General features: G+C 39.6%; 47 protein-coding genes and 2 pseudogenes (1 of these 49 running past the window's edge). 16 read left to right on the forward strand and 33 right to left on the reverse strand.

Features of this window, described 5'->3' with window-relative positions; all coding sequences use genetic code 11:
• Positions 1-159: 159 nt before the first annotated feature.
• The 4 genes from apbC to C228_RS0110075 all read right to left on the reverse strand — a co-directional run bounded on the left by apbC (position 160) and on the right by C228_RS0110075 (position 5,471).
• Complete coding sequence (gene apbC / locus C228_RS0110060; protein ID WP_018652492.1) at positions 160-1,257, reverse strand: iron-sulfur cluster carrier protein ApbC; 1,098 nt, start codon at positions 1,255-1,257, stop codon at positions 160-162.
• A gap of 3 nt (positions 1,258-1,260) precedes the next feature.
• On the reverse strand, positions 1,261-2,808 hold the full coding sequence (locus C228_RS0110065) for a peptide ABC transporter substrate-binding protein (RefSeq protein ID WP_018652493.1): 1,548 nt from the start codon (positions 2,806-2,808) through the stop codon (positions 1,261-1,263).
• A gap of 13 nt (positions 2,809-2,821) precedes the next feature.
• Positions 2,822-3,475 (reverse strand): YchE family NAAT transporter, encoded by a 654-nt coding sequence (locus tag C228_RS0110070; RefSeq protein ID WP_018652494.1) that lies wholly within the window; start codon positions 3,473-3,475, stop codon positions 2,822-2,824.
• Between the two features lie 118 nt (positions 3,476-3,593).
• Positions 3,594-5,471, reverse strand: coding sequence for a SurA N-terminal domain-containing protein (locus C228_RS0110075; RefSeq protein WP_018652495.1), 1,878 nt, complete (start codon positions 5,469-5,471; stop codon positions 3,594-3,596).
• Positions 5,472-5,725: 254 nt separating this feature from the next.
• Between C228_RS0110075 and C228_RS0110080 the strand changes: the two genes are divergently transcribed.
• The 3 genes from C228_RS0110080 to C228_RS0110090 all read left to right on the forward strand — a co-directional run bounded on the left by C228_RS0110080 (position 5,726) and on the right by C228_RS0110090 (position 8,374).
• Positions 5,726-7,039, forward strand: coding sequence for a cation:proton antiporter (locus tag C228_RS0110080; RefSeq protein ID WP_018652496.1), 1,314 nt, complete (start codon positions 5,726-5,728; stop codon positions 7,037-7,039).
• 119 nt (positions 7,040-7,158) lie between these two features.
• On the forward strand, positions 7,159-7,428 hold the full coding sequence (gene rpsO / locus C228_RS0110085) for a 30S ribosomal protein S15 (protein ID WP_014991115.1): 270 nt from the start codon (positions 7,159-7,161) through the stop codon (positions 7,426-7,428).
• A 79-nt stretch (positions 7,429-7,507) separates the two neighbouring features.
• A complete protein-coding gene (locus C228_RS0110090) occupies positions 7,508-8,374 on the forward strand; it encodes a DUF808 domain-containing protein (RefSeq protein WP_018652497.1) in 867 nt (288 codons plus the stop codon).
• Positions 8,375-8,432: 58 nt separating this feature from the next.
• On the opposite strand, the gene C228_RS0110095 is transcribed toward C228_RS0110090, so the two are convergent.
• From C228_RS0110095 to hemC, 4 genes are read right to left on the reverse strand one after another with little or no spacing between them, the layout of a single operon-like run.
• Entirely contained in the window at positions 8,433-9,686 is a 1,254-nt protein-coding gene (locus tag C228_RS0110095; RefSeq protein WP_026313280.1) for a heme biosynthesis protein HemY, read from the reverse strand.
• Between the two features lie 12 nt (positions 9,687-9,698).
• The gene (locus tag C228_RS0110100; protein WP_018652499.1) at positions 9,699-11,075 is read right to left on the reverse strand and encodes a uroporphyrinogen-III C-methyltransferase; all 1,377 of its coding nucleotides are present in this window, start codon (positions 11,073-11,075) and stop codon (positions 9,699-9,701) included.
• Positions 11,076-11,084: 9 nt separating this feature from the next.
• Positions 11,085-11,849 carry a uroporphyrinogen-III synthase gene (locus C228_RS0110105; protein ID WP_018652500.1) on the reverse strand — a complete coding sequence of 255 codons (765 nt, stop codon included), beginning with the start codon at positions 11,847-11,849 and terminating at the stop codon, positions 11,085-11,087.
• A 1-nt stretch (position 11,850) separates the two neighbouring features.
• Positions 11,851-12,780: a hydroxymethylbilane synthase gene (gene hemC, locus C228_RS0110110; RefSeq protein ID WP_018652501.1), complete on the reverse strand. Its 930-nt coding sequence runs from the start codon at positions 12,778-12,780 to the stop codon at positions 11,851-11,853.
• Positions 12,781-13,047: 267 nt separating this feature from the next.
• Between hemC and adhE the strand changes: the two genes are divergently transcribed.
• Positions 13,048-15,663: a bifunctional acetaldehyde-CoA/alcohol dehydrogenase gene (gene adhE, locus C228_RS0110115; protein ID WP_018652502.1), complete on the forward strand. Its 2,616-nt coding sequence runs from the start codon at positions 13,048-13,050 to the stop codon at positions 15,661-15,663.
• A gap of 136 nt (positions 15,664-15,799) precedes the next feature.
• On the opposite strand, the gene tcdA is transcribed toward adhE, so the two are convergent.
• Positions 15,800-16,564: a tRNA cyclic N6-threonylcarbamoyladenosine(37) synthase TcdA gene (tcdA, locus tag C228_RS0110120; protein ID WP_018652503.1), complete on the reverse strand. Its 765-nt coding sequence runs from the start codon at positions 16,562-16,564 to the stop codon at positions 15,800-15,802.
• A 37-nt stretch (positions 16,565-16,601) separates the two neighbouring features.
• Between tcdA and C228_RS0110125 the strand changes: the two genes are divergently transcribed.
• Positions 16,602-17,450 (forward strand): hypothetical protein, encoded by an 849-nt coding sequence (locus tag C228_RS0110125; RefSeq protein ID WP_018652504.1) that lies wholly within the window; start codon positions 16,602-16,604, stop codon positions 17,448-17,450.
• Positions 17,451-17,493: 43 nt separating this feature from the next.
• On the opposite strand, the gene C228_RS0110130 is transcribed toward C228_RS0110125, so the two are convergent.
• The 8 genes and pseudogenes from C228_RS0110130 to gyrA all read right to left on the reverse strand — a co-directional run bounded on the left by C228_RS0110130 (position 17,494) and on the right by gyrA (position 30,878).
• Positions 17,494-19,437, reverse strand: a complete 1,944-nt coding sequence (locus tag C228_RS0110130; RefSeq protein WP_018652505.1) for an ABC transporter ATP-binding protein — start codon at positions 19,435-19,437, stop codon at positions 17,494-17,496.
• 18 nt (positions 19,438-19,455) lie between these two features.
• Positions 19,456-22,506 carry a type I restriction endonuclease subunit R gene (locus C228_RS0110135; RefSeq protein WP_018652506.1) on the reverse strand — a complete coding sequence of 1,017 codons (3,051 nt, stop codon included), beginning with the start codon at positions 22,504-22,506 and terminating at the stop codon, positions 19,456-19,458.
• 156 nt (positions 22,507-22,662) lie between these two features.
• Complete coding sequence (locus C228_RS15195; protein ID WP_018652507.1) at positions 22,663-23,595, reverse strand: ATP-binding protein; 933 nt, start codon at positions 23,593-23,595, stop codon at positions 22,663-22,665.
• A gap of 3 nt (positions 23,596-23,598) precedes the next feature.
• Positions 23,599-24,102 carry an AlbA family DNA-binding domain-containing protein gene (locus C228_RS15200; RefSeq protein WP_018652508.1) on the reverse strand — a complete coding sequence of 168 codons (504 nt, stop codon included), beginning with the start codon at positions 24,100-24,102 and terminating at the stop codon, positions 23,599-23,601.
• A 153-nt stretch (positions 24,103-24,255) separates the two neighbouring features.
• Positions 24,256-25,362, reverse strand: coding sequence for a restriction endonuclease subunit S (locus C228_RS0110145; RefSeq protein WP_018652509.1), 1,107 nt, complete (start codon positions 25,360-25,362; stop codon positions 24,256-24,258).
• 265 nt (positions 25,363-25,627) lie between these two features.
• Positions 25,628-26,629, reverse strand: a pseudogene (locus tag C228_RS13625) (virulence RhuM family protein).
• Positions 26,535-28,091, reverse strand: coding sequence for a type I restriction-modification system subunit M (locus C228_RS0110155; protein WP_018652512.1), 1,557 nt, complete (start codon positions 28,089-28,091; stop codon positions 26,535-26,537). The pseudogene C228_RS13625 and the gene C228_RS0110155 overlap by 95 nt, the downstream one beginning before the upstream one ends.
• A gap of 96 nt (positions 28,092-28,187) precedes the next feature.
• Positions 28,188-30,878: a DNA topoisomerase (ATP-hydrolyzing) subunit A gene (gyrA, locus tag C228_RS0110160; RefSeq protein WP_018652513.1), complete on the reverse strand. Its 2,691-nt coding sequence runs from the start codon at positions 30,876-30,878 to the stop codon at positions 28,188-28,190.
• A gap of 193 nt (positions 30,879-31,071) precedes the next feature.
• Here gyrA and ubiG point away from each other — a divergent pair, with 193 nt between their 5' ends.
• Positions 31,072-31,782, forward strand: coding sequence for a bifunctional 2-polyprenyl-6-hydroxyphenol methylase/3-demethylubiquinol 3-O-methyltransferase UbiG (ubiG, locus tag C228_RS0110165; RefSeq protein ID WP_018652514.1), 711 nt, complete (start codon positions 31,072-31,074; stop codon positions 31,780-31,782).
• Positions 31,783-31,844: 62 nt separating this feature from the next.
• On the opposite strand, the gene C228_RS0110170 is transcribed toward ubiG, so the two are convergent.
• A complete protein-coding gene (locus C228_RS0110170; RefSeq protein WP_018652515.1) occupies positions 31,845-32,405 on the reverse strand; it encodes a YtfJ family protein in 561 nt (186 codons plus the stop codon).
• Between the two features lie 191 nt (positions 32,406-32,596).
• Here C228_RS0110170 and yajC point away from each other — a divergent pair, with 191 nt between their 5' ends.
• The 6 genes from yajC (at position 32,597) to C228_RS0110200 (ending at position 38,457) form a co-directional block, all read left to right on the forward strand.
• Positions 32,597-32,893 (forward strand): preprotein translocase subunit YajC, encoded by a 297-nt coding sequence (gene yajC / locus C228_RS13630; protein WP_005597904.1) that lies wholly within the window; start codon positions 32,597-32,599, stop codon positions 32,891-32,893.
• 24 nt (positions 32,894-32,917) lie between these two features.
• Positions 32,918-34,765: a protein translocase subunit SecD gene (gene secD / locus C228_RS0110180; RefSeq protein WP_081618479.1), complete on the forward strand. Its 1,848-nt coding sequence runs from the start codon at positions 32,918-32,920 to the stop codon at positions 34,763-34,765.
• A gap of 10 nt (positions 34,766-34,775) precedes the next feature.
• Complete coding sequence (secF, locus tag C228_RS0110185) at positions 34,776-35,750, forward strand: protein translocase subunit SecF (protein ID WP_018652517.1); 975 nt, start codon at positions 34,776-34,778, stop codon at positions 35,748-35,750.
• Between the two features lie 154 nt (positions 35,751-35,904).
• A complete protein-coding gene (gene ftnA / locus C228_RS0110190) occupies positions 35,905-36,411 on the forward strand; it encodes a non-heme ferritin (protein WP_018652518.1) in 507 nt (168 codons plus the stop codon).
• Positions 36,411-36,908 (forward strand): non-heme ferritin, encoded by a 498-nt coding sequence (gene ftnA, locus C228_RS0110195; RefSeq protein WP_018652519.1) that lies wholly within the window; start codon positions 36,411-36,413, stop codon positions 36,906-36,908. Before ftnA (C228_RS0110190) ends, ftnA (C228_RS0110195) begins: the two co-directional genes overlap by 1 nt.
• Positions 36,909-37,155: 247 nt before the next feature.
• Positions 37,156-38,457 (forward strand): NCS2 family permease, encoded by a 1,302-nt coding sequence (locus tag C228_RS0110200; RefSeq protein ID WP_018652520.1) that lies wholly within the window; start codon positions 37,156-37,158, stop codon positions 38,455-38,457.
• Positions 38,458-38,513: 56 nt separating this feature from the next.
• On the opposite strand, the gene C228_RS0110205 is transcribed toward C228_RS0110200, so the two are convergent.
• Positions 38,514-39,104: a Maf family protein gene (locus C228_RS0110205; RefSeq protein WP_018652521.1), complete on the reverse strand. Its 591-nt coding sequence runs from the start codon at positions 39,102-39,104 to the stop codon at positions 38,514-38,516.
• Between the two features lie 151 nt (positions 39,105-39,255).
• Here C228_RS0110205 and C228_RS13635 point away from each other — a divergent pair.
• A pseudogene (locus C228_RS13635) lies at positions 39,256-39,800 on the forward strand (carboxymuconolactone decarboxylase family protein).
• A gap of 108 nt (positions 39,801-39,908) precedes the next feature.
• On the opposite strand, the gene C228_RS0110215 reads toward C228_RS13635, so the two are convergent.
• From C228_RS0110215 to C228_RS0110230, 4 genes are read right to left on the reverse strand one after another with little or no spacing between them, the layout of a single operon-like run.
• Positions 39,909-40,802: a LysR family transcriptional regulator gene (locus tag C228_RS0110215; protein ID WP_018652522.1), complete on the reverse strand. Its 894-nt coding sequence runs from the start codon at positions 40,800-40,802 to the stop codon at positions 39,909-39,911.
• Positions 40,803-40,857: 55 nt separating this feature from the next.
• On the reverse strand, positions 40,858-41,694 hold the full coding sequence (locus C228_RS14190; protein WP_018652523.1) for a DsbA family protein: 837 nt from the start codon (positions 41,692-41,694) through the stop codon (positions 40,858-40,860).
• A 6-nt stretch (positions 41,695-41,700) separates the two neighbouring features.
• A complete protein-coding gene (locus tag C228_RS0110225) occupies positions 41,701-42,045 on the reverse strand; it encodes a tautomerase family protein (RefSeq protein ID WP_018652524.1) in 345 nt (114 codons plus the stop codon).
• A complete protein-coding gene (locus C228_RS0110230) occupies positions 42,045-42,902 on the reverse strand; it encodes an alpha/beta fold hydrolase (RefSeq protein ID WP_018652525.1) in 858 nt (285 codons plus the stop codon). Before C228_RS0110230 ends, C228_RS0110225 begins: the two co-directional genes overlap by 1 nt.
• A 216-nt stretch (positions 42,903-43,118) precedes the next feature.
• Between C228_RS0110230 and C228_RS0110235 the strand changes: the two genes are divergently transcribed.
• The 3 genes from C228_RS0110235 to C228_RS13640 are packed head-to-tail and all read left to right on the forward strand — an operon-like array spanning position 43,119 to position 45,780.
• On the forward strand, positions 43,119-44,330 hold the full coding sequence (locus C228_RS0110235) for an ATP-binding protein (RefSeq protein ID WP_018652526.1): 1,212 nt from the start codon (positions 43,119-43,121) through the stop codon (positions 44,328-44,330).
• Positions 44,267-44,863, forward strand: coding sequence for a DUF7380 domain-containing protein (locus C228_RS14875; RefSeq protein WP_245552765.1), 597 nt, complete (start codon positions 44,267-44,269; stop codon positions 44,861-44,863). Before C228_RS0110235 ends, C228_RS14875 begins: the two co-directional genes overlap by 64 nt.
• The gene (locus C228_RS13640; protein ID WP_245552766.1) at positions 44,836-45,780 is read left to right on the forward strand and encodes a DUF4209 domain-containing protein; all 945 of its coding nucleotides are present in this window, start codon (positions 44,836-44,838) and stop codon (positions 45,778-45,780) included. Before C228_RS14875 ends, C228_RS13640 begins: the two co-directional genes overlap by 28 nt.
• Positions 45,781-46,019: 239 nt before the next feature.
• On the opposite strand, the gene C228_RS0110245 is transcribed toward C228_RS13640, so the two are convergent.
• The 10 genes from C228_RS0110245 to C228_RS14885 form a co-directional block, all read right to left on the reverse strand.
• Positions 46,020-47,162 (reverse strand): NADH-dependent flavin oxidoreductase, encoded by a 1,143-nt coding sequence (locus C228_RS0110245; RefSeq protein ID WP_018652527.1) that lies wholly within the window; start codon positions 47,160-47,162, stop codon positions 46,020-46,022.
• 174 nt (positions 47,163-47,336) lie between these two features.
• Positions 47,337-48,785 carry a tRNA uracil 4-sulfurtransferase ThiI gene (gene thiI, locus C228_RS0110250; protein ID WP_018652528.1) on the reverse strand — a complete coding sequence of 483 codons (1,449 nt, stop codon included), beginning with the start codon at positions 48,783-48,785 and terminating at the stop codon, positions 47,337-47,339.
• 188 nt (positions 48,786-48,973) lie between these two features.
• On the reverse strand, positions 48,974-50,272 hold the full coding sequence (purA, locus tag C228_RS0110255) for an adenylosuccinate synthase (protein WP_018652529.1): 1,299 nt from the start codon (positions 50,270-50,272) through the stop codon (positions 48,974-48,976).
• 190 nt (positions 50,273-50,462) lie between these two features.
• The gene (hflC, locus tag C228_RS0110260) at positions 50,463-51,350 is read right to left on the reverse strand and encodes a protease modulator HflC (RefSeq protein WP_018652530.1); all 888 of its coding nucleotides are present in this window, start codon (positions 51,348-51,350) and stop codon (positions 50,463-50,465) included.
• A 2-nt stretch (positions 51,351-51,352) separates the two neighbouring features.
• Positions 51,353-52,549 carry an FtsH protease activity modulator HflK gene (gene hflK / locus C228_RS0110265; RefSeq protein ID WP_018652531.1) on the reverse strand — a complete coding sequence of 399 codons (1,197 nt, stop codon included), beginning with the start codon at positions 52,547-52,549 and terminating at the stop codon, positions 51,353-51,355.
• A 189-nt stretch (positions 52,550-52,738) separates the two neighbouring features.
• Positions 52,739-53,056: a thioredoxin gene (trxA, locus tag C228_RS0110270; RefSeq protein ID WP_005597935.1), complete on the reverse strand. Its 318-nt coding sequence runs from the start codon at positions 53,054-53,056 to the stop codon at positions 52,739-52,741.
• Positions 53,057-53,179: 123 nt separating this feature from the next.
• Complete coding sequence (locus C228_RS0110275) at positions 53,180-54,472, reverse strand: nucleobase:cation symporter-2 family protein (protein ID WP_018652532.1); 1,293 nt, start codon at positions 54,470-54,472, stop codon at positions 53,180-53,182.
• 136 nt (positions 54,473-54,608) lie between these two features.
• Positions 54,609-56,441 carry an excinuclease ABC subunit UvrC gene (gene uvrC / locus C228_RS0110285; protein WP_026313282.1) on the reverse strand — a complete coding sequence of 611 codons (1,833 nt, stop codon included), beginning with the start codon at positions 56,439-56,441 and terminating at the stop codon, positions 54,609-54,611.
• Positions 56,442-56,600: 159 nt separating this feature from the next.
• Positions 56,601-57,488, reverse strand: a complete 888-nt coding sequence (locus C228_RS14880) for a TonB-dependent receptor domain-containing protein (protein WP_342662626.1) — start codon at positions 57,486-57,488, stop codon at positions 56,601-56,603.
• 100 nt (positions 57,489-57,588) lie between these two features.
• Positions 57,589-57,671, reverse strand: the 3' portion of a protein-coding gene (locus C228_RS14885) for a hypothetical protein (RefSeq protein ID WP_018652537.1). 277 nt of this gene lie beyond the right edge of the window; only the last 83 of its 360 coding nucleotides appear in the window; its start codon lies beyond the right edge, outside the window; it ends in the stop codon at positions 57,589-57,591.

A 57,671-nucleotide genomic window follows, 5' to 3' on the forward strand; every position in this document is an offset into this window, starting at 1 on the left:
GCTTCCAAGGTATAACGGTAATCGGATTGGGCTGACATAGGGAGTTCTATTTGAGTTTAGTTAAAATGATTTTATGCTGACTGGTATGATAAAACAAGCGGTAGAATTTGCAAATTTTTCTGCAAATTCTACCGCTTGTGTTCTCGTGGTTATTGAGTTTTATTTTACTTCACGAATCATAATTTCAGACGGGATAACTGAACCTTGCCAGTATAATTCCGAAGCGACTTTTGCCGCTAATTCGATATACGCTTGGCTGGTTTCGTGTTCCGGTGCCGCAACGACAGTCGGTGTACCGGCATCCAAATCTTGACGTAAGCGAATATGCAACGGCATTTGACCTAATACTTGCGTGCCGTATTTTTTCGCCACTTTATCCGCACCGCCGGTGCCAAAAATATCTTCGTGATGACCGCAATTTTGGCAGATATGTACGCTCATATTTTCAATGACACCTAATACTGGCACCGACACTTTTTGGAACATTGAAATGCCTTTAATTGCATCTAATAATGCAATATCTTGCGGAGTGGTTACCACCACCGCACCGGTTACCGGAATTTGCTGCGAAAGGGTCAATTGAATATCACCGGTACCCGGTGGCATATCAATCACAAGGTAATCCAGCTCTGTCCACCACGTCTCATTCAATAATTGGCTTAACGCGGAACTTGCCATCGGCCCACGCCAAATGGTTGCATTATCTTCCGCCATTAAATAACCGATTGAGTTTGATTGAATACCGTAGACTTCAATCGGGGTAATGTGTTTATTATCCGGCGAGGTCGGTCGTTGATCCTGCGCACCTAACATATGCGGAATCGACGGGCCGTAAATATCCGCATCCAAAATTCCTACTTTTGCCCCTTGTGCTTTTAATGCCAATGCAAGATTTACTGAAGTGGTCGATTTACCTACACCGCCTTTTCCAGAGGTTACTGCAATAATATTTTTTACACCGTTTACTGCTGGATGGTTATTGGCACGTTTTAAGGTTGCAATTTGGTAATTTAGAATCCATTTTATCTCATTTGCACCGGTAACTTGCTTGAGTTTCGCTTCCGTTTCCGTTTTCAGCGCTTCAAAACCGCTATTCCAAGCAAACGGCATGGTAAATTCCAAACGCAAAATGCCTGCACCTAATTCCGCTTTTTTAAACGCATTCAGTGCGATTAAGTCTTTTTGCAATGTAGGGTAAGTGAAATTTTGTAAGATAAATTTAATTTCACTTAATTGCTGTTCGTTAAGTTGATTCATCAATTAATCCTTGGGCTTCATTCGATATAAATGTTTACTATAAATTACTTCGCTATCGTTACGTAGATCAATACCTAAAATGGTGGAGTCTAACGCAACTTTGCGATGATATTGGAACATAGGTAAAATCGCCACATCCTGCTCTAATTGTTGCACAATGCTATGAATGAGTTGTTGGCGCTGCTCTTCCGATAATTTTTCATTTTGCAGACGCTCTAATTGTTTATCGACAATTTCATTCGCATAATTACTCTTATTATCCGGGCTTTGCGAATGGAAATGTAATAAAAACGGCAATGGATCCGCATACTCGGCACACCAGCCCGCTCGGCTTAATTGGAACGCTTTTTGTTCTCTTAATGCTAAAAATTGTTCCCAGCTTACCCCCTGCGGCTGAATCTGTAATAGATCAGACTCTCCTAAAGTACGTATCATTTGGTTTGCAATCACGCTGTGTCTGCCATGATCATCATACAGCAAGGTTAATTTCAGCGGATTCTGCACGTTAATTCCAGCCTGGGCTAATAATGGCTCAACCACTACCGCCCATTGGCGAGTCACAGAAGCCTGCATATTCCTTGGTAATACAGAGAAATTAGCCACGCCGTATAAATGTGGAATACGTGCAGAAAGCACTATTGCTTTCAACGCTTGGCGTACTTCTTTTTTCTTCAATTGCGGATCGGCAAAATTAAACTCATAGTAATAAGTACATAAGCGAGGGAATTCCCAAATATTATGCTGCTGGCTTGGTAATGGGTTCTCAATTACGTCAAATTGCTTAATCGCTTGTAAATCACCGATAGCATAATGCTCTACTGTTGCAAAACCTAAGCCGTTTTTAACCGCTTGTAATTTCGCAGATCTATCACTAATTTCCGTAATCCGATAAGCGCCGCTCGTAACTAAGGAATTAAGCTTCGGTGCATCGCCTTTAAAAGTCGGCAGTAAAGCGGAATGTCCTAACATTTTTACCAATTGCGCATTTGGTTTACTGAGCTTAATCTGTAAGCTATTCGAATTTAACGCTTTTACACCTAATTCACTAACTTGCTTTTTCCCTTCAACAATTTCTTTGGCATTTTCTATGCCCATATAGGTTAGGTAAGGCGCAAGGGGAGATGCGTTTCTAGGATCGGCCAAACGCTGCCAGCTAGCCACAAAATCGTCTGCCGTTACACTTTTGCCGTTTGACCATTTAGCACTGTCATCAAGAATAAATAACCAATCTTTATTATTTTCACTAAACCAATCTTTAGCGAGTACCGGCACGATTTGACCTTTCTCATTAAACTCAACCAAACCGGCGAAAATATCCCGTGCAAAAGCCGCCTCATCCGCTGTTCGAATAAAATGCGTATCAACACGTAAGCGCTCCGCATATACAGCACGCTTTAATATATTTCTATCCTGAAGAGAAGATGCTGTTGAAGTTGCTTTTGCCGCTTGTGTTTGCGAATTTTGCTGATCACAAGCGGATAGTAAGCCTGCACTTAACACACAAATTGTAAAAAATCGCCAAAATTTGGCCGCTTGTTTAAGAAAAAGCATCTGTATAATCCTATTAATGAATAGATGTTAAACCAGGAAATAGATTACTTAAACCCGCCACAATAATTTCAATACCCAATGCCATCAAGATCAATCCCATAATACGAGTAACGACATTAGAACCCGTTTTTCCTAGCTTTTTAACCAATGGCGCAGAAAAACGAAATAAAACATAACATACCGCCGCAAATGCGCCGATTGCGAGACTAAAACCGACATAATCAACCCAATGATTATAACGCGTTCCCCAAACAATCGTAGAACCGATAGCACCCGGCCCCGCCATAATAGGCATAGCCAACGGTACAACGGCGATATTTTCGTATTCGCTTACATCGGCATTTTTCTCTTCTTTATTTTGTTTATGCTCACCTAATTTACCGCTGATCATCGTCATAGCGATACTCACAATCAAGAAGCCGCCCGCTACACGGAAAGAATCAAGCGAGATACTAAAAGCATCTAAAATCAGTTTTCCGAAAAATAAACTGACTAATAAAATGACTCCGATAGAAACTGCCGTCACTAGGCTTGTATGATTACGCTCAGCCTCGTATTGATGGCTTGTCATACTAAAGAAAATCGGTAATGAACCAAACGGGTTCACAATCGCAAATAAACCGATAAAAAATTGAAGATAAATGGCAAGATTAATGACTATTTCCACACAAACCTACTTTTACATAACAGCTAAATTAACATTATATCGGGGATACGATCTTGTGACAAAATAAAAACGCCTAAAACTCAATGTTCTAGGCGTTTATAACAATAGCTAATTCAAATTAATGTGATGCTGATCCTAGTTGTTCCATAAAATCTGCATTCACTTCAATGGAGGCTTTTGCACGTAAATCTTTTAATAAATCATTACGTAATAGTAATTGATCTGCTTGGCTAAATTGCACCGCAAGCGGTTTAAATTCTTCCGAACTTCCATCAATCACCTTATCCAAAGCAACAATCACCACATTGCCTTGCTCATCACGAGCGACACTATAAGTCGCTTTATCAGCCGGTTTTGTCATAGCAAACACGGTTTGCGCTAATACCGGTTGTTGTCCTTGCGCTTGTGCATAAACTAATGTTTGTGCCGTACCAAACTGAACATCTGCCGCTTGACCACTTTCCAACGATTTAATTGTTTCTTGCGCTTTAGCTATTAACGCTTGCTCAGCTTTTTGCTGTTTCACTGCAACTTCAACATCCGCCTTTGCTTCATCTAAGGTTTTTACACGCTCAGCTTGATAATCACTTACACGTACAAACATTGTCTTCGGATGATGTTCATCACCGATATCTAAAGCATCTGAATTTTGACCGCTTTGACGTAATTCACCACTAAATAACGCTTTTAATACTTTCTCATTATTTAATTCAGCCGGTACGTTTTGTTGGGTAAATTGCGCTGTTTTTTGAATCGCTACACCACCCGCTTGTGCCACACTTTCTAATGAACCGTTATTTTCAAACGCTTTATTTGCCATTTCACGTGCTAGGTTCGAATATTCGGTTAATAACAATTCATTACGAATTGTTTTAGCAATATTGTCTTTTACTTGCTCAAGCGGAATCACTTGTTCATTTTTACGCGCTAGCACTTTAATAATATGATAAGCACCATCTACATTGACTGCTTGACTAACGGCACCAACTTGTAAGCCATTCGCCGCCTCTTCAAACGCTCTCGGGAAAGTTCCCGCCTTCGCCCAACCTAAATCACCGCCTTGTGCCGCCGATAATTTGTCAGTTGATTTTGCCTTAGCCAATGCAGCAAAATCCGCACCGCCAGCAAGCTGTTGCTCAAGTGCTTTAGCATCCGCTTCATTTGCTAGTTGAATGTGAGCGATATGCGTTTCGCCTTGGGTAACATAATCCGCTTTATTTTTTTCATAATATGTCGCAATTTGTTCATCTGTAACTTGAACATTTTTTGCCACATTTTCCGGTGTTAAGGTCACATACTCAACAGTCAGTTTTTCCGGCTCAACAAATGCGTTTTTATGCGCATCATAATAAGCCTGTAATTCTTCACCTGAAGCGATCTGATTTTGTGCCTCAGCTGCAACTGAATAATTTGCTAAACGAACCTGACGTTTTTGCAGTAATAATTTAGCTAATAATTCTTGTTCTGCCGGTACGGAAAAATGGCTACCAACAATCCCTTCTTGAATTTGAGAAAATAACATTCCTTCATTTACAATCGCAGCATAACCGTCAGCACTTAAGCCGTTATTACGTAATGCTTGTTGATATAATTGATTATTGAATTTTCCGTCTTGTTGGAATGTCGGGCTATTTACAATTTCTGATTTGATTTGTTCCGCACTGATACCTAATTTAAGGTTCTGAGCATATTGACGCAAAAGTTCATCATCAATTAAGCCATTTAAAATAGACTGGTTGAATTGAGCCGCATATTCCGGTGTATCTAATAAATCCCAAAAACGTTCGCCCATTTGCGTATTTAAAATAGTTTGTTGGCGACTTTTTGCAGCATTGAATGCTTGTTGCTCAATAGCTGTACCATTCACTTTAACCGCAGAAGTATCAATCCCCACTAAACCAGTACCGATACCGGTAATCACGAAAGATAAAGAGACTAATGCAAAAATGATTTTAAATACGGGACCATTTGTCCGTTCATGCATTTTTTCGATCATTGATAGATTCCTAAATATTAAGTTTAATGCAAAAAATTGTGCTGATTATACTGTAAAGCGAGCAATTCTCAAATCTGAAATTCGTCACTTTTTTACAAATTTATTGGTAAATTTACGCACAAATCAGACCGCTTGCAACCCTTTAAGTTCGCCTTTTCCCTTTACATTAATACGAAAAATTGTTTTAATTTCACACTTTCATCAGCCTAGATTTGGCTTTTTCATTTCTTTTATTCATATCGACAGGATTACCTATGGGCATCTACGCATATATTTGCTTCCTCTCGGCGCTGTCTATTTTTCTCGGATTTATTACAAGTAAAATTAGCGCAAAAGTACAATCAACAATTGCAATTACCGCAGCAGCTATGGTTTGCTCATTACTCGTTTGGGTTTTAGGCTCGCTAGGTTGGTTTAATATCGACACCATTGCCAAAGAAGTGATGGAACAAATCGACTTCAAGAGCTTTTTACTTAACGGTATTCTTGGTTTTTTGCTTTTTGCCGGTTCACTTGGGGTAAAACTGCCGATTTTAAAAGATCAAAAATGGGAAATTACCACTTTTGCCTTATTTTCTACACTCGCTTCAACCTTCTTTATCGCTGGCTTAATTTGGGGTGTCGCTCATCTTATCGGCTTACCTATTGATTTTATTTATTGCGTTGTCTTCGGCTCACTTATTTCGCCAACCGACCCAATAGCAGTATTGGCAATTATCAAAAACTTACGTGCACCAAAGCGCTTATCTATGCAAGTTGAAGGCGAATCATTATTTAATGACGGTGTTGGTCTTGTAATTTTCGTTACTGTCTTTGCTGTTGCTTTCGGCGGACAAGAAGCCACTTTCTCCGGTATTATGGGGCTGTTTATGCATGAAGCTATCGGCGGTGTTTTATTCGGTTTCGTGCTCGGTTTTATTGCGCATATCTTAATTTCCTCAACCGATGACGGCTCGATGGAGATGCTCATCACCCTCACAATTCCTACTGCCGGCTTTATGTTCGCAAGTAATATTTTGCACGTATCAGGCGCATTAGCGATGGTAGTTTCCGGCATTATGATTGGTAACTGGACGCGTCGATCAGGTTTTTCAGAACAAAGCCAACGCTATCTTGACCACTTCTGGGAAATGATCGACCATTTCCTTAACTCACTGCTGTTCTTTTTAATTGGCTTTGCCTTGCTATTAGTCGATTTCAATATTTACGGCGTTATCTTAATGATTGTGGCAATTCCGGTTTGCTTAGCTGCACGTTATCTCAGTTTATGGATTCCGTTCAAAGCGATGCAGCAATTCCGTACTTACAACCCTTATACCTTAAAAATTATGACATGGGGTGGTTTACGTGGCGGACTTGCGCTAGCAATGGCATTGGCTATTCCGAGTAAAGTCGCATTTGCCGGCGAGGTAGATGTGAAGGATTTAATTCTGGTTATGACCTATGCAGTGGTGATGTTTTCAATTTTAGTGCAAGGTTCAACCGTGGAACCAATGATTCGCAAATCTAAAACAGTCGATCCGAATAGAGAGGAATATTTACAACCAAGCGGTCATTCTTCGCATTAATTTTGCAAATTTTAGTTGAAATTTGACCACTTTATCTTTAGAATTCGGGCTTCCTGTCCTCGCTGAGTTAGAGATTGGCGAAGGATGTATTATCAACCCTTAACAAAAAGGATATTAAAATGTCTCTAAGCGTAGAAGCAAAAGCAAAAATCGTTGCTGAATTTGGTCGTGATGCAAAAGACACTGGTTCATCAGAAGTTCAGATCGCATTATTAACAGCTCAAATCAACCACTTACAAGCACACTTTGCTGCGCACAAAAAAGATCACCACGGTCGTCGCGGTTTATTACGTATGGTTTCACGTCGTCGTAAATTATTAGACTACTTAAAACGTACTGATCTTGCTAAATATTCAGAAACTATCGCACGTTTAGGTTTACGTCGCTAATTTCGAATTGAAATCAGAAGAGCCGAGCTATTTAGCTCGGTTTTTTTATATAACTTTTATTTTTAAGGAAAGTATCTCAATGGCATTTAGCTCATTATTTACACTATTAGATGATATTGCTGCGGTTCTTGATGACGTATCAATGATGACCAAAGTTGCGGCAAAGAAAACCGTCGGCGTAATCGGGGACGATTTAGCGCTGAACACAAATCAAGTAAGCGGGAAAAATATTAGCCCAGATCGAGAATTACCGATTGTTTGGAGTGTCGCAAAAGGCTCACTGATTAATAAAGTTATTTTGATTCCGCTTGCGCTACTTCTATCTATTTACTTGCCACAAGCCATTCTTCCATTGTTAATGATTGGCGGTGCTTATTTATGTTTTGAAGGTGTAGAGAAGTTATTACATAGATTCCTCCACAAAAAAGATGAACATCATACCGCTTCAGAAGAAGAACAAATTTCAGAAAAAGATAAAATTAAAGGTGCGGTGCGTACCGATTTTATCTTATCGGCAGAAATTATTATTATCGCATTAGGTGTATTACAAGAATCTTCAACAATGATCAAAATTCTTTCTCTTTCAAGTATCGGGATCGGTATCACTATTTTTGTATACGGTTTGGTTGGATTAATTGTAAAACTGGATGATATCGGTTTATGGTTAATGCAGAAGAAAAGTGGCTTATCGCAATCTATCGGTAAAGCTCTACTTGTGATTATGCCATGGTTTATGAAATCACTTTCAGTTATCGGTACGATTGCCATGTTCTTAGTTGGTGGGGGTATTTTCTCTCATAATATTGCCGAAATTCATCGCTTCGTTGAACAAGGTATTCCGGCACAATTCGCGAGCCTCGTTGATTTTGTGATTGGTATTATTATCGGTTCAATTTGCTGCCTCATTATTTTACCGTTAATGAACGTATTTAGTAAAAAGCACTAATTAATCTCAACAAAAAAGCCACTTATTTCTCAATAAGTGGCTTTTTCTATACAATAAATTAAGCTGATTTTTCAGCTAATGCTGTTGTCGCTTCCTGAGTATCATTTTTCTTATCCATACTCACTTGTTTCAAATTAATCTCACGAATCTTATTCGCTAACACAGTATCATGTGTTTGTTCAGCAACATGCAATGCCATAATACGATCATTTGCAACACACTCACGATGCTCAATCAACTGAGCAAAATAGTTTTTCGCTTTTTCAAATAGCCCTTCTCGGGTATAGATATAACCTAATGCTCTTGCATAATCATCCGTATATTGCGAATCGGCTTTATCTGCTCTTTTTACCAGCACTTTAACCAATTTACTATCTTCCGCAACTTGTAAACGGGTTAACTGTTCAAATAATGGGACTAACTGCTCATCTTCATATTTTTTCAGCGTTTCAAGCGCAATTTCTTGTGCAGAATCGTGATCATCCGTATCAATTAAGCGTTTAATCAAACCGATACGCACATAGATCGATTTACGACGGCGACTCGGTTGATTTTCCCACCATGTTAATAAACCGTCTTGACCTTCTTCATTCATTTTCTCATCTAACAGACCGTCATCAACAAAATGCTCTAATTCGGTATATTCGTCTGCAGATAAGAAACTACGCTGACCAATGCTTTCTAAAATCGTATCCAACGCATTATAGGCTTTTGAATCTTTGTAAATTTGAATCGCTAAACGCAACACTTCCGTATTACGTGGTGCTAATTCAATTAAACTGTCAATCGCACTACGAGCGGCAGGCAATTTACCTTGTTGCATTAGAATTTTTGCACGAGCCAATTCAACAGCAACATTATTTGTACCCGCCAATTCTCCAGCTTCAATTAAATATTTATTAGCACTAAAATCATCGCCTCGTTGCTGAGCAGCTTCCGCCGCTTTAAGTAAATTTAATACCGGCTCATCCGCGTGTTTCGCATTCTTGCTAAATAATTTTTCAGCTTTTGAATAATCGCCTTCGCTCATTTTTATTAACCCCTCAAGAGTTTCCTGCTGAGCTTTTTTATGTTTACGATTAAAGAACCAGTTATACGACCCTTTGCTTAAACGGCAGAAACGACTAACTACCCATTCCACCGTATAAACCACCGCCATTGCAATAACAAAAAAGACAACGAGCATCACTAAGCTCATTTCAATTACTTTACTTGCCGTCTCAATGCGTACATAACCTTGGCTACCAGCCATATAAGGACCGGCAATTAGCCCTGCCAAAAGCAGAAGCATTAAGAAAAGAACTCTAAACATAGACAATATCTCCTATTGTACCGCAGGTTGTTGCACCGGTTGTTCTACAAGCTGTTCTTGCTTATTTTCAGCTGGTTTTTCTTCTACCAGAGTTACCTTTTCGTCCGCTTTAGCTTTTTGTTCTTCTGCAGGTGCCGGATTGGTTAGCTCTTTCTCCGCCTTAATTTCGATTTTCTCAACCGATTGCGGTGCTTTATTCAATAACTGTTCCAACAATTCTAAACTCTGCAAACTTGCCGGCGCATCAACATAAACCGATTGTTCCACTAATTCATCTAATTCTTTTAAGAAGTTTTTTACATTTTCATTTTGTGTATCGAAATAACTGCGAATCCACGTACTCACCGCATCTAATGATTTCTTATATAACTCATTTTGCTGACGAGGTACGGCTAAAATTGCAATTTGTAAACGTAAGCGAATATTCTCACGTAAATAAATTTCCTGATTTGGCGCAACAAATGCTTTTTCATCAGCTTTATTACGATCACTTACACGAATAAAGTGATCTAAGAATGAGCCGACGTTTTTCTCAATATTTTGTTGCCAATCTTGAATCGAATCACTCACTTCTCCGCTCTCCATTGCAGATTCATCCACCATTTCATTTGCTAACATTGGTAAATCATCCAAATTATTTGCAAGCGTGGTCAAATGTTGCATAATGCTATTTTGGTCTACATTATTTACATTCGCCAACTGTGATAAATCGTTCTTGATTGCCGCACGAATATTATCTACCTGACCATTCGCCACTTGTGCTAATACTGCATCAGCTTCTTGTAAAAGCATTTTGGTTGTATCAATATCATTATCAAGTACTAACTTACGTAAAGCGTTATTAAGTAGAAAATCGGCATCAGATAATTTCCAAACGACTGAATCTGACTGCGGTACGCCACTTACTTTTTGGAGTTGAGTTTGTAGATTCGCAATTTGAGAACTATACGATAATTGCTCTTGCTCCAATTGAGTAATTCGCTCCAATGTTTTTTGATAATTGTCTGTTAATTCTGCAAGCTGAGCTTTCTCTGCTTCAAAAGTTGGTACTTCACCTAATGTTTCCACCGGCTTATCTACGAGTTGCGCAATTTGTTGTTCAACCTCACTAAATTTTTTATTCGCCATATAATGACCAGCGCCACCAACAGCTATCGCAACTAATAAGGCAAGAAAAGCAATCCCTTTTCCACCAGATTTTTGAACAACAACTGTTTTCTCTTCTGCTTTCGAATCCACTTTAATATCCTCTTTCTCCGTATCGTAAGTGGTCAATTTTTCAGAATCTTTTGCAAATTCTTTACCTAATTCGACCGCTTTATCTACTGCGGAATTTGCTGTATCCACAACATCTTCTACTTGCTCAATAACCTGTTTATCTTTTGACATACGCCCACCTTAGTTCGATTTTTCGATCACATTCAATACGGTTTCCAGCAAACTGTTATTGTCTGCTTTTTCGGAGAGAATCACGTTATTCTGCTCCCATCCTAATTTATATGCCATTTTTGCAATTCGCTGACTAACGACAATCAAACGGCATTCTGATAGCCATACGCGGTCTTCTTCCGCCGTTTGTTCATATAAAGTTGTTAAAATATCACCACTTGTGACGACTATCGTATCGACACCGACACGTTTACACAAGCTGATTTTTTCAGCAATATTCTCTTCGACATATTTTCGGCGATAACATTCCAAATATTGAACTTCCGCACCTCGAAAAATTGCTATTTCCGCCAGTAAATCACGCCCCATTTCTGCTCGCAATATCAATAGATTTTTACCGCTTAGATCTTGCATTTCATCTAATAATAACAAGCCTTCACTATTTTCGGATGTGATGGGGTAACGTACCGACTGTTCACTACGAGATGAAAAATACTGCGCTGACTGTTGACCTACTGCGAAATAATTTAGATCTGCGCGGTAATGAAAACCGGTTTGTTCTAAAGTTGTCGAAGCAAAATCAATTGCGTGTTTAGATACTGCAAACACATAATCACCGGCATTTAACCGAGCCATAACTGAAGGCAACTGAGGAAGTTCCATCCCCGCTTCAATTGTAAATAACGGCTGATGAATCGCAAAAATTTGATGCTGATTCAGCATCTCAACTAATTCTTGCCCTCGATGATCCGGGCGAGTAATCAACACATTCATATTATTCGTCTTTATATACTTCTGCGAGAATTTTATCTGCACCTTGTGCCAGAAGCTGTTCGGCAACAGAGATTCCTAGCTGTTCAGCATTTGCAATATCCGCTACACCAGATGCCCGAATAATGCTTGATCCATCAAGTGCACCGACCAGCGCATTTAAAGTAATTTCATTCCCATTTAGCGTTGCAAAGCCACCAATCGGTACTTGGCACCCACCTTGTAAGCGAGTATTCATCGCACGCTCCGCCATGACACAACAAGAGGTTGGATGATGATTTAATGGCGCAAGATAATTTAATACACGCTCATCATTTACACGTGTTTCAATTCCTACCGCACCTTGTCCTGCAGCCGGTAATGATTGTTCTACCGCAATAAAGCTACGAATGCGTTCAGGCATACCTAAGCGAATTAATCCTGCCGATGCCAAAATAATCGCATCATATTCACCGTTATCCAATTTAAATAAACGAGTGCCGACATTACCACGCAAAGATTTCACTTCCAAATGCGGATATTTTGCCATTAATTGACACTGGCGGCGTAAACTGGATGTACCTACAACAGCTCCGGCTGGCAATTCATCTAAATTTTGATATTTATTTGAAACAAACGCATCACGCGGATCTTCTCGCTCACAAATTACCGCCAAACCTAAACCTTCCGGAAACGTTATCGGCACATCTTTCATCGAATGCACCGCAATATCCGCACGGCTTTCTAAAAGCGCTAATTCTAATTCTTTTACAAATAAACCCTTACCACCGATTTTCGCTAATGGAGTATCTAAAATAATATCGCCTTTAGTTACCATAGTGACTAATTCAACCGAGAGTTCCGGAAAACGTTTTTCTAATTCGTCTTTCACAAAATTGGCTTGCCATAGCGCTAACGGACTTTGGCGTGTTGCAATACGCAAAATATCTTTCATAGGTAATTTCACAACTTTATTCTATTTATATAAGTGGTGTTATCCTACCATTAATTGCCCGAACTTCCAAAATTTCTGTGCAAAGTTAACACACTGTTAACGGTGTGTTTTTTATTCGTTTCCAATAAATTTCACGCTATTTTATTTTTGATTCAAATCAAAAATACTTCTAAAGAGTTATTATTTTAAATGAAATTTACAAACATTTAGGCAATAATTTCATCAGTTAAAAAAATTTGAAATTTTAAACTTTAGAGGAACCAAACTATGGCTAACAATGCAAAAAATGCACAACCATATGACGCTCAAGCAGAAGTAAATGTACTTGTTGAAAAAGGTCTAAAAGCGTTAGACGAATTCCGTCAGCTGAACCAAGAACAAGTGGATTATATCGTAGCGAAAGCCTCTGTGGCGGCACTGGATAAACATGGCGTACTCGCAATGCACGCTTATGAAGAAACAGGTCGAGGTGTATTTGAGGATAAAGCAACTAAAAACTTATTTGCTTGTGAATATGTCGTCAATAATATGCGCCACTTAAAAACAGCCGGCGTAATTAGTGAAGATGATGTCACAGGTATTACTGAAATCGCTGACCCTGTCGGTGTTGTATGTGGTATCACCCCAACAACTAACCCAACCTCAACCACCATATTCAAAGCGTTGATCGCTCTCAAAACTCGTAATCCTATCGTTTTTGCTTTCCACCCATCTGCACAAAAATCTTCAGCTCATGCAGCACAAGTTGTTCGTGATGCGGCAATTGCTGCCGGCGCACCGGAAAATTGCGTACAATGGATTGAAACCCCGTCAATGGAAGGTACTTCAGCATTAATGAAACATCCGGGTATCGCAACCATTCTTGCAACAGGTGGTAACGCCATGGTTGAAGCTGCATATTCTTGCGGTAAACCAGCATTAGGCGTTGGGGCGGGTAACGTACCGGCTTATGTTGAAAAAACAGCAAAATTAGAACAAGCGGTTTATGACATTGTAATGTCAAAATCTTTTGACAACGGTATGATTTGTGCGTCTGAACAAGCAGCAATTGTCGATAAAGAAATCTATGCCGATTTCGTTAAAGAAATGCAATCTTACGGTGTATATCTAGTAAATAAAAAAGAAAAAGCACTATTAGAAAAATTCATTTTCGGCGTGGATAAAGCGAAAGACGAAAACTGTGCCGGTGCAAAATTAAATGCAGCGGTAGTAGGTAAACCGGCAGCATGGATTGCCGAACAAGCCGGCTTTAGTGTGCCAGCAAAAACCAATATTCTACTCGCAGAATGTGCATTTGTCGGCGAAGGTGAGCCGCTTACTCGTGAAAAATTATCACCGGTACTTGCATTATTAAAATCAAACTCAACCGAACACGGTTTAGAGCTTTCTGAAGCAATGGTGAATTTCCATGGTTTAGGTCACTCAGCGGCAATTCACACACAAAATGCCGAATTAGCAAAAACATTCGGCGAGCGCGTTAAAGCGATCCGTGTGATTTGGAACTCACCTTCAACATTCGGTGGTATCGGTGATGTATATAACTCATTCCTACCGTCCCTCACATTAGGTTGTGGTTCTTACGGTAAAAACTCTGTAAGTAACAACGTAAGTGCAGTGAACTTAATTAATATTAAACGTGTGGGCAGACGGAGAAACAATATGCAATGGTTTAAAGTTCCATCAAAAATCTACTTTGAGCGTGATTCAATTCAATATCTCAAATCAATGAAAAATGCTGAAAAAGTGATGATCGTAACCGACCGTTCAATGGTAGAGCTTGGCTTTGTAGACAGAATTACCGAACAATTACGCCAACGTCGTAATCATGTAATGATTCAATTATTTACCGATGTTGAACCGAATCCAAGCCTACAAACAGTACAACGCGGTACAGAGCTTATGCGCAGCTTCCAACCGGATACCATTATTGCATTAGGTGGCGGTTCACCAATGGATGCGGCAAAAGTAATGTGGTTATTCTATGAACAACCGGAAGTGGATTTCCGTGATCTAGTTCAGAAATTTATGGATATCCGTAAACGTGCGTTCAAATTCCCACAATTAGGTCGTAAAGCGAAATTTGTCGGTATTCCTACCACATCAGGTACAGGTTCTGAAGTCACACCATTTGCGGTAATTACTGACGGCGATATTAAATATCCGTTAGCAGACTACTCATTAACCCCAACCGTTGCGATTGTTGACCCTGCATTAGTAATGTCAGTGCCGGCTCACGTTGCAGCGGATACAGGCTTAGACGTATTAACCCACGCAACCGAGGCTTATACTTCAATTCTTGCCAACGACTACACTGACGGTTTAGCGTTACAAGCAATTAAACTGGTATTCGAAAACTTAGAAAAATCAGTGAAAGAATTTGATGAAGTCGCTCGTGAGAAAATGCACAATGCTTCAACCATGGCAGGTATGGCGTTTGCGAATGCATTCTTAGGTATTTGTCACTCAATGGCGCACAAAATCGGTGGTAAATTCCACACGATTCACGGTCGTACCAATGCGATTTTATTACCACACGTGATTCGTTATAACGGTACTCGCCCAACTAAAGTAGCAACTTGGCCGAAATACACTAACTATGTTGCGGATAAACGTTTCCAAGACATCGCACGTATTTTAGGTTTACCTGCAACAACTCCGGAAGAAGCGGTGGAATCTTATGCAAAAGCCGTACACGATTTAGCAGTACGTTGTGGTGTAAAAATGTCGTTACGTGAGCAAGGTATTGATGAGCAAGAGTTCTTAGCCGCACGTCGTGAGCTTGCGCTAAATGCCTTTGAGGATCAATGTACACCAGCGAACCCACGTCTTGCGATGGTAGAAGATATGGAAGAACTAATGACTAAAGCTTACTACGGCAAGTAATCTCACCAAATTCCTTATTATGATTGATTGATAAATGAACGAAGGGCTAACGAAAGTTAGCCCTTTTTTTACTTGAAACAAGCGGTCAAATTTCAGCTATTTTTGCAAATTTTCAGAGAAATTTAACCGCTTGTCACTAAGCCTTTAACAGCTTATCAATCACTCGACTTACCGCAAAGAAACCGAAGGTTGCCGTTACCATTGTCACCGCACCGAATCCGTTTGCACAATTCATTGTTGCAGATACTTCACAGCCCTCTCCCATTTTTGGAAAGATGAGCGGTTGCGTTGAGAATACACAATCAATACCAAACTTTCGTTTTGGGTTTTGGCTAAAGTTATATTCCTTACGCAATAACGAACGTACTTTAGACGCAAGCGGATCCTGAATCGTTTTACTTAAATCGGTAATTTGAATCTGAGTCGGATCGGTTTGACCGCCTGCACCGCCTGTAGTAATCATTCTGATTTTATTACGCTTACAGTAAGCGATGAGTGCCGCTTTGGTTTTCACCGAGTCAATTGCATCAATCACATAATCATAACCACAATTCAGATATTCGGGGATATTCTCCGGTGTGATGAAATCATCAATAATTTCCACCACACATTCGGGATTAATCCGCTCAATACGTTCTTTCATCGCTTTGGTTTTTAACTGAGCAACCGTACCGCTCATTGCGTGGATCTGACGATTAATATTCGTTACACAAATATCGTCCATATCAATCATGGTAATTTTGCCGATTCCCGAACGTGCAAGTGCTTCTACCGCCCAAGAACCAACACCACCAATCCCAATCACACAAATATGTGCTTGGCGTAATTTAGCTAAACCTTCTGGCATATAAAGTCGCCCGATTCCGCCAAAACGTTGTTCATAATTATCAATTCTTGTCATATACTATCCAAAAAATTTCAACTAAATAGGCTTTCCTATGTTAAATGCTGAAAAATATCAACGCTATATGCAATATATCCAGCAATCATCATCTTTTATCCCACACTCTCTCGTACTTACACAGCAAACGCATTATGATGAATATGCTTTACTTGACCTATTAAATAAGCAATTAACTCATCCTGCAAAACCTGAGTTCTCATTTGAGCATTCTTTTAAAGTGGTAAAAAATCAAGAAAACGCACCGCTTATTATCTTTTTTCAAGGCTTCTATTTTCAGCATATTGAAAACTATTACCTTCAAGATCCACAGCTAACTAATCTAAATCAGCTGAATCACACAGCATTAGATTTTTCCTTTTCTTCTTTTATTTTGCAGCATCCTGAATATAACTATATCTGTGTGAAAGATAATTTTCAGGCGTGGTATTTGTTACACTTTGAATACTATCTTGCTTATTTAATACAACTTATTTCAGCGTTACAACCGACAAAAATAATTACTGCCGGCTGCTCCGCCGGAGGCTATGCTGCGATTTTATTTGGGCATTACCTATTTGCCGATCAAACCTTTGCATTTTCTCCACAGACAAAAGTCTTCGATAAAATTCATATGAGCACTTATCGAGAAGCACTCAATGAACGTTATCAACTTGCACGGTTTGAGTTAACCGACTTAGCGCTATTACAGCAACAGCAAGGCTTCCGTAATCAGCTACATTTGTTTTTATCTAGCGGTAATCGCGAAGATTTAGTGGAATTTGACCGCTTAGATTGGCAAAAATACCAAGAAATCGGTGTTACACTTTACCCCGGTTCTGCCCACGATATTTTTTCAATTCAAGATAAACAAAAGCTGTTTAATATCCTCAAAGCAATGCTATAAGATTTTCTCGTTTAATCAAAAAAATTAAACGAGAAATTAATTGCTAAACATTACCGTTACGAATATTCTCTAGCGCTTCCCAGCGCTCAAAAGCGGCCTCTAACGCCATTTCCGCATCCGCCAATTTTTGTAATTGCGCTTGCGTATAGCTTGGATCTTTACTGAAAAAGTCCGCACTATTTACTTCTGCCTGCAAACTTTCCATTTCCGCCTCTAAAGTTTCCATTTTTGCCGGTAATTCATCTAACTCTCTTTGCTCTTTATAAGAAAGTTTTACTTTTTTAGCCGGTTCTGACTTCGTTACAAGCGGTTGTTTTTCTTCTGTTTTTTGCAAATTTTCTGCAGAATTTGACCGCTTGTTCGGCTGGTTCTGTGCAAGCGTAGCATGGTAGTTTTCTTGTTGCTGTTTCGCATCAAAATAACCGCCTACATACTTATTCAGAACGCCATTACCTTCAAAGAAATAACATTCCGTCACGGTATTGTCGATAAATTGACGGTCGTGGCTCACAATCAGCAATGTGCCTTGATAATCCGCCAATAACTCTTCCAATAACTCAAGGGTTTCAACATCTAAGTCATTGGTCGGCTCATCCAAAATCAATAAGTTATTTGGTTTTAGCAATAATTTAGCCAATAATAAACGGTTACGCTCACCGCCTGACAAGGCTTTCACCGGAGTCATCGCACGTTTGGGCGGGAACAAGAAATCTTGTAGATAACCTAACACGTGGCGTTTTACCCCGTTTACTTCAACGTCTTGTTTGCCGTCCGCTACGTTATCCATTACCGTTTTCTCAAGATCGAGATCCGCCCGATATTGGTCAAAGTAAGCCACTTCTAGTTTCGTACCGCAACGAATTGAGCCCGAAGTCGGTTGCAACTCGCCTAATAACAATTTAATAAAGGTCGTTTTACCGCAACCATTTGCCCCAACTAACGCAATTTTATCGCCTCGTTGAATTGTGGTTGTGAAGTTTTTCAGCAAGGTTTTACCTTCTATTTCATAACTCGCATTTTCCACTTCGAATACGATTTTGCCGGAACGTGCGGTTTGATCGATTTGAATTTTCGCGGTTCCCTGTACTTCTCGGCGATTGCGGCGTTCTTCTCGTAAAGCTTTTAATGCTCGCACACGGCCTTCATTACGAGTACGGCGAGCTTTGATGCCTTGACGAATCCATACTTCTTCCTGTGCTAATTTTTTATCAAACAGCTCATTTTGTAATGCTTCAACACGCAGATCTTCCGCTTTAGTTTCTAAATACAGATCGTAATTGCTTGAATAAGAAACTAGCTTACCTCGGTCAAGATCGACAATGCGAGTCGCCATCTTACGGATAAACGAACGGTCGTGCGAAATAAAGATAATCGAGCCTTTGAAATTGAGCAATAAATCCTCAAGCCAAGTGATTGCCTCCACGTCTAAATGGTTGGTCGGTTCATCTAATAACAAAATATCCGGATCCGCTACCAATGCACGAGCTAATGCCGCACGGCGAACCCAACCGCCCGATAATTCGCATAAACGCTTATCCGACTCCAATTCCAATAATTTAAGAGTATCTTGAATACGATTCTCAAACTGCCAACCTTTATTATGCTCAAGCTGTACCTGTACTTGCGAAAGTTTCGACAGTAAGTCATCGCTGTAATCAGTCTGCATTTGTTGCGAAATTTGGTGATATTGCTTTAATAAGTCGCTAAGATGCACAATTCCTTCCGCCACATAATCAAATACCGTATCTTGAATATGTCGAGGCGGATCTTGCTCAAGGCGTGCCACCACAATATCTTTTTCAAAAATCAGTTTACCGTCATCCAACTGAACTTCGCCCGCCAAGACTTTCATCAACGTGGACTTACCCGCCCCGTTGCGTCCAACCAAACAAACCCGCTCGCCCGGTTCAATATGTAATTCTGTATGATCCAATAATGGATGATCGCCAAAACCTAAATAGGCATTGGATAAATTTAGTAGTGCCATTTTTATCCTAATTCTAAATTAAATGCTTCCGCCTACCCCCTTAAACTTCTCAATAAAAGAAACAATTTTTTGTAAAACCGTTTCTTTTTTCTTGTGTCGTTTAGGATCTAGAGGGCTCATTTTTGGTAATATGCTCACTAAATCTGTGCCATTTTCACTGGCATATTCACGTTTTAGTGAGCTACTAATATAACGTTTTGCCGCTTCTTCGTTTAATTTTTCAGTTTGAATCAGTTCTTCCGCTTCTCTTTTTTGCTCTTTTTGAGCAAATTGGAAAAAGGCTTCTATCACGCTTGCTTTATCAGGAATACTGTTCAAATCCGTTTGATGAATAAAATCTACCACCAAACTTTCTTTCGCTCGGTTCCCAATACTTGAACGGATCATTCGACGAATTTCTTCCACCAAAGCATCTTTATTCTTGATTTTCTTATTATGTTCAAAAATCAGTTCAAGGATGTAATCTAGGTTAATTTCTTGTGATTTTAGTAAATCAACCTCGAAAATAACATCGCTCCAATCAACGGAAGATTTTGATTCAGCGTTATCTCGTTCTCGTCGTTGCCAATCTCGAATATCATTATAAGCCGAACGATAATCTTGAACTTGACGCTCCGTAAGTGTTTCTACTGCATTGCTGCCATAAGTAGCTGGTGTTTCACAAACCTGATTATCTTGTCCTGATTTAACTAACTCGTGAAACTCATCATAATTTTGTAGCACATTTTCTAAGCGTAAATACTCACTAAACAACTTAGTAAATGCTTTCTTATCTTCTTCTGTTTCAAGATTATTTGGTTCTGGGAATTTTTCTTGTAATTCTTTAACGACCTCTAAATAACCACGATGTTTCTTGCCTGACGAATCTTCATAGCCGTGCATATAATCTTGGTAGCTTCGCTCAAGCACAACATTACGAGTATTCGTATCACCAAATAAAGTGATCGCATCAATCGTTGCTTGTTCCAAATCACGGAAAGTAATAATGTTACCAAATGTTTTAGTTGCATCAAAAATGCGGTTCGTACGAGAAAAAGCCTGCATCAAGCCGTGATAACGCAAGTTTTTATCCACAAACAATGTGTTCAGTGTCGGGGCATCAAAGCCTGTAAGGAACATTCCCACCACAATCAGCAAATCCACTTCTTGATTTTTCACACGTTTTGCTAAATCACGGTAGTAATTTTGAAACTCTTTGCTATCCACGCCAAAATTAGTGCGGAACATTTGGTTATAATCATCAATTGCCAATGCCAAGAATTCTTTTGCCGAGCTATTCATTGCCGTTGGCTCAAAGCCTTCATCTTCAATTTCGCCAATCGCATTTTGTTCTTCATTTGCAGCAAAAGAGAAGATCGTTGCAACTTTTAACGGTTTTTCGACTGCTTGTTGTTGCAGTTTGAATTGCTCGTAATAATGCTTTGCAGCCTCCACACTACTCACCGCAAACATCGCATTAAAGCCTTTACCCGTAGCATTCAAGCGGTGTGTTTTTTGCTTGAAATGACTCAAAATATATTGGGTAATTTCCTTAATACGCTCTGGGTGCAATAACGCTTCTTTGGTTTCAAGTGCGGTTAATTTGTCAAGATTTTGTTCAGTTTCAATATCACGGAATTTCGGGCGAACATCATTATAATCCACCTTGAATTTCAGCACTTTTTCATCACGAATCGCATCGGTAATCACATAAGAATGTAGCTCTCTACCAAACACACTGGCGGTAGTTTCACTTCCTAACGCATTTTCAGGAAAAATCGGTGTGCCAGTAAAACCAAATTGGCAGAACTTTTTAAATTTCTTGCGTAAATTTTTCTGAGCTTCGCCAAACTGTGAGCGGTGGCATTCGTCAAAAATAAAGACAACAGGCTGTTGATAAATCGCCAATTTATCTTCACTTTTCATTAAGTTATTTAATTTTTGAATGGTGGTTACGATAATTTTATTGTCATCTTTTTCAATATTGGCTTTTAGCCCTGCAGTGCTGTCCGAACCATTTACACTATCAAGCGAAAAACGTTGATATTCTTTCATCGTTTGATAGTCCAAATCTTTTCTATCCACCACGAAAAAGACCTTATCAATAAAATCTAATTCAGTAGCAAGACGAGCTACTTTAAAACTGGTTAGCGTTTTGCCTGAACCTGTAGTATGCCAAACATAACCACCACTTTCCGTATTACACCAATTATTCGCCAAATATGAACTGCGAATTTTCCATAAAATTCGCTCTGTTGCGGCAATTTGGTATGGTCGCATAATCAAAAGCGTATCGCTCACATCAAAAACCGAATAAGTCAAAAGCACATTGAGCAAGGTATTTTTTTGGAAAAACGTAGCAGTAAAATCTTTCAGATCTTTAATTAGCGTGTTATCCGATCTCGCCCAATTCATCGTAAAATCAAAGCTGTTTTTATCTCGCTTAGTGGTGTTAGCGAAATAACGAGTATCGGTACCGTTTGAAATCACAAAAATCTGCAAAAATTTAAATAATGAATGCTCTTTATTAAAACTCTCTTTGCTATAACGATGAATTTGGTTAAACGCCTCACGAATTGCCACGCCACGCTTTTTCAGCTCAATCTGCACCAATGGCAAACCATTGACCAAAATCGTAACATCATAGCGATTAGCGTGCGTTCCCATTTGCTCAAATTGATTAATTACCTGCATCTTATTGCGAGCAATTTGTTTTTTATCCACCAAATAAATATTTTGAATTCGCCCATTATCAAACACAAAATCATAAATATGGTCGTGATGAATTTTGCGAGTTTTATCAATGATATTTTCAGACGGTTTATCTAAATATTCCGTTAAAAAACGTTGCCATTCCGAATCTAAAAACTGCACACTATTCAGCGTTTCTAATTGTTTTCTTACATTTTTTAATAACGCCTCTTGGCTATTTAAATCGGTACGATATTCATAGCCTTGATTTTGTAAATCAGCAATAAATTCACGTTCCAAATCGCTTTCGGTTTGATAACTCGAACCTTGCTCTAATTGCTCATATTTATCTAAAACGATAAATTTATTTGTTTCGGTAATGGGGATAGTTTCAATCATTTTGCCTATACCTGATACTGGAAAGAAAAATAAAAACTTGCTTATTTTCTTTTAAATCTTGCTTAATACATAAAAACAATTATTTTTCAATAAGTTATCACTTAATGCTAAACTTGCTTAAAATGTGTTAGAACTTACTTAACCCTTTTTAAACGTCTATATTGCATTGACATCACGCTGTTTTAAGCTATGGCGCTCAATAATACGACTGTCAATAAAACTATTTAAATAAGCTCGTATTGAGTTAGCATTAATATTTGTATGTTCAACTAACTCGGTTAATGTTGCCATATTATTTAAAAATAGATAAGTAAGAATTTTTCTTTGTGTTTCATTGTAAGCTAACCAATTTTCTTCAATAAGAACCATAAGTTCCGTTGATATAGTTTTCTCGTGTAACCTGATCCGATTTCTCAATGTTAAATAAACATTACCATTTTGTTCTCGGTACTCTGGTTGAGTGAGCATTGATTTTTCCATTGACTCATAAATTCGAGAGACACCCTCATTTAGTTGGCGAACATAACCAAAATCCTCCAAAGCCCTTGCAATTCTAGGATTTCTTGCAAAACGCTCCATTTTAATATTTTCAATCGTTACTTGTGCAGGTAATGGACCGCTATTGCTAATTTCTAGTCTGTCATCAAAATGTTTAATATAAATGGCATTACCAGAAACATTATAAGAACGATGACATAAAGCATTTACCACACCTTCTAACCACGCCTCTTCGGGATATTCAGGGACTTTCCTAAATTTACCTGTTTCAATATCTAAAAAATAATAATCCCTCAACGAAGCTCGTAAAAAATAAGCCACTTCGTCAATCAGTTTAGGAATATTATTTTCAAAACGTTGATCTTTGATGACATTATGCTCTGTCCCCACCTTTGCAATCGTTCCATCATAACGAATATAACGGACGGAAGCCGAAGGAATATAACGTTCAGGATTTTGACCAAAGAGTAAAATTGCAGATTTTTTAAGCTGATATTCACCCTCTTTTTTAGATACTAAATTACGATTATACAATAGCTGAAATACATCACCTTTTGTGAAATTTACCTTCTCTTTATAGGCTTGTAGCAATTCTTAATCAAGATCATCCATATCAAAATCAACAACGACTTCATCTTCAAATAAACGAATATTTTTATCATATTCCAACTTTTTAATTTGTTCTTGATTAAGCTCTCTATTACTATCAGCAACACGCAAATAAAATTTTTCGTTATCTTTACGACAATAAATACGCTCTAAATCTTGCTCAACGTGAAATAGAAAAATAAGTTTTTCATCTATTTCAATTTCTTCCAACTGAATATGGCAAGGCGGCTTAATAAAATCAAAAACGAGCTTACGATAATCATCTAATTTATCAGCAATCTGGCGTAAATCTTGTATCTCTCCTGCATCTGATACGCCAAAAGCTAAAATTCCACCATCGGCATTCAACATACCGATTAACTCTTCGGCAATTTTAGTGGGTTTAATATCTTTTTCACCTAACCCCTTACGCTCAAAATACTGATTTTCGGGCTGTGTCACTAAGTAATCCTTAGTCACGATACTGTTAATTTTTGATATGGATTCCATCTTTTTTCCTTGCTTACTTTCTCTCAAATCTTGCTTAGTGAAAATCAAACCTTATTTTTTCAATATGTTAGAAAATATTTCCTACCTTGCTTAAACTACATCAAAAATTGCTTACTACCGTAAAATACCCATCAACTAGATAATTTTGTACTACTACTTAAACCCCAACAACTGCTCACGATAATATTCATACTGCTTGCGTCTTAATTCAATCTCTTTTGGTAAACCGTCTGAAATAGAGTTCGTCAAGCGGTCAAATTTATCCAAAATATCCACGATTTTTTGTTGGGTGGATAATTGGGGGATTGGGATTTGGTATTTTTCAAACATTGGCTTTCTTAGCGATGTAACCGACGAATTTGCTGATTTCATTCTTAAATAATGAGCAAAATTATTTTGTATAAAATAGAATAAAAATTTTGGAATTATTCTTTCTGAATTAACTACAATTCTATATGCTCGCTGATGTAGAGCATATTTTCCCGAAACATAATGAAATACCTTCCCAACGCCTACACCATCACCAGCAGTAATAATTGATGTTTCATCAAATTCATATTCATTAATTGTTTTGGGTTCTTGCGAACGAACAAAAAAGGGATACAATCCATTATCAATTGCTTCATTAGTATTTCTACTACCAGTGCCAATTTCCGCCACTTCCCCTAAACTTTTCCACTCCACATCATCGCCAAAGGTCAATAACTCATTACGATAATAATCATATTGCTTGACACGCAAAGCTAATTCAGCTTCCAGCGTAGCTTCCAGCTTCGTAAAAATGTCAAGTGTTTTTACGATTTTTTCTTGAATTTCGAGTGGGGGGATTGGGATTTTATATTTATCCGTATCTGGAGTTGCAATTTGTGGCATTTGCATTTTTGAACCGATATTCTGAAAGTGCGGTTCATTTTGTTTTAGAAAATAATAAACAAATTTAATATTAATATTTTCATTTTTACTATGATATGACCACATTTCATTTTTATGAGAAAATGGCTTGTCATAATATTCAAATTCAATAATTCCCCGTGATTTTACAATAATTGACGGTTCATTATTGATGTCTTTTTGGGGAATATCATTAAAATCAACAAAAGCAACTGTTCTTCCGCCTGCAAAGATTTTTACAGGGGCATTTTCTTTGTGCAATTCTTTCATTTGTCCAGCAGTTATTTTTGTGCCTTTTGTACGGATTAAAACCTCCCCCAAACTTTTCCATTCCACTTTGCAATCTTTAATCAGTTCTAAAATATTCATTATTTATTTCCCATTTGCAAAAATTCGTTAAAATCTGACCGCTCTTTATCTCTTGTAGGATGGGCTTTAGCCCATCATTCGCCTACCAACACAAATCAATTTGATGGGCTGAAGCCCATCCTACTTTTACTTCCATTCCAGTTTGTAGTTTTTAATCAGTTATAAAACATTCATTGTTTATTTTCTTTTTATTTTTTGGATCTTAGGCTTTTTTCAAAGTCGGAGATAATTTTTTGGGTTTTGTTAAATTCATCATATTCCGCCTTTACTTTGGTATCAGCTTGTTTTTTGCTGAACGCCCTTTTCCGTCTAGAATTTCATATTTTCTAAACGCCAAAAACTCATTGATGCTTGTCGCAAAATCTTGCATTGTGAATGTATTTTCCCGTTCAATTAAATCCTCGATATAATCAAAATACCCTGTTACGGCTCTTTCTAATTGCTTAATTTGTTTTTCTGCCAAATAGTTTTTGGCGATGGTTACATCGCTTTTTAATATTCTACCGTCTGGGGCGTTTTTCCAAGATGTCAGCCCCATATTTTCTTTGTTTTTATCCGCACTTTCACTGATGATTTCGGCGGCGGTTTTACCTGTGATGGCATAGTGAAATTTGTTTTGCACCATTGCGTAAAACTCTTTGGTAATTTCAGCTTCTTTGTCGTAATCCAAACTGCATTCGGCAAAAATATCGGTAATTTGCAGCCATATTCTTCGCTCGCTGGTTCGGATAGAGCGAACTCGCTCTAATAATTCTTAAAAATAATCTTTGCCAAAAGTGGTCTTGCCCTGAGCTAAACGTTCATCGTCCATAACAAAACCTTTGGTCATATATTCTTTTAAAATACCTGTCGCCCAAATTCGAAAATTGGTTGCCTTACGGGAATTAACCCGATAACCCACAGAAATAATGGCATCAAGATTGTAAAAATCCACCAAACGCTTTACGTTGCGATTGCCTTCTTGCTGAACTATTTCCATTTTGGAAATAGTTGCATCTAATTGTAATTCTCCTTCCGAAAAAATATTGGAAAGATGTTTTGAAATTGCTGGCACTTCTACGCCAAACAGCTCCGCCATTGCTTTTTGTGTTAGCCAAATAGTTTCGTCTTTTACGGCAACATTGACCGAAATGGCTTCTTCGGCATTGTTATATAACAGATATTTTAATTCTTTATCCATTATGACACCCCTCAATATCCCCGATGATTGCATCAATCTGTACACGCAAACGGTCGATTTTTGCCACAGTTTCGCTAATTTCGGCATTGAGTTCGCTGATATTAATCACTTCTCGCTCGTCTTTTGCCTCAACGTAAGAGCTTACTGCAAGGTTGTAGTCATTGTCTGCAATCGCTTGGTTGTCCACCATTTTAACCAAGTGATCGATATCGGCTTTATCACTGAATAATTTGAGAATCTCAGCGATATGCTCATCGGTTAAAACATTGTTGTTGGTTTCTTTCTTAAAAATACCGCTTGCGTCAATAAATTGGGTTTTGCTATCGGTTTTATTTTTCGACAACACTAAAATATTCACCGCAATGCTCGTGCCAAAAAATAGGTTTGGCGCAAGGGAAATCACGGTTTCTACAAAGTTGTTATCCACCAAATATTGACGGATTTTTTGCTCTGCACCGCCACGGTAGAAAATGCCGGGGAAGGTTACAATCGCCGCACGCCCACGAGCCGAAAGATAGCTAAGTGCGTGCAAAATAAAGGCAAAATCAGCTTTTGATTTTGGAGCGAGTACGCCAGCTGGGGCAAAACGCTCATCGTTAATCAGCGTTGGGTCGCTATCGCCCACCCATTTCACAGAATAAGGAGGGTTAGACACGATTGCGTCAAACGGCTTGCTGTCGCCAAATTGTGGCTTGAGTAGCGTATCGCCAAGCGAAATGTCAAATTTGTCGTAGTTGATGTTATGCAAAAACATATTCATACGAGCAAGGTTGTAGGTGGTGTGGTTGATTTCCTGCCCGAAAAAGCCTTCTTCAATAATGTGGTCGTCAAATTGCTTTTTCGCCTGCAACAAGAGTGAACCAGAACCACACGCAGGGTCATAAATTTTGTTTACCGCTTTTTGACCGTGCAACGCAAGTTGGGCAATCAATTTTGATACATTTTGTGGCGTGAAAAATTCGCCGCCTGATTTCCCCGCATTTGCCGCATAGTTAGAAATTAAGAACTCGTAAGCATCGCCAAACAAATCAATTTGGTTATCTTCAAAACGCCCAAAAGGCAGTTCAGCTACGCGTTGTAGCACCGCTGCCAATCGCTTATTTTTGTCTTCCACCGTATTGCCCAAGCGGTTAGATGTGGTATCAAAATCCGCAAACAAGCCCTTAATGTCGTTTTCAGAATCGTAGCCTGTAGCAGAGCTTTCGATAGCAGTAAAAATTTCTTTGAGTTCGGTGTTTAAATTTGGGTTGTTATGGGCATTTTTTACCACGTTTTCAAACAGCTGGCTTGGGTAGATAAAATAGCCTTTTTCTTTGATAACGTGTTCTTTGCCTAACTTGATATTTTCATCATCGTCCGACCAAGTTGCATATTTTATGCTCTCATCGCCACCCTCAATGTAATTCACAAAATGTTCGCTAATAAAGCGATAGAACAACGTACCAAGCACGTATTGTTTGAAATCCCAACCATCAACCGAACCACGTACTTCATTTGCGATTTGCCAAATACTACGTTGAAGTTCTGCTCTTTGTTGAATTGCTGTCATCTTACCTTTCCTCTCTTGCTTATAATCAAAAGCGGTCGGATTTTTGCAAAATTTTACCAAAATCCGACCGCTTGTTTAGGGTCTTACGCCCTTTGTTTAGGCTTCTGTTGAAGTTTCTGTGCTTTCTACGTTGTCTAACGCTTCGCTGTTTTCGTCTTCATCATCAGGTTCGCAAACTCGTTCTACACTTACTACGCTTTCGTCATCTGCAGTACGGATAATGCGAACGCCTTGGGTGTTACGACCAACGAGGCTGACTTCTGCGACTCGGGTACGAACTAGCGTTCCGGCATCGGTAATCAACATAATTTGATCCGCCTCTTCAACTTGAACCGCTGCAACCACTTTACCGTTACGCTCGTTCACTTTGATAGAAACCACACCTTTAGTTGCACGAGATTTAACCGGATATTCGCCAATCACGGTACGTTTACCGAAACCGTTTTGCGTTACAGTCAGAATATCGCCTTCCGTACGTGGAATCACAAGTGAAACCACTCGGTCAGTATCAAGACTTACTGAAGACTCTTCCGCTTCCTCGTTTTCAATTTCTACGATTTCCGCTTCTTCAATTTCTTCACTTGAAATTTCTGTCGTAGCAAGCTTAATGCCTCGAACACCTGTTGCGGTACGTCCCATTGCACGCACCGCTTTTTCTGCAAAACGTACCACTCGACCTTGTGCCGAAAACAACATAATCTCGCTCTCGCCATCGGTAATATCAACGCCGATTAACTCATCGCCTTCACGAAGTTTTAATGCAATTAGACCGCTTGATCGCACGTTACTGAACGCATCTAAACTTACTTTCTTCACTACACCGCTTGCGGTTGCCATAAAGATAAATTTATCCGCACTAAACTCACCATTCGGAATCGGTAGAATCGCAGTGATACGCTCATTTTCTTCTTTCACTAACGGCAGAATGTTCACGATTGGCGTACCACGTGCACCACGGCTTGCTTGCGGTAATTGATATACTTTTAATTGATATAAACGACCACGGCTTGAGAAACATAAAATTGTATCGTGGGTATTCGCCACTAATAATTTCTCAATGAAATCGTCTTCTTTCATTTTAGTAGCCGATTTACCTTTACCGCCACGACGTTGTGCTTCGTAGTCGGAAAGCGGTTGATATTTCACGTAACCTGCGTGAGAAAGTGTGACTACTACGTCTTCTTGGGCGATTAAATCTTCCATATTAATATCGCCCGAAGCCGCTGTAATTTCGGTACGACGTTCGTCACCGAATTCTGCTTTCACTTTTTCTAATTCTTCACGTATCACTTCCATTAAGCGTTCTGCACTGCTTAGAATATGTAATAACTCGCCGATTTCAGTAAGTAGTTCTTTATATTCATCAACAATTTTTTCATGTTCTAAACCGGTTAAACGGTGTAAACGTAATTCTAAAATCGCACGGGCTTGTGCTTCAGAAAGATAGTATTGACCGTCACGTACACCTAAGTTTTCCGGTAAATCTTCCGGACGTGACGCATCTACGCCGGCAGCTTCTAACATTGGTGCTACATTACCCAATGCCCACGCACGCGCTAATAAACCTTCACGCGCTTCGTCCGCTGTTTTTGAGTTACGAATTAACTCAATAACCGGATCGATATTGGCTAATGCAATCGCTAAACCTTCTAAAATATGCGCACGCTCACGCGCTTTGCGTAATTCAAAAATGGTACGGCGTGTCACCACTTCACGGCGGTGTTTCACGAATGCTTCGATAATTTGTTTTAAGTTCAATACTTTCGGCTGACCGTGATCAAGCGCAACCATATTGATACCAAACGTGACTTGCATTTGAGTTAATGAGTAAAGGTGATTTAATACCACTTCACCGACCGCATCACGTTTTACTTCGATAACAATTGAGATGCCTTTTTTGTCCGAATGATCTTGAATACCGCTAATGCCTTCGATTTTCTTATCTTTCACTAATTCGGCAATTTTCTCGATCAACTTCGCTTTGTTTACTTGGTACGGAAGCTCAGTAACAATAATTTGCTCACGGCCTTTTTCCGTGGTTTCTACGCTTGCTTTAGCACGCACATAAACTTTACCACGACCGGTACGATACGCTTCTTCAATCCCTTTACGACCGTTAATAATCGCCCCTGTCGGGAAATCCGGCCCTGGGATAAAACGCATTAATTCTTCAATGCTGATTTGCTCGTTTTCAATATAGGCTAAACAACCGTCCAACACTTCATTTAAGTTGTGCGGTGGAATATTGGTTGCCATACCAACCGCAATACCGGATGAACCATTTACCAATAACGCAGGGATTTTGGTCGGTAATACGTCCGGAATCATCTCTTTGCCGTCATAGTTCGGCGAGTAATCCACGGTTTCTTTATCTAGGTCCGTTAATAATTCCTGCGTAATTTTTTGCATACGCACTTCGGTATAACGCATCGCTGCCGGTGCATCGCCGTCAATTGAACCAAAGTTACCTTGACCGTCAACCAACATATAACGAAGTGAGAACGGCTGTGCCATACGTACAATGGTGTCATAAACAGCTGAATCACCGTGCGGGTGATATTTACCGATTACGTCACCCACCACACGTGCAGATTTTACGTGTGGACGGTTAAACGTATTGCTGTTTTGATCCATTGAGAATAACACGCGGCGGTGTACCGGTTTTAAACCATCACGCACATCGGGTAGCGCACGTCCGACAATAACAGACATCGCATAGTCGAGATAAGACGTTTTTAACTCGTCTTCAATACTGACGGGGGTAATATCTTTGGCTAATTCGCTCATTGAAATTTCCTAATCACGTTTATAAAAAAGATTGCCCCAAACTACGTGGAAAGTAGAGGGCGAAAAATTCACGCAATTATAGCATAAAAAACAGTTGAAAGTTGAAAATTGAAAGTTGAAAATGTAAGGAAGCGGTCAAATTTGCCATTTATTTCGCAATTTGACTTTTCTATCTATCTTTCCAGAGGCTGTAATGCGTAATATTGACCAACAAGAACTTGATAAATTTGAAAAAATGGCAACCACTTGGTGGGATCCGAACGGTAGTTTTAAACCGATTCATCTGCTCAATCCATTACGCTTAGACTATATTCAACAAAAATCAAACGGTTTATTCGGAAAAAAAGTGTTGGACGTCGGCTGTGGTGGTGGCATTTTAAGTGAAGCTATGGCAAAAGCCGGTGCCAATGTTACCGGTATTGATATAACGACCGAACCGCTTGAAATTGCACGTAAACACGCCGAAGAAAGCAGTTTAACCATTGATTACCAACAAACCACTATTGAAGATTTTGTACAAAATCAGACCGCTTGTCATGCCGAGAAATTTGATGTAATTACTTGTATGGAAATATTGGAACACGTGCCTGATCCACTTTCTATTATTCAGAGTTGTAAAGCATTACTTAGACCGAACGGCGTACTATTTCTCTCAACTATCAATCGCACGTTCAAGGCTTATATGTTAGTCATTATTGGGGCGGAATATGTTTTAAAAATGTTGCCTAAAGGTACACACGAATTTGAAAAATTCATCAAACCGGCAGAATTATTGAATTGGTGCGATCAAGCAGAGCTTCGTTGCCTAGAAATGAAAGGCTATCATTTTAATCCTTTAACCGAAAAGTTTTGGCTAAATAATGATGTAAGCTGTAATTATATTGCTTTCCTTACCACCGAATAAGCGGTCAAATTTTCATAATTTTTTACAACAATAAGGGCGTTATGAAACGCCCTTATGATTTTTTATTTTTCAGTTAATTGCTTAACTAAATCAATCACTTGCTGAACTTGCATCGGAGATAACTTGCCTTCCGAAACAAATTGTACTTTACCCGTTTTATCTAATACTGCGATAAAACTTTCTTTCGCTTTTAAACCCCACGCATTTTTCACACTACCGTTTTGGTCTAATACCACTTGGCTGTGCGGATTTTCAATTTTACCGTCTTCAACGCTATTTTTTACAAACACACCAGTACCGACAATCGCATCATCCGCATTCACAATTGTGACGGTTTGATATTTAGTCCGATCAAAACCTGCCGATTTAATTGCTTCAATCAGAGCTTTATTTTTATCTTTTACGCTGCTTCTGCCGGCAAAGTGATGAACCACTCGCACTTTACCGTTTAAGCTTGATGACTGCCAGTTTTTATAACTTATTTTGTTACCATTCAACGTTAATTCGCCATCTTTCGCGACCGTAATACTCGGTAATGCCGCATTGAGTTGTACATTATGCGCAAAAGCGACATTCGCAAATAAAAGTGAGAAAAGCGTAGCTAATTTAAGAGAATTTTTCATTATTTTTCCTTTGTGAATTGAATTTTATGAAACTTAACACAATATTTGAATCCTACTGTAAAAAGAAAATCTTAGCACTAACATTTTCCTCTCGTTAAACAGTTGAATTTATGCTATTTTAACGACCAATTTTCTCATTTATATGGGAATTTTTTCTTTTAAACACTAACCTATTGATTTAAGGAGCTTTTATGCAACAAGGTGGCGGATTAGAAATGATCGTAATTTTAGCGGTATTCGGTCTTATTTTTTATTTTATGATTTATCGCCCACAAGCGAAACGCCAAAAACAGCAACGTGATTTACTTTCTAACCTAGCAAAAGGTGATGAAGTATTAACAAATGGCGGCTTAATTGGTCGTATCACTAAAGTAAGTGCGGAAAACGAAAACATCGTGATCGCATTAAACGATACAACCGAAGTGGTGATTTCTCGTAACTATGTTGTTGCAGTATTACCAAAAGGTCAAATGAAAGCCCTTTCTTAATTTTCCTATCTTAGGGGATTTATTGTGTTAAATCGTTTCCCATTATGGAAGAACCTGATGATTATCATCGTGGTACTCATCGGTGGTTTATACGCTCTTCCAAATCTATACGGCGAAGATCCGTCAGTACAAATTTCAGGTACTCGAGGTCAAGAAGCCACGAGCGAAACGCTCGCTCAAGTTCAGGGAACATTGTCATCAATGAATATCACACCAAAATCAGCCGTTCTTGAGAACGGCTCGATTTTAGTACGTCTTGAAAATGATGAACAACAATTACCTGCTAAAGAAAAAATTTCTGACGTCTTAGGCGACAAATTCTCTGTTGCACTAAACCTTGCGCCGGCAACACCAAGTTGGTTAACCGATATCGGCGGTAGCCCGATGAAACGAGGCTTAGACTTACGCGGCGGTGTACGCTTCCTAATGGAAGTGGATATGAACACGGCACTGACTAAACAACAAGAAAGCCTACAAGACGGCTTACGCAGCGAATTACGTAAAGAAAAATTACAGTATAAAGCGGTTAAAAAAGGCGAAAATTTTGCAACTGTGATTGAATTTGCCGATGCGGATACGGCTGAAAAAGCAGCTCGCTTTGTACGCCGTCAGCATACTACGCTCGAAGCCACATTTATTGATACGACCACCGTATCATTTACGCCTTCAGCAGAGGGCTTATCCGCTTCTCGTGATACTGCAATCGAACAAAACTTATCGATCTTACGTAAGCGTGTGGAAGAATTAGGTGTTTCTGAGCCGACTATTCAGCGTCAAGGAGCAGACCGTATCGTGGTTGAATTGCCGGGTGTACAAGATACTGCTCGAGCTAAAGAACTTCTTGGTGCAACAGCGACATTAGAATTTCGCTTAGTAAATGCCGAAGCAAGCCCTGAATCTGCAGCTCGAGGTATTGTGCCAGCCGACTCAGAATTAAAATTCAACCGTGATGGCGGTGCTGTTGTGTTACGCCGTAAACCATCTTTAGGCGGTGAACATATTATTGATGCAACATCAGGTAAAGATGAACGTGGTTTACCGCAAGTAAGCATCAATCTTGATGCGGAAGGCGGTAATATGATGGCGGAAATTACCAAAAGTGCTGTAGGTAAACCGATGGCAACTCTTTACAGCGAGTTTAAAGACTCCGGTCGTAAAGATGCAAAAGGTAAAGTGATTTTAGAAAAACACGAAGAAGTGATTAATGTGGCAACCATTAACTCACGTCTTGGCAGCCAATTCCAAATTACCGGGATTAACTCGCCGGCAGAAGCACAAAACCTTGCGGTTCTTTTACGTTCAGGTGCATTAATTGCGCCGATTGTCATCGTAGAGGAGCGTACTATCGGTGCTTCATTAGGTGCGGATAACGTAGCGAAAGGGATGGAAGCCGGTATGTACGGCTTAATTTTAACTATCGCATTTTGTTTAATTTACTACAAAATGTTCGGTCTATTCGCTGCCGCAGCACTCACAGTAAATATGGTGCTAACTGTTGGTTTAATGTCATTAATTGGTGCTACGCTTACCATGCCGGGGATCGCCGGTATCGTACTTGCTGTAGGTATGTCGGTGGATGCCAACGTGTTAATTTATGAGCGAATTAAAGAAGAATTGCGTAACGGGCGTTCAGTTCAACAGGCAATTCACGAAGGTTATAACGGTGCCTTCACTTCGATTTTCGACTCAAACTTAACCACTATTTTAACCTCTTTAGTGTTATATGCAGTGGGTACAGGCCCGGTAAAAGGCTTCGCAATTACCCTTGCACTTGGAGTAATGATTTCAATGTTCACCGCAATTACCGGTACTCGTATGCTTGTTAACTGGGTATACGGCGGCAATAAACGTGTGAAAAAACTTTGGATTTAAGGTGGAATAAATGGCAACTATACAAACAGAAAAAGATGCGTCGGAAATTAAACTGCCGTATAAACTTGTTCCATTTATGAAATATCGTTATGTCGGTTTCGTATTTTCATTAATCGTCACCGCATTATGTATTTTCTCTATCGTCACCAAAGGGTTTAACTGGGGTTTAGATTTTACCGGTGGTACGGTAATTGAAACCACCTTCTCACAACCTGCCGATTTAGGCAAGGTACGCAGCTTATTGGAACAAAACGGTTACGGTAATGCGTTAGTGCAAACGACCGGCAGCCAAAAAGAGCTTATGATTCGTTTACCGGCGTCTGCGGGGGATATGTCTTTAGGTAACAAGATTATGGATCTTGTACATCAAGATTTAGACCCCTCGGCAACGATTAAAAGTGTTGAATTCGTAGGACCTAATGTGGGTGAAGAACTTACTCAAGGTGCAATTTGGGCAACGCTTGCAACGCTCGGTATGTTATTACTTTACGTTGGTACTCGTTTCGAAATTCGTTTAGCGATTGGCGGTATTCTAGCGTTATTCCACGACGTATTAGTTACTATCGGTATTTTCTCATTCTTACAGATTGAGATTGACCTGACTTTCGTGGCGGCAATTCTTTCCGTAGTAGGTTATTCATTAAATGACTCTATCGTGGTATTTGACCGTGTACGTGAGAACTTTAGTAAAATTCGCCGTGTAAGTTCGCAAGAAGTAATTGATATTTCGTTAAGTCAAACGCTTTCAAGAACCTTAATGACTTCGGTAACAACTTTATTTGTGGTTGCCTCATTATATTGGTTCGGGGGCCCAACGATTCATAGCTTCTCACTCGCATTATTGATTGGTATCGGCTTCGGTACTTACTCATCAATTTATATTGCGATTGGTGTCGCATTACAACTTGGTTTAAACCGTGAACACATGGTAAAACCGGTTGTAGAGAAAGAAGGTGCCGATCAACAAGCATTTGTTGATTACTGACTAAGAGGGATAGTTTCTTGCTAAATTATCGTGTATAATTAGCGCGATTACTCAAAGGGGTGGAAATTTTCCGCCCCTTTGTCATATCTGGATTTCGTAATGAAATTAGCTCTCATTATTTAACAAATTTTTAATCTTAGCTTAGAGGTAAAAAATGTTACAACAAAAAATCATTGATAAACTCAATGAACAAATCAACTTGGAGTTCTACTCTTCAAACGTCTATTTACAAATGTCGGCATGGTGTTCAAAAAATGGTTTTGCCGGTGCGGCAAACTTCTTACTTCGTCATGCAGATGAAGAATTAGAACATATGCAAAAATTATTTAACTATGTAAGTGAAACCGGCGGCTTACCGTTGCTCGGTAAAATTGAAGCGCCACGTAAAGAATATGCTTCATTAAAAGAGTTATTTGATGAAGTGCTTGCGCATGAAAAACACGTCACTGCAAAAATTAATGAATTAGTTGAAGTGACATTTGCCACAAAAGATTATTCTACCTTCAACTTCTTACAATGGTATGTCGCAGAACAACATGAAGAAGAAAAATTATTCGGTGAGATTTTAGATAAGTTTGCAGTGGCAGGCGATGGCAATAAATCACTCTATTTCATCGATAAAGACTTAGAAACCTTAGATCATGAACAAGGAGCCGCATAATGTTATCACCAGCAATTATTAAACAATTAAACGACCAATTAAATTTAGAATTTTATTCTTCAAATGTTTATTTGCAAATGTCAGCATGGGCGGATAATAATGGTTTCCCGGGTGCGGCAAAATTCTTAAAAGCGCACGCAACCGAAGAAATGGACCATATGCGCCGCTTATTCACTTATTTAAATGAAACCGGGTCATTAGCTGAAATTTATGCGATTGAAGCGCCGAAAGCCAAATATGATTCGTTAAAATCTTTATTTGAAATCGTATTAGAACACGAAAAACACGTAACGGATTCAATCAATAAATTAGTGGAAGTCACTTTTGAAGCAAAAGATTACTCATCATTTAACTTCTTACAGTGGTATGTGGCTGAACAGCACGAAGAAGAATTCTTATTTAATTCAATTTTAAATAAATTCAAACTGTTAGGCGAAGACGGCAAAGCGTTATATTACATTGATAAAGATCTAGAACAACTCGCTTCAGCTCACTAATTAAACCTTTACAAGCGGTCAAATTTCTAAAATTTTTTGCAAATTTAGCCACAGAATATACGGACTTCATGAAATCCTTTGTGAAGTCCGTTCTTTTTAAAAGAGATTTGCAAATTTTTAAGAAAATCAGACCGCTTATTTAGCGGATTTTATGCAAACGTTTGCCTAACCGTTTGCTTATTGAGTCCGACTTCTGTAGAATTCGCCCCTTAAAATTTTTATTCTAGTTATTTGAGGTTTTCATTTTATGTCTTTGTTTAAGTTTGAAGAACGTGGCACCAATACCCGCCAAGAAATTATTGCGGGCTTAACCACATTCTTAGCAATGGTATATTCTGTGATTGTCGTACCGGGTATGTTAAGCCAAGCCGGTTTTCCGGCTGAATCGGTATTTATCGCAACCTGTTTAGTGTCGGGTTTAGGCTCAATTTTAATCGGCTTATGGGCAAATGCGCCAATGGCGATTGGCTGTGCGATTTCTTTAACCGCATTTACCGCATTCAGTTTAGTGCTTGGTCAAGGAATCTCAATTCCGGTTGCACTCGGTGCAATTTTCTTAATGGGAGTATTATTCACACTCATTTCGGTAACCGGCGTTCGTACATGGATTTTACGTAACTTACCAGCAAGCATTGCACATGGCGCAGGTATCGGTATCGGTTTATTTTTACTGTTAATCGCAGCGAACGGCGTGGGCTTAGTGGTTGGCAATCAAGCGGGTTTACCGGTAAAAATGGGCGATTTCACCTCATTCCCGGTCATTATGGCTTTACTTGGCTTAGCAGCAATTATTGGTTTAGAGCGTTTAAAAGTTAAAGGCAGTATTCTATGGGTGATCATTGCGATCACAATCATCGGCTTAGTGTTTGATCCGAACGTAAAATATGCTGGCTTCTTCAAAATGCCTAGCTTCGGAGAAAATTCTCAATTCTTAAATCTTGATGTGATGGGTGCATTAAATACTGCAATTTTACCTGTGGTATTTGCATTAGTGATGACTGCTATCTTTGACGCAACCGGTACAATTCGTGCGGTAGCGGGTCAAGCGAATTTATTAGATAAAGACGGTCAAATTATTAACGGCGATAAAGCGTTAACCTCAGACTCATTAGGTTCTGTACTTTCAGGGTTATTCGGTACGGCACCGGCAGCAGTTTATATTGAATCGGCGGCAGGTACAGCGGTAGGCGGTAAAACCGGTTTAACCGCAGTAGTTGTCGGTATCGGCTTCTTATTAATGCTATTTTTCCAACCGCTTGCATTTTTAGTACCGGGCTATGCGACGGCTCCAGCATTAATGTACGTCGGTCTGTTAATGTTAAGTAACGTTTCAAAACTGGATTTCGATGATTTTGTCGGCGCAATGTCAGGCTTAGTTTGTGCGGTATTTATCGTATTAACCGCTAATATCGTAACCGGTATTATGCTTGGTTTTGCCGCGTTAGTGATCGGCCGTATCATTTCGGGCGAATTCAAAAAACTCAACGTAGGTACGGTAATCATTGCGATTGCGTTAGTGGCTTTCTACGCATTTGAATTAGCAATTTAATTCGAAAAAAAGACCGCTTGTAAGCCTATAACGTGGCAAACAAGCGGTCTCATTTTTTAAAAAATTTGCAAATCAAACTGCTTTAATAATTCTGCTGTTTCAAACACTGGCAAACCCATCACGCCGGTAAAGCTTCCCGATAACCGCTCGACAAATACCCCACCAAATTGCTGAATACCATAAGCACCGGCTTTATCCATCGGCTCACCCGTCGCAATATAAGCATGAATTTCAGCATCGGTTAACCTTCTAAAACTCACTTCACTGGTGTGCAGACATTCCACTTGCTTGCCTTGGTAACTAAGGCAAACGGCAGTAAATACTTGATGCGTTCTGCCGGATAACATTTTTAGCATCGCAAAAGCGTCTTGCTCATCTTTCGGTTTACCGAGAATTTTGCCATCAATTGAAACTGTCGTATCCGCCGTCAGTATCGGGTGTTCTGCAAGATTTTCCGCAATTCTGACCGCTTGTGCCGCTTGATTCTTCTGTTTGGCAATCCGCAGGCAATACTCATCTGCTTTTTCATTTGCTTGCGGCGATTCATCAATTTCACTCGATAAACGAAGCAAATCCAAGCCTAAATTTTGTAACAATTCCCAGCGGCGCGAGCTATTTGAAGCAAGATAAATGTGTTTGTTATTCATCAACGTCTATCCTTTCTCTCATTCGTTATAGAATTTTTTATTATATAAAATAGGTATTTACATGCACAAAATGTAAAAAAATCTTTGCATTTAGAGGAGCTTAACCTTTTTCATTTCATGAAATAGATTACTCCCTATAAGGAACTTATGTATGTCAAAATTTCAAATTCACACGATTGAAACCGCACCGGAATCTGCACAAGAAGCGCTAAAGGCTGTACAACAAGCCAACGGTTTTATTCCAAATTTAATCGGCGTATTAGCTAATGCTCCAACTGCGTTAGAAACTTATCGTACGGTAGGTGGCATTAACGGCCGTAACAGCTTAACACCGCTTGAGCGCGAAGTGGTACAAATTACTGCGGCTGTGGTAAACGGTTGCGGATTCTGTGTTGCCGGTCATACTAAAATTTCTTTAAAAGCGTTAAACGCACCAAAAGAAATCGTTGATCAAATTCGTGCAACAGCACGTATTTCAAATCCGAAATTAGATATACTTTGGCACGCTTCATGCTTACGATAATGTTACAAAAAGCAAAATTAACCGAAGCACTATTAAATGAATTCTTTGCTGCCGGTTATAACCAACAAAATGCAATTGATGTAATTTTAGGTGTAAGCTTAGCGACATTATGTAACTACGTAAACAATATTGCTGAACCCCCAATCAACCCTGAATTACAAGACTTTGCGTAGTCTTCATAAGGTGCGTAATGTCGCACCTTCTTCTTTTCTATTTCTAACCAAATGCCTCAACTAAAAAGCAAAGCAATGATCTGCTCGATCATTAGTTTGAGCGGCCGGTTATTCATTCCATGCTAATGCCATGAGCCATTCAATAAACACTGCCAAACGCTTTGGAATAAATTGGCGTTGAGGATAAATAATCCAAAGTGGGCGAGTTGGAGTTTGCAGCGCTGTCAAAATCGGTACAAGCTCGCCACGTTCTAAATAAGGACGAAGCATCAAATCTGGCATTTGCACAATGCCAAGCCCTGAAAGTGCGGTAAATAATAGGGCGTTTGAGTCATTTACTTGCGTTGCGTGGGTGTTTTTAAATTGCTCAACTTCCTCTGACTGCTCAAGAAATCTCCACGGCATAATTTTCCCTTGCTGACCTGAAACGTAATGCACAACCTGATGTTGTGCTAAATCCGCTAACGTTTCAGGCGTGCCGTGTTGGGCAAGATAGCTTGGCGAGGCACAAGTCTGCATTGCTACATTGGCTAAACGGCGGGCGATATAACTGGCATCAGCCAGCTCGCCTAAGCGAAGGGTGCAATCTAAGCCGTCATTAACTAAGTTACTCAACTGATCGCTTACTGTGATCACCAGCTGGATTTCTGGATACAGGCGTTGAAAGTTGGGCAATTTAGCAATCACAAAAGGGGCGACAACAGTTGGCATTGCAATGCGTAATTTTCCTTTGGCTTGTTGGCTCACGCCTGATAAATCCTGAAATGTTTCCTCCAACTCAGCTAATAAAAATTGCGCTTTTTCATAAAAGGCTTCGCCTTCTGCTGTTAATTTTAGGCTACGAGTGGTGCGGTTAAGCAGGCGTAAACCAAGCTGATTTTCCAAATACTTCACCGCTTTGGAAACCGCTGAAACGTGTAAATTTAGCTGATCTGCCGCTTTGGAAAAACTGCCTGTTTCTACCACGTGGATAAAGACTTGCAATGTTTGAATTCTGTCCATTTTGAGTTCTCTTTTGCAAAATTTAGCAAGAATTCTACCGCTTATTATTACAATATTAAATGGTTAAATCCGTGCAAATGAAGGCAGGGTTATTCATCCATTTCACTCCCCCCTTTACCAAAAAATCTGCCAACATTAACCGCACTTCGGCTTCACTAGCATTGAAAGCATATTGCAACTCAATGAATGAAATCACTGGGTGCTTAGCGAGTAATACCGAGAGCGTTTCTTGGGTGAATTTGGGGGCTTGAGGTTGCAATTTACCGTCTGAAATTTGGCGGATAATTTGCGTAAATTGAGCAAAATTCAGCACGCCATTTGCTAATAGCTTTTTCCCTTCAAATTCAAACAGATAGGCAGGCAAGCCACGCACGCCTAAGCGATCTTTCAACGCAAAATCCTGCTCTAATTCCGCTTGGGCTGAACCGTCTTGAAAATGGCGTAAAAACAGCGATTCATCAATGCCAACCGCTCGCACAACCTCTAAAATCTCGTTTAAATCATTGGTTGGGCGAACTTCCACAATGGTGGCGTATCGCAAGCGGTATAAAAAAGCGTCCGCTTTGCGGCTATCCACCAACTGAGCCGCTTTGTATGCCAAATTTAACGACAGGGACGAGGGGCGTTCAGCGGTAAACAAATTGAGGTTCGGCATTGAAATCGGTAAGCCTGAAATCGCTTGTTCCGCTTCGTAAATGCGAGCAAGACGAGCGTTGTATTCGGCTAGGGTTTCATTCGGCAGCAGCCAGTCGGCGACATTTCGCACCAAACCGCCCATTACATAGGCAAATTGAAGTTGATTGGGAAAATGGGTTTCCAACTGGCGTAAAAACGGCTCGCTTTCGTAGGAAAGCCCCATCATCGGATCGGTAAAGACAGTTATTTTCAGCATATTTTGTTAGTCAAGATAAAATCCATTCACGCCCCACGCCTGAGTGTCATCAAATTGGAGATACACATTTTCGGGCGGAATCGGCAAAATTTCTGCGACTTGTTGAGTGAGCATTGCTGTCAATTCAGGGTAGCCCAAATGTTGTGGGTTGGCGAACAAGCTCAACTTGATAAACGCCATTGGTGGCTGACCGCCACGCAACCACATTCGGGCGTTGTCTTGCAATTCCATCATCAACACCGCCTCCGATTTATTTGGCACTAACGCAATAGCCTTGCCGAAAGCGGTTTTTAGCTCAATTTCTTGTGCTGGCGAAATAGCGACGTTCGTCTTTAAAAATAGAAATGGCATTAAATCCCCCAAGTTGTCAGCAAATCACGGATTTTATCTGCTAGTTCTTGCTCTTTTTGCTGATAAGTATGCCCCGTGTTTTCGATAAAAATCAGCTCGTTTGCTTGGCTATTTGTGAAGTGAGCGTTGATATTGCGTAAAAAACCACTTGGATCGCCGTAAGTAAAACGGTCAAGTGTGCCGATTAACAAAGCCCCAGAATGAGAAATTTTTTCCACTTGAGAAAAATCACCATCAGCTTCGACGTGAACATTATTCAGCAACGGGCTATACAGCCATTGATAGGCGGTATCCGCCGTGGCTGGCAACCAACCAAATAGCTCAAAAGGGAGCAATTTTTGCCCTTGACCCTTTTCAACCATTTGGCGAATGTAGGCACGCTCAGGCTCACCGACAAAATTAGTTAAATGGGTAACATTAGCGGGGCTGAGCAGTAAAAATTTGCTCACTCGTGGATCTTGCGTTTCACTCAAATAATAGATGACCTTATTCGCTCCCAAAGAATGTCCTGCCAGCACGATATTTTCATAGCCTTGCTGTTCGGCAAAATCAAGGTAAGCGGTCAAATCTTCAATGGTTTTTGCAAAATCTTCATTGAACGACCCGATAATTTCAGGTTCGTTGGTTAAGGCGTTCACTTCTTGCATTTTACCGAACGCATTGCGAGTTTGTGCATAAAGAAAATCCACCCCCGCTTTGCTCAGCGTTTCCCCAATGTTGTAATAAAACGGATTGGAATAAAAGTTACCGTGAATACCTGTAATCGCAATAACCACCGTTTTCGCTTGGGTTTCAGCGGGGAACAGCACACCGTGCAATACCGTACCTGATTGAGTAGCGATGTTGAGTTTTTTCATTTTTTACTCCCTAAAATCATTAAAGTGCGGTTAATTATAGGGATTTATTTTTGATGAAAAAGCAATGGAGAGTTAAATAAGTTTTGCTGATTTGGAAAATATAGGGGTAAAACAATGCCGTCTGAAAAACCAAATAATCAAAACTTTTTATGGTTATAACCAAAATAAAATAGTAGAATTAGCAGTAATTTAGAGTATAACCAAAAAGATTTTGCTATGATTAACCGTCCAAATTATCTCCAACAGCTCAAACCTTTTATCAATACGCCCTTAATTAAAGTGATTACAGGCATTCGCCGTTCAGGTAAATCAACGGTAATGAAATTGCTACAAGCCGAACTGATTGCCCAAGGTGTTAATGCACAACAAATCATTCATATCAACTTTGAGAGCTTTGCATTTAGCGAGTACAAAACCGCCGATAAGCTTTATGCCTTTGTGAAGGAAAAAATTCAAACTGCCGAGAAATACTATTTGTTGCTTGATGAAATTCAGGAAGTGGCTGATTGGGAAAAGGCGGTCAATGCGTTTATGGTGGATTTTCATTTGGATTTGTACATCACTGGTTCTAATTCGCACTTGTTGTCGTCCGAACTTTCTACTTATCTTGCGGGGCGTTATGTAGAAATCCCGATTTTCACGCTTTCCTACAAGGAATTTTTGGATTTTAAAGCAGGCTATTCGCAAACAAATATTGAAAATTCCACCGCACTTTTCAATGAATATTTGCAAAAAGGTGGCTTTCCAATGGTGCATACAGCGGACTATCCGCAAGAAGTTGCGTATAAAATCGTGCAAGATATTTATGCGTCTGTGATTTTACGCGATACCGTGCAACGCCATAAAATCCGTGATGTGGAGCTGTTGGAGCGGATTGTGAAATATGCGTTTGACAACATCGGCAACACGTTTTCGGGCAAAAATGTCGCTGATTATTTCAAAAGCCAACAACGTAAAGTGGACTTAAACACCGTTTATAACTATTTGAAAGCCTTAGAAAGTGCGTTTATTTTGCACCGAGTAGAACGCTTTGATGTGAAAGGTAAAGAAATTCTGAAAACCCAAGAAAAATTCTATTTGGGCGATGTCTCTTTGCTCTACGCCACTATGGGCTTTCGTACTAGTCTGATAGCAGGCATTTTGGAAAATTTGGTTTATCTTGAACTCAAACGCCGTGGTTATCAAGTTTACATCGGCAAACTCGGCACAAAAGAAATTGATTTTGTCGCTCAAAAACAGAACGAAAAGCTCTACATTCAAGTTGCCTATAAACTAGAAAGCGAACAAACCATCCAACGAGAATTTTCGCCCCTGCAAGCCATTGCCGATAACCACCCGAAATATGTGATTACGATGGATGATTTTTGGCAGGAAAATATAGATGGGATTGTACATCAGCATATTGGGGCGTTTTTGTTGGGGAATTAGAAGGGATATATATGACAAGTAATGCTTACTGTTCAACCGAAAAATTGGTTGATATTTTAAACGATATTTTTAATGAACTTTCGTTAGATGAACAATTTACGATGGTATATCTATCAACATATTTAAGAGAAAAAGGTAATAATGTAGATGAAGAATCAGTAAAAAATTCATTACATTTTTTAGCCGATTTATGTTCACCTATGCTAAGTTTTGAGAGTAGAAATGCACCATTTGTACCATTAGCCACTTTGGGAAATAAGCGTTCATTTATGCCATATGATCTAAATAATGAACAATTAGACTATATGAAGAATGTTCTTAAAAAGATAAATCAACCACAATTAAAGGCAAGAATTTCGGATATTTTATGGACATATTCATCTCCTAAAGATATACAAAATCTTCAAGTAGCTGTTGAGAATTATATATCCATCAATATATGTGATGAATATTTTCAACCTGACATATATGCTTTTAAGGAGATTCTCGACAAAAGGATAGCGGTATGGCTGCTACTCATTTTTACAAGTTAGCTCTTAATTATTATCGTAAAATTCCAAATAAATATCGTGAAAAGTTTAATGTAGATGCTTCGCTAGAACGCATCAATAGTAAAATTACTGAAATAGGGCAATTAATACCTAATGAATTAAAACTAATATCAACTAAGCCAATAGATATTAGTGAATTACAAGTACAAAGTAAAACCCATGTAAGAAATAAGAAAACTATATTCGAAACTTTAATGTATTTTTCAGGTGTTACGCCAAGAGTCAATTATGAAAAATTTATGGAAGATACTCAAAAGGGTATTCATAGGTCTATATTTTCTCATATTACTGGTTTTACGGCTATTTCACCAGATGGAAGAGAAATTGAAAATATACCTGTATTGTCCGAAGGTAATGAAGATGAAGTATTATTAAAAACAGCTTTTAGAAATTTTGCTATAAGGATGCAAATTTCGACTCAAGGTTGTATATTTCCTGCATTACAACAAATTTGGCAAGAGCATATTATTCCTAAAGATTTTTTAATTGATCTATGTCGTTTATCAAAAATCGTTCCAGAAAAACGAGAAATACTCACCGCAAATGCTTTATATCAAGGTTTTGATGGCGATTTTAGAACTGCAATCCACCTACTTGCTCCCCAAGTAGAAAATATGGTCAGACAGTTATTAAAATCGGAAGAGGTAACTACAACAACGATTGGTGTTGATCATATTGAGCATGAAATAGGATTATCATCTTTATTAGATAAACCTGAAGCTAAAGATATTTTAGGTAATGATCTTTGGTTTGAATTACAGGCTGTATTTTCTAGCTCACTAGGTCCAAATCTAAGAAATGAAGTTGGGCATGGTTTACTAGATGATGAGAAAAGTGATTCAATTTACAGCGTCTATGCTTGGTGGATGATTTTTAGGTGGATTGTCCGTAATATATAGGTTAATAAACGCCGTCTGAAATTTCAGACGGCATTTCTCCCAAAGGGAGTTTAAAAATCTGCAAATTTTTACCAAAATTCCACCGCTTGTAATCCTTAACTATCTTTCTCAAACCAAACAAAAAAGCCTGAGAACATCACTTCTCAGACTATTTGCTATTTTACGATGTCGTTGTTTAAGAATACCCACATAATAGGGAGCGTCTTATGCTGATAAGATTAGCGACGGCATTCCTTCATTTAAAAATGATTGGTTCTATATCTCACACCATTTTGTTTTGACGGTGGGAAGAAATCCGTGCCAGCCATTGTGCCTTGTAGCATTGCTGGGGTGTAGCGGTAGTAATCTGTTTTTTCCCAGTCGAAAGTGCTTTCAATTTCTGCTTCTCGTCCAGTCTGGATCAGTTCCACGAGATTCGGGTTGAGCATAATGCTTTTACCGATTGAAACGCTTTCCACCCAGCCTGTTTGGTAGGCGTTAAGCATATCGTCTGCGGTGTACAAATTACCTGAGGCAAAGAACGGCATTCGTCCGTTGATACGGTCGTGTACCACTTGCACTCGGGTAAGATTAGTATCCGCCCCTCGGCGAACTTTTTTGTAAAAATCCCACAATGAAATGTGCAAATATTGCAACGGTTTTTCCAACAATGCGTCCACTAATGCGAGGGTTTCTTTCATCGTAATACCGTCTTCCCCTGGTTCTTCAGGCGAGAAACGGTAGCCAATGATGAAATCAGGGCGGTTATATTTTTTACGCATTTCATCAATTTTATCCACAATCGCGAGCGGAAAACGCATTCGTTTTTCTAAACTACCACCCCAGTAATCCGTGCGAAGATTGGTTGCTGCCGACATAAATTGTTGAATAAGCCAGCCATTTGCGCCGTGAATTTCCACACCGTCAAAGCTTGCTTTCATCACTAATTCTGCGGCATAAGCGAAACTGTCCACCATTTCCCACACTTCCTGTTCTGTCATCGTGCGGAATCGTCCGTACAAATCGCCAGTTGGAGCGATAACATCGTGTCCTTGAGTCATTGAGCGTTCGGCACGACTGCCTGAATGAGCAATCTGTACCACCGCTTTTGTCCTTTGTGCGTGAGCGATTTCTGCATATTCATGCAAGGTAGGTAAATGGCGTTCATCAAAAGCGTTCGGACTTTCAAAGCCAATGCCACTTGGGTGAACGTTGGTAAAGGGCATAATAAACAAGCCAAAACCTTCAAAGCGATTTTGCCAAAAACGGCGACCTGCTTCCGTCATCTCGCCGTCTTCACCTGAATCGTAAATGGTTAAAGGGGCAACGGTTAGGCGATTTTTGATTTCTACGCCATTGTTGAGTGTGTAAGGGGTAAATAATGGGCTGTATTTAGGATTCATTTTAGTTCTCCATATCATTGCTTTGTTGGAGGCTATTTTATGGATTTATTTTTGATGAAAAAGCAACATAAAATTAAATGAGTTTTGCTAATTTGGAAAATATAGCGTAACAAAAAAGCGGTCAAATTCTGCAAAACTTTTGCAAAAAATGACCGCTTTTAACGTACTAAATAATTAGTGTCGGAACACTTTTACATTACTAAAGCCATTCTCTTTGAGATAAAGCGCTTGTAATTTGCTCATTACCCCACGCTGGCAGTAAAGTAAGTAGCTTTTCGATTGATCCAATGAAGCAAATTGGCTTGACAGCTTATAGAACGGCATTAATTTTACTTCTACACCGTCCAAACTAAACGGAGTTTCATCGGTTTCTTCCGGGCTGCGAATATCTAAAATAATATCGTTTTCCGTTAATTCAGAAGTGGTTTCAACCGACACAACTTCTTGTTCCGTTTGTTGAGCGATCTCACGAATATCAAGGAACTGTGCATTTGCTACCGCTTGTTCCAACACTTCAAAATTGAAATGCCCTTCTTCTTCCACAATTTTGCTTTCAATCGCTTTGACGGTTGGATTTTTCGAGATGACGCCACAAAATTCCGGCATAGATTTAGCAATATCATCGGTGCCGATTTCTTTTGCCATTGCGATAATTTGTTCTTTATCGTGCGTGATTAACGGACGTAATACCAATGTATCAGACGCTTTGTCGATTAAACGTAAATTGGTTAAGGTTTGGCTGGAAACCTGACCTAGCGCTTCGCCGGTTACGATCGCTTGGATATCGAAACGCTCAGCAATTTTGCTGGCAGCACGCACCATCATACGTTTTAACACTACGCCCATTTGACCGTTGTCGACTTTCTCTAAAATTTCGCCGACTACATTTTCAAAATTAATCGCCACAAAGCGCACTTTATGCGAGGTGCTGTAACGGCTCCAAATATGGTATGCCATTTGTTTTACACCGATTTCGTGCGCCGCACCACCTAAATTAAAGAAGCAGTAATGTACACGTGAACCACGGCGAATCAGCATATAACTTGATACGCCTGAATCAAAGCCGCCGGAAATAAGCGATAATACATCTTCTTGCGTACCGATCGGATAACCGCCTAAACCTTCGTGACGAGCATTGATCAGCAACATTTTATCGCCGTCAATATCAATACGCACGGTTACATCCGGCTTGGTTAATTTCACCCGAGCCGATTCAATATGTTGATTTAAACCGCCACCCACATATTTTTCTACATCTAATGAACGGAATTCGTGCTTACCTTTACGACGTACACGCACGCAGAACGTTTTACCTTCCAATTCATCACGTACTTTTGCCAATGTATTTTCAAAAATACCGTGCATCGTAGTAAACGGCATTTCTTCCACTTCTAAAATGTGGTGAATGCCTGGCGTACATTTCAGTAATTCCAACACCATCGGTACTTCTTCTGCCACTTTGGCTCGTACTTCAATAAAATCCCAGTTACGAATTACCGCCACATTTTCAGTTTCACGCAATAAAACATTGCGGATATTTGAGGTCAAAATTTTGATAAAGCGTTTACGAACCGAATCGCTTTTAATCATAATTTCAGGGAAAAGTTTAATAATAAATTTCATTTTTCGGTTTCACTACGGAAAATAAGTTGCCCAAACAAGCGGTTAAATTTCGCTAAAAATTTGCAAATTGAACCGATTTTCTAGGCAGATATCAAAAAACAATTACCACGGAAAGCACAGAATACACAGAAAATTCCGTGAACTCCGTGTTTTCCGTGGTAAGAAAACAACCTAAAATTTAAACGAAATTACGCCGCAAACGGGTCACGTAAGATCATTGTTTCCACACGATCCGGACCAGTTGAAAGAATATCAACCGGCACACCAACAAGCTCTTCAATACGTTTGATGTAATCTAATGCTGCTTGTGGTAACTCTTCACGTTTAGTTACACGGAAGGTGTTTTCAGACCAGCCCGGCATTGTTTCGTAAATCGGCTCAACACCTTCCCAATCTTTCGCCGCCATCGGTGCGTATTCTACGATTTCACCGTTTGGCATTTTGTATGCGGTACAGATTTTTAACTCTTCAAAGCCATCTAATACGTCTAATTTTGTCATACAGAAGCCAGAAATTGAGTTAATTTGTACTGCACGGCGCACTGCTACCGCATCAAACCAACCACAACGGCGTGGACGACCAGTTACCGCACCAAACTCGTTACCTTTACGTGCGATTTCCGCACCAACTTCATCAAATAATTCTGTTGTGAACGGACCACTACCAACACGAGTACAGTATGCTTTAATGATACCTAATACATAGTCAAGATTACGAGGACCAAAACCTGAACCGGTTGCAACACCACCTGCCGTAGTATTTGAACTGGTTACAAATGGATATGTGCCGTGGTCGATATCTAACATTGTGCCTTGCGCACCTTCGAATAAAATATTCACACCGTCTTTACGTGCTTCGTGAAGTAAAGTTGTTACGTCCGCAACCATACCTTTAATCACGTCAGCTACCGCAAATACATCGTCTAAAGTTTTTTGGAAATCTACCGGCTCAACTTTGTAGTAATGCACTAATTGGAAGTTATAGTAATCTAAAATATCTTTTAATTTTTCAGCAAACGCTTCTTTGTCAAATAAATCGCTTACACGTAAACCACGGCGAGCAACTTTATCTTCGTATGCCGGACCGATACCACGACCGGTTGTACCAATTTTATTTTTACCTAGTGCCACTTCACGCGCGTGATCCATTGCAACATGGTAAGGAAGAATTAATGGGCAAGCTTCTGAAATTTTTAAACGCTCACGAACGTTAATACCACGTGCTTCTAATTCACCCATTTCTTTCATTAATGCTTCCGGAGAAAGCACTACACCGTTACCGATTAAGCAGGTTACATTATCACGTAAAATACCGCTTGGAATAAGACGAAGAACAGTTTTTTCACCATTGATAATTAAGGTATGGCCTGCATTGTGACCACCTTGATAACGAACCACGTATTTTACACGGTCTGTTAATAAATCTACGATTTTACCTTTCCCTTCATCGCCCCACTGAGCGCCGAGAATAGCAACACTTTTACCCATAGGAATTGCCTCTTTTTGTTAATATGAATGGATTTTCTACTACCGAATACACAAAAAACACTAAACAAGCGGTCTAATTTTTTGCAGAATTTGTAAATTTAACCACTTGCACACTATGTCTCCTTCGGTGTTTTCGCTGTAGTAAATGAAAAATTAAAGACCCGATATAGATCGGGCCTTATAGATACAGTTATTTTGTCGGTGCTTTCATAAAGCGGAAGAACTCGCTATCCGATTTAAGTAGCATCATATTGCTTTGATCTTTCGCAAAGCTGTTTTCGTATGCTTTTAAGCTACGAACGAAGCTATAAAACTCCGGCTCTTGGCTGAATGCGTCTGCATAAATTTTTGCAGCTTGTGCGTCACCTTCACCGCGTAAAGTTTCGGCAGTTTTCTTCGCTTGCGCTTCAATAAGAACCACTTTCTTATCTACTTCGGCACGAATAATTTCAGCTTTCTCTTCACCTTGTGAGCGATGTTCGCTTGCAACTGCAGCACGTTCTGCACGCATACGCTGATAAATTGAAGATGAAACTTCATTCGGTAGGTTGATCTGTTTTACACGTACGTCAACCACTTCAATACCAAGTTTCTCAGCACCATCATCACCATCATTTAATGCTTTTTGCGCGCCCGCCATCAATTCACCACGAGAACCCGATACAATATCTTTAATCGTACGAGAACCGATTTCAGAACGTAAACGATCACCCACTTTACGTTTTAACAAATCCGAAGCACGTTGCGCATCACCACCGGTTGCGGTATAGAATTGACCGAAATCACTGATACGCCATTTTACGTAAGAATCAACTAATAAGTCTTTTTTCTCAACCGTCACAAAGCGATCTTCTTGACCATCTAAAATTTGAATACGCGCATCCAACACTTTTAGGCTATCAATAAACGGCGCTTTAAAGTGTAAACCCGGTGCATAAACCACCACTTTTTGGTCTGAATCACGATGTACTTTATTAAAGCGTAACATAATGCCACGATAGCCTTCCGGCACAATCGTTACACAAGAAAGTACAATAAATCCCACAAGCGCTAAAACAGGTAATAATAATTTACGCATTATTAAAATCTCCCTTTACGTACCGGTTCTGCATTTTGCGTACTAGTTTGTGAACTAGGTACAGAATGTGTTTGAGCCGGCGTAACAACTTGCGGTTGCTGAATAACGATAGGCGCGACTTGTCTTACTGATTCAGAAGCAGCCGGTTTAGCCAATAATTTATCCATTGGTAACACATTTAAATTATTGCCATTACCGTCCATAATCACTTTCGGCGTGTTTTTCATTACTTTTTCCATCGTTTCGATATATAAACGCTCACGCATTACTTTCGGCGCAGCTTTATATTCCGGTAACAGTTCAGAAAAACGCTCTACTTCACCTTTCGCTTCCAATACAACTTGATCTTTATATGCCGTTGCTTGTTCTACGATACGTTGTGCTTGACCACGTGCAATCGGCTCACGACCACGTGCATAAGCCTCCGCTTCACGGATTAAACGCTGTTCGTCTTCTTGCGCTTTGATCGCATCATCAAACGCGTCTTTCACCTCTTCCGGCGGACGAGCAGATTGGAAGTTTACGTCAGTGACTAATAACCCCATATCATAAGTCTTGATGATATCACGCAAGGTTTGCCAAGTTTTCTCACGTACTGTCGCACGACCGGTAGTTAAAATATCGTCCATCGACATATGGCCGATCACATAACGTAACGCGCTGTCGGTCGCTTGTTTTAAGCTATCATCCGCATCACGCACGCTAAATAGATATTTAGCCGGATCTTCAACACGGTACTGAACGGTCATTTCAACCTGTACCATATTTTCATCTTGTGTCAGCATTGAGCCACTGGTTTTCAATTCGGAAACTCGCTCAATATTTACCGGTGTCACTTCATCAACTAAGGTTGGTTTCCAGTTTAAACCCGGCATTACGATGTTATGAAGTTTACCGAAACGGGTTACTACGCCACGCTCGGCTTCTTTAACCGTATAAAAGCCTGATACGCCCCATACAATGGCAGCGAAAATCAAAGCAAGCGGTAGAAATTTACCAAAATTTTGCGAAGGGGCAGAATTATTATCTTTATTACCACCCATTTTCTTTAATAAAGAACTAAAAGCTTCCTCTAAATCCGGCGGCTCTTGGCGATTATTTTGCTTATTTGGCTCTTGTTGTGAACCTTGCTGCTCAGGCTTCTTTTGACCCGGCTTACCCCATGGGTCTTGTTGATTGCCTGGTTCATTCCACGACATAAATTTCTCCAAAGAATAGGGGCTAAGCCCTCGAATCTACTCTTACCAATTGTAAAAAAGTGTAACTGGAAGATTGTACCTATTTGTGCTTGATATTGCTAGGCTTTATTAGCCTAAAGCGGTCTTTTTTAACAATTTTTTTGCAAATGAAAAAGGGCGAACCAACTTCGCCCTTTCTCGAAATAAAAATTAAAGTGCTTGTTCAACAAATGCACTTAATTGTGATTTTGGTAATGCGCCAACTTGAGTTGCAACCACTTCACCATTTTTGAAAAGAATTAATGTCGGGATTGAACGAATACCGAATTGTGCAGGGATTTGTTGGTTCTCATCCACATTTACTTTAGCAATTTTTGCACGACCAGCAAACTCTTCTGATAATTCATCTAAAATTGGCGCAACCATACGGCAAGGACCACACCATGGCGCCCAGAAATCTAATAGTACCGGAACGTCAGATTTTAAAACTTCTTGTTCAAAAGTTGCGTCAGTAACTTGTAATGTCATAATTTGTTTCCTTAATTGATAATCTAAAAAGAAAACGCCACTTGACCGTGGCGTTAAGTTATTTTGTAAGATAAGGCTTCACTTACCCAATTTCAAGTAAGTTTTTCCAATTACACTAATTATTTATTCCTTATCCTCAGGAAGAATCAGATTTAGCACTAATGCAAGCAGTGATCCGACCGTAATGCCCGAACCGAATACCTCTTTAAAGAAGCTCGGTAACTTATCTAATAATTCTGGACGAGTCGTCACCGCTAAACCGCAACCGATTGAAATAGCAATAATTAAACCGTTACGTTTTGAACGTTCCACTTTATCCAACATTTGGATACCGGCGGCAATAATCATGGCAAACATCATTAAGCCCGCACCGCCTAATACCGGGCTAGGAATCGAAACGATTAATGCTCCGAACCAAGGGAATACGCCAGCTAAAACCAGTAATACGCCCATAATCGTTACCACATAGCGGCTTGCCACACCGGTCAACGAAATGACCCCGATATTTTGTGCAAACGATGAGAATGGCGTGGTTGACATAATTGCCGCAAACGCAGAACCTAAACCATCACATAATACCCCGCCACGTAAATGCTTACCGGTAATTTCGGTTTGCGTAGCATTACCTAAAGCTAAGAAGTTACCGCTTGATTCAACAATCGTCACTAAATAGGCGATAGACATCCCAATAATGCCTGAAATTGGAAATGCTAATCCGAAATGCAATGGCTGTGGAATAGCAAAACTCTCTGCATTTTTAACCGCATCAAAGTTGATCCAACCTAATGCTAATGCCACAACATAACCGACCATCATACCGATCACGATTGCGGCTGCCGAGAAAATACCTTTACCCCATTGTACTAAGATCACAACCAGTACAAGTACAAAAGTCGCCATCGCAAGATTTGCCGGATCCGCATAATGTGCATCGCCTTTTTGACCGCCAGCGAACCAATCCACCGCAACTGGAATTAAGCTTAAACCGATCATCATAACCACCACACCGGTAACGACAGGCGGGAATAATTTACGCACATACGGCATAAAGAAACTACCGATAATCATCACTAATGAGCCGACTAACGAAGCGCCCATAATGCCGGCAACACCATGTTCGCTAAAACCAATCGCTAAAGCTGCCGCCACGAAAGTAAAGCTGGTTCCCATCACGCTCGGTAAACGTAAGCCAATCGGGCCGATACCTTGGCATTGAATGATGGTTACGATCCCTGAAACCAATAATGCCGCATTCACTAATACAATCGTATCTGGAGTCGGAAGTTTAAGCACATTACCGATAACAAGTGGCACGGCAATAATACCGCCAAGCGCCGCTAAAAGATGTTGTGCAGCAAGAAGAAGGGTTAATCCGAAAGGAGGTTTGGAATCAACAGGATAACGTAAATTTTGCATAAATGCCTCAAAGTAAAAAAATTGGGGCGAATTATACGCTTTTGCAAACGCTTACGCAAACGTTTGCCCTAAATAAATGTAGTAAAAACAAGCAGTTAAATTTGCAAAAAATTCTACAAATTCGACCGCTTGCTACTTAGCTATTTTGTAACGTATCAAAAATCACTTCGGCAAGTTGTTTTGAAATGCCGGGAACGGATTGAATTTCTTCTAACGTGGCGGATTTCACACCCTGCATACCACCGAGATATTTCAGTAACGCTTGGCGCCGTTTTGCTCCCACCCCGGTAATTGACTCCAATCCACTCTCCGTAAAAGCTTTTTGGCGTTTTTTGCGGTGTCCGGAAATCGCATGATTATGAGATTCATCACGAATATGTTGAATCAAATGCAAAGCAGGACTGTCTGGCGGTAAGTGTATTTCCTTATCCCATTTGCTGATCAATAAGGTTTCTAAACCGGCTTTCCGCTCTACCCCTTTCGCCACGCCGATTAATAACGGTTTACGCTTATCCCAACTGACATTTAACGAAGCAAAGGTTTCTAACGCTCGATTAAGCTGCCCTTTCCCACCGTCAATAAAAATAATATCCGGAATTTTTTCTTCTTCTAAATTACGGTCATAACGTTTTAATAAGGCTTGTTCCATTGCTGCATAATCATCACCGCCGATAATACCTTCAATATTAAAACGGCGGTAATCTGATTTTAACGGTCCGTTTTCATCAAATACTACACACGAAGCCACCGTTTGATTACCCATTGTATGAGAAATATCGAAACACTCCATTCGCTTAATTTCCGCTAAATTGAGTAATGCTTTGAGCGAATCATAACGCTGGCGAATATGCGTATCTTGTTTAAGCTGTAAAGTAAGAGCGGCTTCCGCATTGGTTTTCGCTAGTGCCAAATAGCGGCTCTTATCACCACGAATATTTTTATCCGCAATACTGACTTTATGTCCTGCTTGTTCCGACAATACATCAGCTAATGCAGCAGCTTCACTTAACGGCTGATCAATAATAATTTGATTCGGTATCGTGCGATGTTGGTTCATTTGTAAATAAAACTGACCGACAAAAGTATCTGCCAATTCGGTTAAAGCGGTATTGTTCGGCACTTTAGGAAAATAGGAACGATTGCCCAATACCTTACCGTGACGCACAAATAAAATATGTACGCAAGCAATGCCGTGCTGATAAGCGATCGAAATAATATCGAGATCATCCAAACGCTCGTTAGAGACAAATTGTTTTTCTTGTACCGCTCGCACCGATTGAATCTGATCGCGAAAACGAGCTGCTGCTTCAAAATCCAAATCTTGCGCAGCACTTTCCATTTTTTGTACCAAATGCTCAATCACTTGCCCATCTTTTCCTTGTAAAAATAAGCGGACAAGATTCACTTGGTTATCATATTCCGCTTGTGAGTAATAACCCTCCACACAAGGAGCAAGACAACGTCCAATTTGGTATTGCAAACAAGGGCGAGAACGATTCTTATAATAGCTATCTTCACATTGGCGAATCGGAAATAGTTTTTGTAGTAGGTTCAGTGTTTCACGCACTGCACCTACATTCGGATACGGACCAAAATATTCACCGGCAATTTTTTTACTGCCGCGAAACGAGGTTATCCGAGGGTGTTGATGCTTCGTGAGTAAAATATACGGATAGGATTTATCATCACGCAAAAGCACGTTGTACTTCGGCTGATTCTCTTTAATGTAATTATGTTCAAGCAGTAACGCTTCCGTTTCCGAATGGGTAATTGTGGTTTCAATATGATGAATGTTAGCAACTAACGCTTCGGTTTTCTTACTGGCGAGCTGGCTACGAAAATAACTGGATAAGCGTTTTTTAAGATCTTTGGCTTTACCGACATAGATAATGGTATTTTTCGCATCATACATGCGGTAAACACCGGGAAGATGAGGTACATCGGCAAGAAAGGATTTGGCATCAAACATAAACAGAATTGAGTATCGAGTTAAATAAGAAATTAAGTCTATGATAACCAATATTTGATGATTAGGGTACTTTCCTTAATAAGCCATGCCAGATATAAGCAAACAAGCGGTTATAAATATAACCGCTTTTGCAAATGAATTTAGCCAAAAACTAATATCTTAAAAACTATAGTTCATACCCAATTTAAATTCACGACCGGGACTTGGCGGTGTCACAGCGTTATTTCTTTGGCTATGGCTACGATAGAACTTGTTACCAATGTTTTTAACCGTGAAATTCACATTAAAGTTATCTTGGTTAAGTGGCTGCCAGCTAACAAAAATATCATGTACACCGTATCCGATACGTCTTTTCGTTTCCGCTTTTGCGCCTGAGCCAGTTTGATATTCTTTAGATTGCGCATAACGACCTAACCACCCAAGCTCTAAACTTGGCTCTGCAAATTTATAAGACACGCCAGTACTCCATTGGCGACCTTGAGGAATAACATTTAGCGGATCGTTAGAAAATGCAAAATCAGCCTTAGGATCGGCATAAGCTACGCCGGCAGTTAATTTTAAAGCATTCCATTGATAATCTAATTCCGCTTCATAGCCTTTCGTGTTTAACGTTCCCGCATTGCCAATAATGCCATCTTTCGATTGATAGAAGTTTTTCACTTTTTGTTCAAACACATTACCTTTCACATTAAAATCGTCGTATTTCCATTCAAAACCGACTTCCGCTAACCGTGCATTCTCAGTCTTCAAATTAGGATCGACAAAACGCAACCCTCTCGCTTTATCTAATGAACCTCGGTTATCAGTAACTGTATAAGCGGAAGCTAAAATAGGACTACGACTCGCATAATTTAATTTTGCATTTAAAGCAAAATTCGGCGTAACGTCCCAAATCAATCCGAAACTTGGATTCAATTTATTATCAGATACTGACTTCTTACCGGCAATCGGCATACCTTTTTTATCTACTTTACCTGCCGTATCTAAAGTATAGTGATCATAACGTAAGGCCGTTGCTAAAATGAGTACTTTACCTAAAGACCAAATACCTTCAACAGATGTTCATTATTTAACTCACTGGTAAGTTCTAAATTAGCACCACGAGTTTCTGTTTTAGAATAGCGTTGATAACCCATTAATTTATCTTTTAATAATCTTCACGTTGCTTCCTCCCATCAATATAAAACGCATTCGCCTGAATATCTCTCACTAAGCCAAAATCTTTCCCCA

The organism is Actinobacillus capsulatus DSM 19761 (assembly GCF_000374285.1).
GTDB classification, from domain to species: Bacteria; Pseudomonadota; Gammaproteobacteria; order Enterobacterales; family Pasteurellaceae; genus Actinobacillus; species Actinobacillus capsulatus.

Coding starts and splice junctions, on each gene's coding strand:
- C228_RS13640 (WP_245552766.1), top strand. CDS start 44,836: ATGGCTGCTACTCATTTTTACAAGTTAGCTCTTAATTATTATCGTAAA.
- C228_RS0110080 (WP_018652496.1), top strand. CDS start 5,726: ATGGGCATCTACGCATATATTTGCTTCCTCTCGGCGCTGTCTATTTTT.
- apbC (WP_018652492.1), bottom strand. CDS start 1,257: ATGAATCAACTTAACGAACAGCAATTAAGTGAAATTAAATTTATCTTA.
- ubiG (WP_018652514.1), top strand. CDS start 31,072: ATGCGTAATATTGACCAACAAGAACTTGATAAATTTGAAAAAATGGCA.
- ftnA (WP_018652518.1), top strand. CDS start 35,905: ATGTTACAACAAAAAATCATTGATAAACTCAATGAACAAATCAACTTG.
- C228_RS0110100 (WP_018652499.1), bottom strand. CDS start 11,075: ATGTCAAAAGATAAACAGGTTATTGAGCAAGTAGAAGATGTTGTGGAT.
- tcdA (WP_018652503.1), bottom strand. CDS start 16,564: ATGACAAGAATTGATAATTATGAACAACGTTTTGGCGGAATCGGGCGA.
- C228_RS0110095 (WP_026313280.1), bottom strand. CDS start 9,686: ATGTTTAGAGTTCTTTTCTTAATGCTTCTGCTTTTGGCAGGGCTAATT.
- hflK (WP_018652531.1), bottom strand. CDS start 52,549: ATGTCGTGGAATGAACCAGGCAATCAACAAGACCCATGGGGTAAGCCG.
- trxA (WP_005597935.1), bottom strand. CDS start 53,056: ATGACATTACAAGTTACTGACGCAACTTTTGAACAAGAAGTTTTAAAA.
- secF (WP_018652517.1), top strand. CDS start 34,776: ATGGCAACTATACAAACAGAAAAAGATGCGTCGGAAATTAAACTGCCG.
- uvrC (WP_026313282.1), bottom strand. CDS start 56,441: ATGTTTGATGCCAAATCCTTTCTTGCCGATGTACCTCATCTTCCCGGT.
- C228_RS0110200 (WP_018652520.1), top strand. CDS start 37,156: ATGTCTTTGTTTAAGTTTGAAGAACGTGGCACCAATACCCGCCAAGAA.
- C228_RS0110075 (WP_018652495.1), bottom strand. CDS start 5,471: ATGATCGAAAAAATGCATGAACGGACAAATGGTCCCGTATTTAAAATC.
- C228_RS0110090 (WP_018652497.1), top strand. CDS start 7,508: ATGGCATTTAGCTCATTATTTACACTATTAGATGATATTGCTGCGGTT.
- C228_RS0110125 (WP_018652504.1), top strand. CDS start 16,602: ATGTTAAATGCTGAAAAATATCAACGCTATATGCAATATATCCAGCAA.
- C228_RS0110205 (WP_018652521.1), bottom strand. CDS start 39,104: ATGAATAACAAACACATTTATCTTGCTTCAAATAGCTCGCGCCGCTGG.
- ftnA (WP_018652519.1), top strand. CDS start 36,411: ATGTTATCACCAGCAATTATTAAACAATTAAACGACCAATTAAATTTA.
- C228_RS0110105 (WP_018652500.1), bottom strand. CDS start 11,849: ATGAATGTGTTGATTACTCGCCCGGATCATCGAGGGCAAGAATTAGTT.
- rpsO (WP_014991115.1), top strand. CDS start 7,159: ATGTCTCTAAGCGTAGAAGCAAAAGCAAAAATCGTTGCTGAATTTGGT.
- gyrA (WP_018652513.1), bottom strand. CDS start 30,878: ATGAGCGAATTAGCCAAAGATATTACCCCCGTCAGTATTGAAGACGAG.
- C228_RS0110065 (WP_018652493.1), bottom strand. CDS start 2,808: ATGCTTTTTCTTAAACAAGCGGCCAAATTTTGGCGATTTTTTACAATT.
- hflC (WP_018652530.1), bottom strand. CDS start 51,350: ATGCGTAAATTATTATTACCTGTTTTAGCGCTTGTGGGATTTATTGTA.
- C228_RS0110130 (WP_018652505.1), bottom strand. CDS start 19,437: ATGGCACTACTAAATTTATCCAATGCCTATTTAGGTTTTGGCGATCAT.
- C228_RS0110275 (WP_018652532.1), bottom strand. CDS start 54,472: ATGCAAAATTTACGTTATCCTGTTGATTCCAAACCTCCTTTCGGATTA.
- C228_RS0110225 (WP_018652524.1), bottom strand. CDS start 42,045: ATGCCATTTCTATTTTTAAAGACGAACGTCGCTATTTCGCCAGCACAA.
- hemC (WP_018652501.1), bottom strand. CDS start 12,780: ATGAAAGATATTTTGCGTATTGCAACACGCCAAAGTCCGTTAGCGCTA.
- C228_RS0110145 (WP_018652509.1), bottom strand. CDS start 25,362: ATGAATATTTTAGAACTGATTAAAGATTGCAAAGTGGAATGGAAAAGT.
- adhE (WP_018652502.1), top strand. CDS start 13,048: ATGGCTAACAATGCAAAAAATGCACAACCATATGACGCTCAAGCAGAA.
- C228_RS15200 (WP_018652508.1), bottom strand. CDS start 24,102: ATGGAATCCATATCAAAAATTAACAGTATCGTGACTAAGGATTACTTA.
- C228_RS0110215 (WP_018652522.1), bottom strand. CDS start 40,802: ATGGACAGAATTCAAACATTGCAAGTCTTTATCCACGTGGTAGAAACA.
- C228_RS14190 (WP_018652523.1), bottom strand. CDS start 41,694: ATGCTGAAAATAACTGTCTTTACCGATCCGATGATGGGGCTTTCCTAC.
- C228_RS0110235 (WP_018652526.1), top strand. CDS start 43,119: ATGATTAACCGTCCAAATTATCTCCAACAGCTCAAACCTTTTATCAAT.
- C228_RS0110135 (WP_018652506.1), bottom strand. CDS start 22,506: ATGATTGAAACTATCCCCATTACCGAAACAAATAAATTTATCGTTTTA.
- thiI (WP_018652528.1), bottom strand. CDS start 48,785: ATGAAATTTATTATTAAACTTTTCCCTGAAATTATGATTAAAAGCGAT.
- C228_RS0110230 (WP_018652525.1), bottom strand. CDS start 42,902: ATGAAAAAACTCAACATCGCTACTCAATCAGGTACGGTATTGCACGGT.
- C228_RS0110245 (WP_018652527.1), bottom strand. CDS start 47,162: ATGAATCCTAAATACAGCCCATTATTTACCCCTTACACACTCAACAAT.
- yajC (WP_005597904.1), top strand. CDS start 32,597: ATGCAACAAGGTGGCGGATTAGAAATGATCGTAATTTTAGCGGTATTC.
- C228_RS0110170 (WP_018652515.1), bottom strand. CDS start 32,405: ATGAAAAATTCTCTTAAATTAGCTACGCTTTTCTCACTTTTATTTGCG.
- purA (WP_018652529.1), bottom strand. CDS start 50,272: ATGGGTAAAAGTGTTGCTATTCTCGGCGCTCAGTGGGGCGATGAAGGG.
- C228_RS0110155 (WP_018652512.1), bottom strand. CDS start 28,091: ATGACAGCAATTCAACAAAGAGCAGAACTTCAACGTAGTATTTGGCAA.